The organism is Streptomyces sp. LUP30 (assembly GCF_001746365.1).
GTDB lineage: Bacteria > Actinomycetota > Actinomycetes > Streptomycetales > Streptomycetaceae > Streptomyces.
The window spans coordinates 285,485-341,937 of the sequence record NZ_MJAJ01000002.1; the positions used below are offsets into that span (position 1 = coordinate 285,485).

Below are 56,453 nucleotides of genomic sequence, written 5' to 3' on the forward strand. Positions count from 1 at the left end.
AGCGCGACCGGGGTGGGTCGGTTCCTGTACGGCACCCCGCAGGACGTCGCCGGTGCCGTCAAGGCGTACGTGGCAGGGTTGCCGGTGGAGGGCGTGTTCCTGTGGGCCTCGCTGGCCGGGATGCCCGAGGACATGGTGGCCCGGCAGGTTCAGCTCATCGCCGGGAAGCTGCGCCCGCTGCTCGCCGATGTCTGACACCTCGATCTCCGACACCCGAAGTACCCGAAGTCTGAGCCCTCATGTCTGAGCCCTCATGTCCGAACCCCCTGTCTGACACTCCGACGCACGACAAGAGGAGTCACACCATGTCCACCACGCCACCGACCGGGCCTTGGCCGGGGGCCGACTTCCATGAGCCGCCCCGGACCCCCGGCGGGGTGGCCCTCTGCGGGGCGTGCCGCGCCGCCGGTTCCTGCCGGCTGGGAGTGGAGAAGGAGCGGCTGGACGAGGACGGGTCGGCGCGGTTCGAGCTGTCCTGCCCGCGAGACCAGGAGGGCGGGCCCGAAGTGGCGCACGGCGGCTGGACCGCGGCCGTGCTGGACGACTGCCTCGGCCATCTGCCGTTGCTGCACCGGGTGTTGAGCGTGACGGCGGAACTGACCGTGAGCTTCGTGAAGCCGGTGCCGGTACAGCGGCCGCTGGAGGTCCGGGCCTGGGTGGAGAAGCGGGAGGGCAGGCGCTGGTACATCGCCGGCGAGATGGTGCTGCTGCCGACGCGGGCGGTGCTGGCCCGGGTCTCGGGGATCTGGGTGACCCGGGACCGGGGCCACTTCGCACGGCACCAGGAGTGGCTGGCCGGTCAGGACGGCGAGGCGCGGTAGGAACAGCCGGCAGGCCGGGGCGGCGGGACCAGCAGGACCTGAACCAGGTCGGGCGGCGGGGCTCAGTACGACCTGAGCCCCATGCTGCGCGCTATGCCGTTGCGCTGGATCTGACTCGTGCCCCCGGAGATCGTGGCCACGATCGACTCCCGGTACCGGAAGCTCATCACGCTCTCCGTCGAGAAACCGTGCCCCGCGCAGACCTGCATCCCGAGCCGGGCGGCCGCCACGTACGTCTCCGATCCCTTCAGCTTCGCCATCGACCCTTCCCGCGTGCAGGGCTTGCCCTGGGCGAGCAGCCAGGCCGCCCGGTGAGCGAGCAGCCGGGCGGAGTCGATCTCGGTCTGCAGGTCGGCCATGGCGTGCGCGAGGGCCTGGAAGTTGCCGATCGGCCGGCCGAAGGCATGCCGGTTGCGGGCGTAGTCGAGCATCTCGTCGAGCGTGGCCTGCGCGGCGCCGAGATAGCCCCCGCTGATGATCACCTTCTCCAGCTCGATGTTGGAGAGCATCACCTTCCAGCCCTCGTCACGCGGGCCGACGAGGTTCTCCTTCGGCACCAGGACGTCGTTGAAGAAGACCTCGTTGGTGCCGAGGATGTGCCGGGCCAGGGTCGGGGTCCGGCGGACCTCGACGCCCTCGGTCGCGGGATCGACGAGCAGCAGGCTGATGCCGCCGTGCTTGGGCTCGCGGGGCCCGGTCCGCACGTACGTGGCGATGGTCGTGTCCGGCAGGCCGCCGCCCGTGCACCAGGCCTTCTGGCCGCGGACGAGGAAGTCGTCCCCGTGGTCCTCGGCGGTGGTCCGCAGCGCCGCGGCGTCGGACCCGCTGTCCGGCTCGCTGAGGCCGACGGCGAGCCGGTGGCGGCCCGTCATCACCTGCTCGCGGATGAAGTCGCGCTGTGCCTCGCTGCCCCAGCGGAACACCGTGATGCCGGGGATGAGCACCCCGATGTAGCACATGGCCACGTCGAAGCTGGCCCGCCCGAGCTCCTCGGCGATGAGGACGAGCTCCAGCGGTCCGCCACCGTCACCGCCCTCGTCCTCGGCGAACGGGAGCGAGAACCACCCCAGCTCGGCCATACCTCGAAACAGCTCGGGCGGTACGACGCCCTCCTCGTCCCACTGCTTGGCCTTCTCGGCCGGGCACACGTCGGCGACGAACTTCTGAGCCGTCGCACGCAACAGCTCCTGCTCATCGGTCAGCCCGAAGTCCACGGCCACTCCTCGCCATTACTAGGCTATTCATCTATCTAATTGTTCTATGTTAGCGGATACAGGGCAGTGGCGGTACTGCCTCACTGCGTGCGGGGGTGTCGGCGGCGGTGACCGTCGCCACGCGTGACGCCCGGAGCGGCCCGGATGCCGGTGATCAGCGGCACGGCGAAGGTCGGCAGGACGCCGAGGGCCGCCGACGGGCAAGAAGATCACTGCGAAGGGGGTCGCGCGCCGCACCGGGCATGTGGACGGTTCGGCGGCGGGCAAGGCGTCCGGCACGGTCGCCCGTCAGGACGTCCGCGGCGAGTCTGCCGGGGCCGGATGCCGTCAGCCCACCGACTCCGGTACGGCTGATTCCGCCGGGGCACGCCTCGGAGGGCCGGTGGTGACCATCAGACCCGCCACCAGGCCGGCCAGCAGCATGATGCCGGCGGCCCACCAGATGGCCACCGTGTAGCCGTGCACGGTGCCCTCGGCCGCGACCTGGGCCCGGCGCGCGGGGCCGGTCAGATGGGCAGAGAGGTAGGCGGCGCTGCTGGTGGTGGCGATCGTGTTGAGCAGCGCCGTACCGATGGACCCACCCACCTGCTGTGAGGTGTTGACGGTGGCAGAGGTGACGCCCGCGTCCTGCGGAGCAACCCCGGCGGTGGCCGTGGCGAAGACCGGCATGAAGGTCAGGCCCATGCCGAGGCCCATCAGCAGCAGCGCGGGCAGGATCTCGCCGGTGTAGGAGGAGTGGACGGTCATTTGGGTGAGGATCACCATGCCGCCCGAGGCGAGGAGCATGCCGGGGACCATCAGCATGCGCGGCGCCACGCGGTTCATCAGCCGGGCGGAGATCTGGGTGGAGCCGATGATGATCGCCACGGTGAGCGGGAGGAAGGCGAGGCCCGTCTTCACGGGGGAATAGCCGAGGATGACCTGGAGGTAGTAGGTCATGAACAGGAACAGGCCGAACATCCCGATGATGGCCAGGCCCATGGTCAGGAAGCAGCCCGCGCGGTTGCGGTCCTTGATGATGTGCAAGGGCAGCAGCGGCACCCGCGCCTTCGTCTGCCACCACACGAAGACGGTGAGCAGGACGATCCCGCCCGCGAAGAGCCCCAGCACCAGGGGGTCGGTCCAGCCGCGCGGCTGGGCCTCGCTGAAGCCGTAGACGATCGCCACCAGGCCGCCGCAGCCCAGCACCGCGCCGGGCACGTCGAGCCGGACGTCCGCGTGGCCGGGGCGGTCGTGGAGCAGTACGAGGCCGCCGACCACGGCGATGACGGCGATGGGCACGTTGACGTACAGGCACCAGCGCCAGTCGAGGTACTCGGTGAGCAGACCGCCGACGATGAAGCCGATCGCGGCGCCGCTGCCGGCGAGTGCGCCGTAGATCCCGAAGGCTTTGCCGCGCTCCTTGGGGTCGGTGAACGTCGTGGTCAGGAGGCTGAGCGCGGAGGGGGCGAGTACGGCCGCGAAGGCGCCCTGAAGGGCGCGGGCGCCGAACAGCATGCCCGATCCGGTGGCCGCCCCACCGAGCGCGGAGGCCGCCGCGAAGCCGACCAGACCGATCACGAAGGTGCGTTTGCGGCCCACCAGGTCGGCGATACGGCCGCCGAGCAGCAGAAGCCCGCCGAAGGCCAGGGTGTAGGCGGTGATCACCCACTGACGGTCGCCGTCGGAGATGCCCAGGTCCTCCTGCGCGGAGGGCAGCGCGATGTTCACGATCGTCGCGTCCAGGACGACCATGAGCTGGGCGAGGGCGATGATCACCAGGCCCCACCAGCGGCGGGGGTCGGGTGCGGTGTCGGCGGAAGATTCACCTGTCCGGGTGACACTCATTCCGACAGAACACCATGAATCGCCCGGCATCGCATCCTTAGGCCGATCGGCGGCGCTTGGGGGGCGCGTCAGCGGGTGCGTTCGTAGTGGCGGCGCGCTTTTTCGCGGTTGCCGCACACCGCCATCGAGCACCAGCGGGCACGGTTGGCACGGCTGCGGTCGAGCAGGAACAACTGGCACGCGCCGTTGGCGCAGGGGCGCAGCCGGCCGGGCATGTGCTTCTCGGTGGCGGCCCAGGCGAGAACCACCTCGACGGCCAGCCGGGCGTGCGGCGGAGCCTCGACCGTCCACTGAAGGCCTTCCGAAGTGATCTCCGGAATCTGATGGACCCCTTCGAGCAGCGGGCTCAGCCCGGCGGGCGAGCGTTCTCCGCGCACTACGTCCCGCAGGATGTCCCGCGTCTCGCGCAGCAGCGCCAGTTCCGCGAGGCTGCCTTCGCCGCCGTGCTCCCGCGCCCAGCGTCTGCCTCCGGCAGGGTCGCCGAGCGCGTCCTGTTCCTCGCCGTCGACCAGTGGCCGGCTGTTGAGCAGGTCCAGCAGCGTGTCCATCGAGGTCACTCCCTTCTAACCGGATTACGTCGTTTGACAGGTTAGCCCACCCCGTGCTTGCATGACGAGGAACTAACCAGATCAATGACTTGAAAGGGTTAGACATGAGCTCGGTGCACCACCGGACCGCCACCGTCGACGGCCACGAGACCTTCTACCGTGAAGCCGGCCCCGCCGACGCCCCCGCGATCGTCCTGCTGCACGGCTACCCGACCAGCTCGTTCATGTTCCGCGAGCTCATCCCGCTGCTCGCCGACGACTACCACGTCATAGCGCCGGACCACCTCGGCTTCGGCCACTCCGACGCCCCCCTCGTGGGAGAGTTCACCTACACCTTCGACGCCCTCGCCGAACTCACCTCCGGACTGCTCGACCACCTGGGCCTGGACCGCTACGCCCTCTACGTCCAGGACTACGGCGCCCCCATCGGCTGGCGCCTCGCGCTCCAGCACCCCGAACGGATCTCCGCCCTCGTCACCCAGAACGGCAACGGCTACGAGGACGGCTTCGTCGAGTCGTTCTGGACCGATGTCTGGGCGTACGGGGCGAATCCCGGTCCCGACACCGAACCCGCCGTCCGCGCCGCGCTGAGCGTCGACGCCATCCGCTGGCAGTACGTTCACGGCGTGCCCGATCCGAGCCTGGTCAGCCCGGACACCTGGGAGCACGACTTCGCTCTCGTCTCCCGCGAGGGCAACGACGAGGTCCAGTTGGCGCTGTTCCGCGACTACCAGAACAATCGCCCGCTCTACCCCCTGCTGCACGAATTCCTGCGCACCAGCGAGGTCCCCGTGCTCGCCGTCTGGGGCCGCAACGACGAAATCTTCGGCCCGGCCGGCGCGCGAGCCTTCGCCCGCGACGCCAAGGACGCGGAAGTGCACCTGATCAACGGCGGCCACTTCCTGCTGGAGAGCCACCTGGACGTCGTCGCGGGGTACCTGCGCGGCTTCCTCGGGCGGGTGCTGGGGGGAGGCGCTACGCCCGCACCGAGCGTCTGAACCGGTACGCCCCGTGTCATGCTCCACGAGCGCGAAGTCGATCTCGTCGAGGTCGAGTTGCCCGCAGTCGTCCATGACCTGGGCGACGTCGCCGGGCACCCGGGCAAGGCACCCGGGAGGCCCGACGGAGGGAGCGCGACGGTCAGTAGCCACAGTCGGTGACCCACTTGTGGGAGGAGATGCGGTCGTTCCGCGGCGACGCGTGCGCGCACACCGACCCCGGCATCACCCTGTGGGCCGCCCACCTGTCGTATATCCCGTGCGCGCCCCCGTGCGGTCCGCGGTGCGGCCTTCGTCCTCCAGGTGAGTCATGGCGTAGCCGCGCTCGTCAGGGTGACGGCCCAGGCGCGCCATCACCCACGCGGTCCTGGCGTCCATCCCCTCACCGAAGTCGGCGGCCAGGCGCCGCGCGTGCCACGTCGTGCGCGGGGCGAGTGCCCAACGCACCAGCGGGAAGCGGACCCGGCCGGTACCGGCAGCCGTCCTGCCTGCTCCGCCGGTCGAGCCCTCAGGATCGCGGTCATGGGTGTTCGGGTCGGCCACGACCGCGAGTCTGGCGTCGGGCACACCTTCCTGGAGGCCACCGGGCCGGAGATCACCGGGATAGGCGTAGGCGGCGGCGACGTTGACGACAGCCCGACCGTCGGCGGCTTCACGAGAGAGCCGTCGGCCTACGAGGCGGAGGGACGGCGCGGAGCAGCTCCCACAGCGGGCGTGAGCCGGATGCCCAGATTCCGAGCGTCTGGCGGTCGACGACGTGGAGACGCTGCTGCTCGGCGAAGTTCACGGCGGGTGCGGTGACCCGGCCGTTGGTCACGATGACCGCCACGTCGGCACCGTGGACCTGACGGGCGGTGCCGTTGAGGACCTGGAGGTCCGGCGTGCCCACGGCGGAGCCGGCGAGACCGTTGCGCCGGTGTTTGCACTGGATCACCCAGCGCCGCCCGTAGGGGTCCGTGGCTTTCACGTCGGCGCCCAGGTCGCCGCCACCACCCACACGGGTCGCGTCCCGGCAGCCGTCGCGACGCAGCAGGTCGCGCACCGCGTCTTCGAACTGCGTGTGATGGAGGGCGTCCAGCTGGGACAGGCCGTAACGCAGGCCCTGCGTGCGGACCGCTGCCCACCGCGCCTCCTGCTGCCTGTGGTACAGCCGGCCGCCGCCGGCCAACGCCGCGAGCGCGCCGACGACGGCCAGGATCCACCAGTGAGCCAGCAGCCAGTTCACCACGGTCACCACGAGGGCGGCCGCGAAGAGGGCGGCCACCACGATGCCGATCAGACGGTCATCCGCGCGCTGCCGCCCCCTGCCCGGCCTGCGGGTGCGCCGCCGCGCGGACGCACGCCTGGTCGCCGTCCGGCGCTTGCCCGTGTGGGGGCTCACCGGCTGGCCTGCGTGACGCCGCTCGCGAGCTGCCCCAGGACGTTCAAGATCCCCTGACCCGCCCTGGTGGGTGCGATCAGGACCCCCAGCGCCAAGACGATGACGACCGTCAGCTTCTCGTCGAAACGGCTGCGGGCCTCCGTACGCCGCCGCAGCCGCCAGACCACGATGACTGCGAGCAGCACCGCCACATTGATGGTCAGCAACCGTCCAGACCTCCCCCACCGACCGGCCACCAGTACACGGCAACGGCACTTCGCCGCCCCAGCACTCTTGTGTAGCCGGACCCCGGTGATGTGGGAGATGGGTTGCCGACGAATGGCACAAAGCCATCGGACCTGGCCGAATACCGCGTGACCTACTCCCAGCCAGCGATGTGCACGGGGGTGACGAGGTCACGGCGTCGATCAGCTCGGACACCGGCTCGATCAGATAGACGAGGCACAGCAGGAAGGCGATCAGGGTGGACGGCGGGTGCCGGCAGTGGCTCGCCTGGTCGAGCCGACCCCGTGTGTCTCGCCGAGCGCAACGTGGCTGCTCGGGCGTTCAGCCTCAGGCCGGATCCCGTGAGGATCGTCCAGGGAACGCGAAAGGGCCCGGATCGTGTGGATCCGGGCCCTCTTCGACAGTAGCGGGGACAGGATTTGAACCTGCGACCTCTGGGTTATGAGCCCAGCGAGCTACCGAGCTGCTCCACCCCGCGTCGTTGTCCCCTACCGTACGCCATCCCAGCAGGCGCCGAAGACCACTTTTCGGCGCAGGGCTCCGCGCGGCGAAGCCGACGTCGGTCGCGTACTCGCACCGGCCGATCCGGCCCGGGCCGCGGAGCGGGCAGCCGCGACCGGCGTGGACCTCCTGATCGAGCCGATCAACGGCCCTGACGCGCCCGGATACTTCCTGAGCACCCAGACGCAGGCGCACGCCATGGCGCACGCCGGCACCACCACCGTGGCGGCGACGGACGGACCGCACCACGGCGGTGACGAACATCTCCATCCCCGTATGACGCCGCGGTGCGTTTCGCAGCCGTGGTGCCCCACCTGGCAGCACGGGTTCCGCCGCCTGCTCACCCTTGTCTACGGCGGCGCCCCGTTCCGTATCGGGACGGGGAAGGCGTCAGCGGTCGCACGGCCGGCCGTGTGAGGGCTTCCGGTCCCGCGAAGGCGTAGAGCGCCGTGCCGAACACCGCGAGGCACAGTGCCGTCCAGGTCGCCGCGGGGGCGCCGGTCGGCAGCAACATCCAGGTCGCCGCCCTCGCGGGCACACCGGTCGCCGAGGGCGGAGCGAGGAACGCGAACGCGAGCCAGGTGAAGGGGAACGCCCAGGCGTACCGTCCGCCCGCGACCGCCGCGCCGAGAGCGGCCAGCCCCGCCAGTCCCGCGCAGTCCCTGGCGACGAACGCGGCGGTGGCCAGGTCCTGGCCCACCGCCTGCACGGTCAGGAACACGGCGCCGACGATCGCGCCGCCGAGCAGCACATGCGCCGCCCTGCGCGGCCCCCAGCGGATCGCGGCGGTGCGGTCCAGGTCGAGATCCTGCCCGCCGAGTCCGATCGAGAGGGCCATGGCGCCCGCGGTGAGAACGACCGCGGGCAGTTGCGACCCACCGGGCGCGGCGCTGCCGTCCCCAGTGAGCGCCCACACGCCCGCCGCGCTGATCAGCACCGTGGCGAGCGATGCGGGCACCTGGCGCGAGTATGCGTACAGCATCAGCCATCTCATCGCGAAGGACCGCCTTTGAGCACCTCGAACGCGTCGCCCTCGCAGGAGAGGGCGGCGGCGCGCATCGCGTTGATGCGCGCGAGCTGTTGCGCCCGTGGCAACGCCATGAGCTCCTTCCACACCGGGCGGACCCTGGCGACGACGGCGCGGTTCAACGCCGCCGACCCGGTGCCGGGCAGCGGTTCGAGATCCCCCAGCACCCAGCCCAGCGCGACGGTCTGCGCGAATTGGTCGCCGCCGAACGTGCTCCAGCCGACGGGACTGCATCCCGGCACCATGCCCTGGGCGACCAGAGCCTTGGTCACCTCCTCGCCCTTCGCGGCGGCGAACATGTCGTCGTCGAAGTCGAAGAGCACGGTCGTGCGGGACCACCGTGGCGTGGCGCCGTCCGGCAGCACGGCGGCGTTCTCGCGGACCGTCACCGGTGCGGACGAGCTGATGGTGCGTCAGGAGACTTGTCCCGGTGGCGGAGCCGTACCTCGAGAAGGCAGCAGACCGTCACGGCCTGCGCGCTCGGCGGTGGCAGCGCCGTGGACACGGGCGCAAGGCGCCCGCTCCTCACGCCGCGTCCGCGTCGGACAGGCTCGTCAGCCAGGGACAACCTGTCCCCGGTTAGAACTACCCTTCATCCGGTTCCCGGTTCGCGCCAAGATTGCCTTGTCGAACAAAGGAGGCCGGACGATGGACCGGGCGTTGCTGGCAGATTTTCTCCGAGCGCGTCGTGAGACGTTGCAGCCGGAGGATGTCGGGCTCCCCCGCGGGCAGCGGCGCCGCACCGGCGGGCTGCGGCGAGAGGAGGTGGCGGCGCTGGCCGAGATGTCGGCCGACTACTACAGCCGAATCGAACAGCAGCGAGGTCCGGCGCCGTCGGAGCGGATGCTCGTCGCGCTCGCCCGGGCGCTGCGCCTCAACCAGAGCGAGCGCGACCACCTCTTCGTCCTGGGCGGGATCCCGGCGCCGCGGCGGATCCTGCGGGACGACTACATCGGTCCCACGATGATGCGGATCGTCGCCGGCCTCTCGGACGTGCCGGCGATCGTGCTGTCACGGCTCGGCGAGGCGTTGCTGCAGACGCCACCGGCGGTCGCCCTGCTCGGTGACTACACCCGATACTCGGGCATGTCCCGTTACCTGGTCTATCGCTGGTTCACCGGTGACGCGCGGGTCCGTGGCCTGTATCCCGTCGAGGACCATCCGATACGGGGCAGGGTCTTCGCCGCGGAGATCCGGGACGCGTACACGGCGGATCCCACCGGGAAGGCCGGCGAGATCGTCGCGGCGCTGCTGGAGGTCAGTGCCGAGTTCGCGAACATCTGGCGGTTGCACGAGGTGGGAGTGACCCATCATCACGACCTCAAGCGCTACCTGCACCCCGAGTTGGGGGAGCTGGAGCTGTACGCCGAGATGCTGTTGGATCCGGAGCAGTTTCAGACGCTGCTGGTCTTCACCGCCGTGCCCGGTTCCCCGAGCCACGGCAAGCTTCGGCTCCTGACCGCCGTCTAGCGGCCGTCGTCCCTCACACCTGAAGGCATTGTCTCGAAGCCGAGGCATGCCGGGTCCCACGATGATTCAAATTCGAAGCATCTTCTCCGTCACGAAAGGGTGGTATTCGCCATGAAAGCAGTGCGTTTCCATGAGTACGGCACTCCGGACGTCTTGCGTTACGAGGACGTGGAACAACCGGTCCCCGCGGCCGGGGAGGTCCGGATCCGCGTGGCCGCGACGTCGTTCAACCCGGTCGACGGCAACATCCGCGCGGGCTTCATGCAGGGCCCCATCCCGGTGACCCTGCCGCACACACCCGGCATCGACGTCGCGGGCACGGTCGACGCACTGGGTCAGGGCGCGGACAAGGTCAGGGCGGGTGACCAGGTTGTCGGCTTCCTGCCGATGACCGCCCCCGGCGCGGCGGCGGAGTACGTGCTCGCACCGGCCGACCTGCTGACGGCGGCACCCGCGAGCATCCCGCTGACCGATGCGGGCGGGCTGCCGCTGGTCGGGCTCACCGCCTGGCAGGCCCTCTTCGACCACGCCGAACTGACCGCCGGCCAGCGGGTGCTGATCAACGGTGCGGGCGGCGCGGTCGGCGGTTACGCCGTCCAACTGGCCAAGCACGCCGGCGCACACGTGATCGCCACGGCCGGGCCGCGCAGCGGCGAACGCGTCAGGAGGGCGGGCGCCGACGAGGTGTTCGGCCACGGGGTCCCCGAACTGTCCGCGCTGGTCGACGTCGTGCTCAACCTCGCGCCCGTCGACCCGATGCAACTGGCCGCGCTGACGTCGGTGGTCCGCGATGGCGGCATCGTGGTGAACACGACGGTGTGGATGCCTGCGCCCACCGACGAGGAACGCGGCGTGCGCGGCGTCGACCTCTTCGTCAACAGCGACGCCGCGCAGCTGGCGAGACTGGTGACGCTGGTCGACTCCGGAGCGCTGCACGTCGACATCGCTCGACGGGTGCCGCTGGCCGAGCTGCCGGCGCTGCACGCGGAGGCCGCAGAAGGCGCGCTCTCCGGCAAGGTCCTCGTCCTTCCCCCCGCCGCCTCCCTCACCTAGGCGACCTCTCCGGCACGGCGATCGCGTCGCGCCCTCCCCACGAGCAGTCGAGCCGTCGCGGGGGCTGCACTCTGCCGGGTCTCGCAGAGCGCGGCCCCAGGACCCACTTTGGCGGTGGCGACGACGCCGGGACGGAGGCCGCGACGACGGAGGCGGTGACCAGGCCTGTTGCGGGCGTCCGGGGTCTGCCTGGTAGCGCTCGGGACGACGACGGGAACGGTCGGGCGGCTAGCATCTGCGCATGCTCTTACGTCGCAGTCATGACAACTTGGCCGCCCTGCCGCGCGATCCCCGAGCCGACCAGTATCCGATGCCGACCGTGCCGTACGGCTGGTACGCGGTGCTGCGCAGCCGTGAACTGCGACCGGGCAAGGTGGTCAGCCTGCACTACTTCGGGCGGGCTCTCATCGCCTTCCGGGGCGGCGACGGCCGGGCAGCCGTACGGGACGCGCACTGCCCGCACTACGGCGCGCATCTCGGGGCGGGCGGGAAGGTCGTGGACGGCACGGTGGAGTGCCCCTTCCACGGGTGGCGGTTCGGCGTCGACGGGCGGTGCGTGAAAGCCCCGTTCGCGGTGCGCACACCCAATGTGTCCCTCGCCGGGTTCCCCGTCCGCGAGCACAGCGGGCTCGTCTTCGTGTACGCCGGGCCGGGCGAGCCGTCGTGGGAGGTTCCGGAGATCCCCGAGACGGGAGCGAAGGAGTACGCCGCACCCATCGACGACACGTGCCGGGCACGCGTCCACATCCAGGAAATGCGCGAGAACATCGTCGACGAGTCCCACTTCCACTTCATCCACGGCCAGAGCGAACCCCCTGTCCAGGACTGGCGGGCGGACGGTCCGTTCGCCGAGGCCCGTGGCCGGATCTCCCGCCGCGTCCTCGGCCGGGTCATCGACAACACCTTCGACGCGTTCATGTACGGGCCCGGCGTCATGGTGGTGCGTACCCACGGCCCCGTCCTGTCGGTGACCGCCATCGCCCTCAGCACGCCCGTCGACGACAGCATCAGCGAACTGCGGATGCTCTACTACATCCGCAAACCGGCCCGGCTGCCGTTCCTGACGCCCCTGGCCAAACTCGTCTTCCGCATGGAGGCTTTGGGCGAGGTGCGCGAAGAGGTCGGGATCTGGGACCACAAGGTCCACCGGGCCCGCCCCGTCCTGCTTCCGCACGAGAAGGGCATCAAGGCGCTGCGCCGCTGGTACGCGCAGTTCTATCCGGCCGACTGACGGATCGCTCGATCGATCGATCGGCCAGGGGTGACGCGCCGAGCACGCGACCGGACGGGCCGCCTCCTCGCTCCGTCCGTCGGTGCAGCGGCCCGCACGGCATGCTTCATCCGGGTCACCGGTCCGTGCCGCCGTCGCCCCCCCGGACGCGTCGTCCTCCCGCTGTGACAGAGGCGGCGCCAGACCGGCGACCAGCGGACGGTGGCCCGGACACAGCCCGACCTGGTTCACGTCCCTGTGATCTCCCAGGCGGCCATGCAGCTCACGCATCGCAGGTCAGGAACCGCCCCGGCCATATCGACGTGCACGTACGGGGAGCGCCCTGGATGCCGTGCGAATCGGGACGGGGTCGCAACGGTCGACGGACGGATGTGAGCACGGACCACATGGATGCACACGAGGACGACGTAATGGAGTTCGCGCTCCTGCTGACGCGTCTGAAGAAGCGCACGAACCACAGCTACGCGGCGCTGGCTCGCCCTCTGGGCATGACTGCCTCCACGGTGCATCGCTACTGCACCGGTGAGGCGGTCCCCCCGGACTTCACCGGGATCGCGCAGTTCGCCGCGCTGTGCCGAGCCACCCCCGAGGAACGCGCCGAGCTGCACCGCCGGTGGATCCTGGCAGCCGCGGCACGGCAACGCCTCCGGCCATCCCGTGCCCGGCGGGCTCAGACGCCCGGCGGCGCCCCTGGCTGCGCGGCGGCGGTGGCATACTCGCGCCCCAGCGGTCCGGCGGACGACGCACCCGAACCGATGCCGCCGTCCACCCCGCGCCCGGGGCCGGCGTCGCCGAGCGAAGCGAGCCCGCGCCTCGAGCAGCGCCGACGACGGCCCGGGCGAGCTGTGGCACTGGCGGCGTCGCTCGCCGTCGCCCTCGGCGGCCTCACCGGGTCCGCGGCCGGCCCTCCTGCCGACGGTGCCGAGCCGTCGGCTTCCGCCCGCGTCACCATGCCGGACACCTCCGCACCGGTCCCGCACAGCGACGGCGACAGGCAGGAGAGCCGAGCGACCGCCGATGCGGTCCCACCGTCGGCTTCCGCCCGCATCACCACGACCGAACCCTCCGCGCCGGCCACGCACAGCGCCGACGGCGCGCAGGAGAACGAACGGGACGCTGGTACGACCCCGATGTCGCCCCCGCTCACCTGGACCGCCGACTCCCACGTCTGGGGGGAACTCGGGTGTGACCACGACTACGTCATCGCCAAGCCACCTCAGCAGGTCCCGCCACCGCCGCTCCCGGCCGACGCCGGGCCGTGGGCCGCGTCCCAGGGCGCCGTGCACGGGCGTGACACCAATGTGCGGATCACGGTGCAGGGACGCGGCTTCGCCGCCGCCTTCCTGGAGGCACTGCATGTGCGTGTGGTCAACCGGGCCGTCCCTGCCGGCCGGCCCGGGGACATCGCCTACTCCATGGCCGACGGTTGCGGCGCCACCCTTCAGCCCCGCTACTTCGCCGTCGACCTCGACGCGCGCAGACCCCTGCCCCGTGTCATGCCGGCCGGCCGCCCCGACTCACCCAGCTTCGCGGTTGACTTCCCCTACCGCGTGTCCCTGCAGAAGCCGGAGGTTCTGCTGGTCTTCGCAGGCACCGAGTCGTGCACCTGCGACTGGTACCTCGAACTCGACTGGTCCTCGCAGGGCCGAAGCGGCACGGTGCGCATCGACGACCACGGCCGCCCGTTTCGTACGACCAGCATCAAGGGACTGCCTCACTACTGGTTCCGCAGACCCGCCGGCTGGGTCCCCATGACCACTGCCGACGGCGACGCGGAGACGGGCTGACGAGCGGTGTCGGCCGCGCCCGATGACCGGCCGACACGGCGCGCGTGGTCCACGCGTCCCGGAACGGCATCCCAGGGACTCCTGTTTCCCCAGGTCAACAGGGGTGGGATGGTCCCGCCGTCCCGGCTTCGGCGGCGACTGTTGGCGGGGGTGTCCGGTCTCCTGGAGTCTGTGGACGTCGCACCGGCCGAGGCGGCACGACCGCCGGGCCGGCAGGACGGAACAACCACCCTGCGCCTGTTCACCGGGACACCTTTGTGCCCGGACCGTGTTCGGCGTCTCGCACCACGCGCCGTCCCGCGACGCAGGGATTCACCCGCGTTCGGATTTCAGAGAAGGAAGTCACCACATGAACACCAGCACTCCCGCACGCCGTCGTCCGGGCCGCCGCGTGGCCGTCGCCGCCGGCCTCGTCCTGGTTCTCGGGCTCGGTGCGGCGGCGCAGGCCTCAGCCGCCGAACCGCGGACCGTCAACGCCGGTGCCGGGGCCTCGTCCCCGTCCGTCGCGCTCTCGGACTCCGACGCGTCGCTCTCCGGCCGGCAGATGATCCGGGTGCTCAAGTCCCTGCTGCCCAGGGGCGGGAAGATCTCCGACCAGCAGAGCCAGGAAGGCTACGGCGCGCTGGTCTGGGACGACGGCCGTGGAAAGAGCATGATCGGGGTGAATGCCCAGGACGACATGGGCGACGTCCTCGAAGGACGTATGGGCTGCGACGGCCAGTACATCGAGTGCCAGGCCGTGACCCTGGCCGACGGCACCCAGGTGAAGCGGGCCAAGCGGGCGTCGGAGAAGGGCGGCTCCGCCGTAGTGTGGCTGGTCGACACCCTCCACCCCGACGGCCGCCGGGTCATCGTCCAGGAAGTGAACTCCTACGCCGAGGGCGGCCCCGTGACGCGACCGCAGCCCCCGCTCACGCTCGACCGCCTGCAGGCCATCGCCCTCGACTCCCGGTGGGCCGGCTGACCGAATCGCTGTTCGGCCGAGAAGCTCGCACGAGGTCATCGGATGAACGAAGGACGACGCACCGCATGCGGCAGCTCCGCGAGATCCACCGTGCGCCGGTCCGCCGGGTGTCGTCCGGACGTCGAGGAGCCTTCGACCGAAGCCCCACCGTGCGAGGTCCGGTCCGGGCGGGCCTTGGGCCACTTCACCGCGGTTTCGGGCGGTCGGAGTAGTCCTCGGCGGTACAACCGTGCGGTCGGCCGGGTGTCCGGCCGACCGCACGCCGGGGTTCCGCAGCCGTCAGGATGTTGACGACGGGCGGGAACGGATCGCATCGGCACCAGCTGCCATCGCTGGTCGGGGCCACTGCCCGGCACCCGCTGTTGAAGCTGGAGTCCGGGGTCGAGGAGCAGCCGTCGACGTCGAACGCCGTACCGCCTGCTGCGCGACTGCCGCCGCGGCGTGCGCGGTCGCGATGGCTTCCTCAAGGGCTCTCTACGCTCAGGCGGCCGACTGCCCACGGTAGGAGCTCCTTGGCCAACGCAAGGCTGAACGGCCTGACCAAGGAGCACAGTTCGGCGCAGGCCGTAGGGCCGAGCGTGAGGTAGGGGAGGGCGGCCAGCCTGTCGGTGGTGTGCTCGATCTCCGCCCTGCGCCGCGCACCGTCCTCGGACAACGCCAAGTGCGGCCCGTCGTCGAGCCATCCACGCTCACGCAGGTTCTGCACGGCCTCGCCCCACTGCTGTGCAGTCCATGCCCGCGAGTCGCGCAGCACCCCTGCGTCGACGTCGCCTGCGGCGGCGTGCGTGACGAGAGCTTCGATCCCGCTCAGTCCGGCGGTCAGCAGTGCCGCCACGTGACCGTCGCCACGGAACTCCCTCAGTAGAGTCTGCGCGTGCCAGAGCACGAGGTGGGGTTCGCTCGGCCACGGCAGCGCGGCGTGCGCGGCGAAGAGGGGGCGGCCCTGCGGGTGACTGACCATCACTTCAGCCGCGGTACGGGCGAGTTCCGCCGCGCGGACCATCTCCGGTGAGGAGACGATCTCCGCGCCGAGGATGCGGCGGAGCGTGGCGTCGATCCCTGTGAGCCGGGCAGCGGCGAACCGCTGCGGCGCGGCGACGTCCCACGCCGAGGGTATCGCCCGGCGCACCAATTGCGGATTGAAATTGTAGAACGTGGCGATCACCACGTCCGCCGAAACGGCGCCGAGCGCGGCCGAGCGGGACGCGAAGTACCCCGTCCTGGCGTCCACGCCCAACTCGGCGTACTGGGCGGCGGCTTCGGGCGAGAAGTAGACCGCCCCGTGGTAGGGCTCGACGGTTCTCCAGGTCTCGCGCGCGAGGGCGAGGCTGTCGCGGTCCGTGTCATGCGTCATGAGCGGCTCTCCGTCCTGTGGCGGATGAATCGACAGTGTTCATCGATCACATGACGGTGCGTCAGGCGCATAGTCGTACCGTCCAGTCGGTACGGTACCGGAGAGCGGCTGCGACGACTACGGCCCCGCAGCCCACTCTCCGCGCCGGTCCGCATGATCACGCCGCCCCACTCTCCTGGAAGACCGCCCCGGCAGTGGTGCACGTCATGGTCGATGCCTGCGTCATCCGCAAGGTTCACGCAGACCACGCAGCACTGGCGCGTGCCCGTCATGGCGGCGCCGGGGATCCCCTGCAAGCAGCCGATCGGCCGGACGTCACCCAGTGCTAGAACGCGGAGTTGGCGAACCAGTGAGTCAGCAGGTCCTTGTCCCCGTCTTGCGTGAAGGCCGCCGCATTGTGGTGCAGTCGGCCGTAGACGAGCAGCAGCAGATCGGCCGCGATTCCATGAACGGTCGCGTCGGCGGTTTCGGCAGCACCGGCGTTCGCGTCGAGCCCGAAGCCGTCGGGCCGCAGACGCACGAGCCAGCTTCCCTCACCGTCGGTCGCGTCGAAGCGGATCGTCTGGTCGGGGCCGCGCAGCTTGGCGACGTCGGGGGCGAAGGAAGTGGCGAAGGGCAGATTGACGAGGAACTCGTCGATCCCGTCGACCGCCAGTGCCCGGTCGACGGTGGCCCGGCGGCCCAGGGCCAGTTCGGCGTCGACCCGGTGCAACAGGGTCTCGAAGAGCATCCGGCGCGCCCAGAAGCGGGCGTGCTGATCCACGCCCCATGCCCACATGGGCAGGTCCGGGTCCGTGGCCGCGAAGGCCTGCGCGGCCACGGTCGCACTGTCGGCCAGCCAGTCGGGGTAATCTTCCTGCCGCTCCGGGAGCCGCAGGTCCACGTCCCGCCGGCGCGGCGGCTCCTGGATGCGCGCGTGCAGAAGCCCTGAGAACCAGCGCTGGACGCTGCCGGTGTGCTTGACCAGGTCCGCCAGCGTCCAACCGGGGCAGCTCGGCACGGCGGCCGTCAGATCGGCATCCTTGAGGGCGGCGACGAATCGGGCGGTCTCCGCCGCGACCGCGGCACGGTGGTCGACCGGAGCGGGTTCATATGCGGAGTGGTCCGACGAGTTCATCGTGGGGTCCTTTCTCTGGGGGACGGCTTGGGGTGACGGTACGGGGTGGCGGCGGGGCGGACGCGGTCGGGCGGTCGGCTTGTCGCGCCGCGGCAGGCACTCAGCGGCAGGCTGACCTGGCCGCCTCCGACCTCGCGCCCCTCGATGACGGAGGGATCATCGGACTTCGACAACCAAGAGCAGGGCTGGCGAGACTGGGACCTGTGACGATGCGGACCGGCTGCCGCTCGCTCAGCTCTGCGCCCGCCACCCCCGCACTGCCTGGTGCGGTGAGCCCGTGGGATCCCACTGGACCCGGGAGCGCCGGTGAGCCGGCCTGCGCCTGCTCCCGGGATCCGGCCCGCGCACCTCCGGCGACACCGCCAAGCGCCCGGTGGAGCGTCAGCGCGCCGCGAGGTTTGCGAGCAGCTGGGCGGCGGGCTTCGGGTGGACGAGCCAGCGCAGGTGACTCCCCTCGAGTGTCCGGACGTCGAAGGGGTTGTCGGGTGTGAGCGCGTCGGCCTCGCGGATCATGCGGTCCTGCACGGCGAGCGGAAGGCTGGCATCGGCGGCCAAGCGCACATAGGTCTTGGGAATCCGGCCCCAGGTCGTGGCCTGTGCCCGGTCGGCGGACGTACCGGCGTCGAGGTTCTCGTCGGGCTGGAAGGTGTTCAGGAAGGTCCGGAACTCGTCATCGGTCAGATCGGCGGCGAACGCTCGCTTGAACGCCGCGAGGGCCGCCGGCTCGGCGGTGCGGAAGTTGGTCCGGAGCAGACCGAGTTCGGTCGGGTTTCCGACGAGCGTGGCAGCGAAGGCTCCCGCGTCGACGTCCGCCATCTCCGGCTGGGCGTAGTAGCCGCTCACGTCCAGATCGACGGGGCACCAGGCGGAGACGTAAACGATCCGGTCGATCAGCTCGGGCCGGGCGTTGGCGACGGCCGTGGCCGTGATGCCGCCCCTGCTGTGAGCGACGAGGATGCTTGGCCCGTTCCTCTTGGCCCGCTCGAGGACTTCGATCACGCGGGCGGCGTTGTCGGCGAGCGTGACCCCCTTGATGCTTCCCGGTTCTGCGGCGAGTGCCTCGAGAAGCTGGGGAGCCTGGTAGGCCGCGGGGAAGGTCGCCTCGAATCCGTGCCCCGGAAGGTCGACCGCGGCCGAGCGGTGCCCGAGCAAGGCGAGCTCGGCCTGCAGCGGCGCGAACGAGAACGAGTTCGCGAAGGCCCCGTGAACAAGAACGAATGTCGGCAGATTCTGCATGCCTCAGCCTCCAACAGAACGATCTTCAGGACAAGATCAAGGGTTCGGGAGGGCTGCGATCCTTCTGGCTGTGGCTTCGACAGTGGTGCTGAGCCGTGTTCGGCTCGTGTCTCGCAGGGCACCTGCGTGGGGAAGCGGGGGTGGTGTCCGGCGAGAGCCTGTGGGCCGACGTGCTTCCCGCCGGGTCCGTCGACACAGCATCTGAGCGCGGCGCGACGGGCCGAGTCGCGTGCTGTGGGGTCACAGGCTGTGGGCGATGGGATGCAGCGGTTCGTAGAGCGGAAGTTCGGCGCCGCTGGGGAGCCGGATGGCGGTCAGTCTGCCCCACCGTTGTTCGCTGACCGGGCGGGTGATCTCAACGCCCTTGGCGCGGAACTCGCCGAGCTGGGAATCAAGGTCGTCGCACATCAGGTAGAACTCGTGCTGAGGCGGGCCATCGGTCGGGTGCACGGCGATTTCGGCCGGGGGCAGCTTGAAGATGAGCCAGCCGCCGCCCGCCTCGACGCCGGGAAAGTCAAGGACGTCACGGATGAAGGCGCGGTCCGCCTCGGCGTCCTGGCTGTAGAGGATGACATGCGCGCCGCTGATCATGGCTGGCTCCGGTCGTTCGACGTCATGGCGGTCGTGTCCCCGGCATCCTGACACGCCAAGGTCGCGAAGACCTTCGACCGGGTTCGATGACACGGCGGCCGATTGGAATGTCGACGGACACCAGTGGCCCTGGGTTCGGATCCTTCGGCAGTCGGCAGGCGGCAAGGCGTCGACAACCGGCTACGGGTGCGAGCCGTCGCGGCACCCGGGAGCGGGTCTTCACCGCTCTGCGGTCCTCGGCGTCCCTGCGCACTCCGCTCCCTCCCCCGTACCGCTGACTGCCTTCCCTCCCCCGTACCGCTCACGGCCTTCGGAATCGCGTCGTGCCGGGCCTCAGCCGCCGCTCGCTTCCCGGACGTGTCCGTCCGCTGCATCGGTCGATGCCAGTGGTGGCAGGCAGGATGACGGGCATGACAACGCCTGCAGCTGTGATCACGGATGCCGCCGTGTACGGAGCACGGGTCCCGACAGTGACTGCGGTCCACCGAGCTCACCGTGGTGGCGCACCGCGCACGGGGCAGAATGCCGCACGCCGGCATTACCCCCCGGAATGAGACGGGGGGGCCGCTACCCGGGAATTTATTTCCAGGGGACGATTCCTTCCCCCCATAGCGAGTGGACATCATCTCGACACCGGCGAATCATGGTGTGCGGACCGCCGATTGGCGGATCGCGGCCGACAAAGGGACAGGCGCCATGGTCGAGACTGTTTCATTCAGGAACAAGGCCGTAGAGATCGCGGGACACCTCCACCTTCCGGACAATTTCGACGAGGATAAAAAATACCCGGCCCTTGTCGGAATTCATCCGGCCGGCGGTGTGAAGGAACAGACCATCGGCGAGTACGCGAAGCGGCTGGCTTCCGAGGGCTTCGTCACCGTGGTCTACGACTCCTCCTGTCAGGGAGAGAGCGGCGGCGAACCGCGCCTTCTGGAGGACCCGACGGCCCGAGTGGAGGACGCCCGCTGCGCGGCGGACTTCCTCGCCACTCGCCCGTACGTGGACACCGAGCGGATGGGCGTCTTCGGCATCTGCGCCGGTGGCGGTTACGCGATCGGCGTGGCGCAGACCGAACGCCGTTTCAAGGCGGTCGCCACCGTCAGCGCGGCTCCGATGGGCGAAGGTTCCAGGGGCTTCCTGGGGCATCTGTCTCCGGTGTCCGAGCAGATCAAGACCCTGGAGACGGTCGCTCAACAGCGCACAGCGGAGGCGAGGGGAGCAGAGCCCGTCTACGCCCCGTTCGTCCCGGAAACGCTGGAGGAGATCGACGACAACACGCCGGACCTTCTCCGCGAGGGATACGACTACTACCGGACCCCACGTGGTCAGCATCCCCGTTCGAAGGGCCGTTTCCTGCTGACCAGCATGGACAAGATGTACGCGTTCTCGGCGTTCGATCAAATTCCGGAACTGCTGACCCAGCCGCTGCTCCTCATCGCGGGGAGCAAGGCGGACACAAAGGTGTTCAGCGACCAGGCTTACGAGCTTTCCAAGGGCCCGAAGGAACTGTTCGTCGTCGACGGCGCGACTCACATCGCCATGTACGACGTTCCCGAGTACATGGATCAGGCGCTCACCAAGATGGTGAAGTTCTTCGCCGTCCTTCAGTAGCAGGCTCCCCAAGGAAAACGCCCGGAGAGCCGAGCCCGCCGTAGAAATCATTCGAGAAGCACGTTTGCGATCGCCTCCGGCGCCCCCGCATACATGGGTACCGCCTCCGGGGCCTTCCACACGTTCGCCGAGGCCAGCAGCAGGCGGTGGTTCTCCCGGGCCCGGGTGGACAAGCTCGCCGCGGGTTTCCCCAACTCCGGCGCCAAGAACGGCGACGAGTCGTCCGTCCTGGGCTACTTCGCCACGATGGCCGCCCAGCACGGCATGCACGGGCTCAGCCTGGGCCGCAGCCGGGTTGGGACTCCACCACGGGCAGCGAGGACGGCATCAACCGGTTGCGCTTTTTTTCCTGGGCGCCGGCGCACAGAGCCCGACCGACGCCGGCCCGGAGGCGGACCACAAGTCGGACATCGCCACCGCGGAGACCTGGGCGTCCGCGTCGCACGTCAGGCCGCGATCTTGCGCGCCGGTCGGACCGCCCTCGCCGCCTGATCCCCGAGCCCACTCCCCCCTCCACCCATCACCCACCCCCCGCAAGGAGTACGTCATGTCCGATTCCCCGAGCCTCGCCCTCATCCGCAGGCTGTACGAGTCCGGGATGGCCCCCGAAGTCACCGGTGAGGTCATGGCGCCGGACCTCATCTGGGACATCACCCCCGGCTTCCCGAACAGCGGTGTCTACCACGGGTGGGACGACGCGGCCAAGAACTTCTTCGGCGGGACGATGCCGAACTACGACTCCTTCGGCGCGGTGCCCGAGGAGTTCTACGCCGACGACGAAGGCCACGTCTTCGTGTTCGGCCACTACCACGCCGAGACGAAGACCGGGAACAAGGCCGACGTCCGGTTCATCCACCTGTGGACCGTCCGCGACGGCAAGGCCGTGAGCATGCGGCAGGCCGCCGACAGCCACATCCTCCAGGAAGCCCTCAAGGGCTGACACCCTCACCAGGAGACGACAACCATGGCGAAGATCCTCTTCGTGATCACCGCGTCCGACCACTGGACGCTGGCCGACGGCACCCGCCAACCGGCCGGCTTCTGGGCCGAGGAAGCGATCGGCCCCTACCAGGTCTTCAAGGAGGCCGGATACGAGATCGCGGCGGCGACGCCGGCCGGTGTGCCGCCGACCGCGGACGCGCTCAGCCTCACCGCGGACTTCAACGGCGGCGAGGAAGGCGCCGAGCGCATGCGGACAGCCCTGCGCGAGGCCACCGAACTGGCGCACCCGATGCGCATCGAGGACGTGAACATCGACGACTACGTGGCCGTCTTCTACCCCGGCGGCTGGGGCCCGATGGAGGACCTGCCCGAGGACGCCGCCTCCGGCAAGCTGCTGACCGAGTGGCTCGCCACCGGCAGGCCGGTCTCCCTGGTGTGCCACGGCCCCGCGGCCCTGCTGGCGACGATCGGCCCGGACGGAACATCCCCGTTCCACGGTTACCGCCTCACCGGCCTGTCGAACGCCGAGGAGAAGCTGAACGGTCTCGCCGACCGCGCGAAGTGGCTGCTCCAGGACCGCCTCATGGGCGAACTCGGGGCGGACTACCGCGAGGCCGACCCGTTCACCCCGCACGTCCAGGTCGACCGCACCCTGTACACCGGTCAGAACCCGGTCTCGGCCGTCGCCCTCGCCCAGGAACTGGTCAAGGCACTGAGCTGACCACTCGGAAAGCGCCCGCCGGTGGCCCGGGCGTGCTCGCGCCCCGGGCCCTCTGTCCTGCCGCGGGCCTGACCGCCATCGAGGGGATCGTGTCCCCTGGCCGATCAGCCAGGGGACGGATCCGTCCCCCTCACAAGATGCGACGTTTGTGCCAGGCTGAAGGTCATGAACCGCAACCCGCATCTGAACGAGCTGGGTGAGTTCCTCAAGGCCCGTCGAGCTGAGCTCACCCCCTCCGAGGTCGGCCTCCGCGGCGGGCCACGGAGGCGCGTGAAGGGACTGCGCCGTGAGGAAGTGGCACTCCTCGCCGCGATCAGCACCGAGTACTACACCCGGATCGAGCAGGGACGACTCCAGGCGTCAGCTCCCCTCCTCGACGAGATCGCCCAGGTGCTCCGTCTGAACGACGCCCAGCGCACCTATCTCTTCGACCTCGCGGCGAAGGAGCGGGTGCGCCCGACCGCGTACCGCGAGCGCCAGCAGGTGGACCCGCAGCTGCAACGCATGCTGGACGACCTCAGCGCCTCCCCGGCCTTCGTCATCGGCCGGCGCACCGACATCCTGGGCTGGAACCGACTCGCCGCCGCCCTGTGGACCGATTTCGGGCGCTACCCCGAGCTGGAGCGGGTGTTCGTGCGGCTGCTGTTCACCGAACCCTGGATGCGTGAGCTGTACGCCGACTGGGAGGAGGTCACCCGGCTGGCCATCGCCCAGCTGCGCATGGAGAGCGCGCGCTACCCCGACGACCGGCCTCTCACCGCACTGGTCGAGGAACTCTCCGCCCGTGACCCGCAGTTCCGGCAGTGGTGGGCCGAACACGACGTCGCGATGCGGGGCAATGGCGTCAAGAAGCTGCGTCACCCTGTGGTGGGCGAGCTGACGCTCGACTGGAACACGCTCACCTGCGGTACGGATCCCGACCAGCACATCATCGTGTGGAACGCGGAACCCGGCACCCCCTCCCACGACGGGCTACGCCTGCTCGCTTCCTGGACCGCCGAGCAGAAACCGTCGGCGTCCGACGCGGCTACCTGAGCCTTCCCTCCCGTGCGCCCACAAGAGCTGACCAGGAACCTTCCCCTTTTCCGGGCGTACGCGAAACGGCATGGCCGGACACCTCAACGACCGCATGTCAGACAATGAGGTGCTTCGCATGAAGGCTGTAGGTTTCACGGAATTCGGTGGGCCCACCTGACCTCCTGAGGCCTCAGGCTGCCGCGTCCTGTGCGGGCCGGTCCGAGTCCGCAGTCCATGACGCCAGGAACAGAAGCCCGTCGTGGGACGGGGCCCCGGGATCGGCGGTCGCGATGACCAGTTTCTGTGTGGGATCGGCGGTGCAGGTCAGGGTGTCCCAGTCGAGGGTGAGGTCGCCGACGATCGGGTGGCGCAGCCTCTTGGTGCCCATCCACAGGCCGTTCATCTGTCGGCCCGCCCACCACTGCCGGAAGTCGGCGTCGGCGACCGACAACGCGCCGACGAGTGCGGCCAGCTTCGGGTCGCCGGGGTACCGGGCGGCCTCCAGCCGCAGATGGGTCACGCAGATGCGGGCGTTCGTCCTCCAGTCGAGGCAGAGCTCACGGAAGGCGGGGTCGGTGAACATCAGCCGCGCGTAGTTGCGCCTGTTCGCGGGGAGCTTGTCGAAGTCGGTGAGCAGAGCGGCTGCGAGAGGATTCCAGGCGAGGATGTCCAGGTGTCGGCCGAGGACGAGTGCGGGGGTCGTGGACAGTTCGTCCAGGATGCGTCTGAGCTGCTGATGGACCTTCCGCGCCGGCCGGCGACGCGGTTCGCACATGCCCTTTGCCGACAGCTCGAACAGGTGGGCGCGCTGGGCGTCGTCGAGGTGCAGGACGCGGGCCAGCGTGGCGAGCACCGTCCTCGGCACGGGGGTGCGCCCCTGTTCCATCCGCGCGTAGGCGCGGGCGCTGATCCCCACGAGGTGAGCGACCTCCTCACGGCGCAGCCCGGGCACTCGCCGGGGCGCCGCCCCGGACTCGGGCAGACCGACGGTCCTCGGGGTGAGCTGGGCCCGGCACACCTTGAGAAATTCTCCCAGTTCAGGCACATGGGCTTCGGTGTACATAGCAGCGAGTGTCGCAGTATCCAGTCGAAATGTGAGGGGGAGAGTTCTGTCCCAGGTCTGTCGCCTGTCGAATCGCAGGGGACGGGGAGACCTTCGTATCAGCCGGTCTCGCCGGCCTGACAGATCGTGAGCCCGCCGGGCCGACCGGTGGCCCGCGAGGCGAGGGCGCTCAGTCCGTCGTACGACGGACTGCCTGGCTCCGCCGTCCAGACGACGAGTTCCTGATCGGGGTCGCCGCCGCAGATGAGGGTGTCACAGTCCAGGACGAGTTCGCCCACGACGGGATGGTGGAACCTCTTGACGCCCGCCCTGCGCGGCGGCGCGTGACGGCCTCCCCACCATCGACCGAAGTCACTGTCCTCCACGGAGAGTTCCCCGACCATGCTGATCAGCTGCGGATCCTCGGGATGTTTGGCGGTCTCCACGCGCAGGTGGGACACGCAGTCACGGGCGACGGCCCGCCAGTCCGCGTAGAGCGTCCGCATGGAGGGATCGGTGAAGAGGATGCGGACGCAGTTCCGCCTGCCTTCCGGCACCTTCGCGAAATCGGTGAACAAGGCGGCGGCGAGCGGATTCCAGGCCAGGATGTCCATGCGGCGACCGATCACCACAGCGGGACTCACGGTGAGATCGTCGAGCAGGCGGAGCAGCTGTGGGTGCGCCTTCTGTGCGGCTGGTCGGCGGTGTCGTGCCCGCTGCCGGCCGGCCAGTTCGAACAGGTGGTCACGTTGGCGATCCGACAAGCGCAGGACATGGGCGAGAGCGGCCAGCACCGACGCGGACGGCTGGATGCGGCCCTGCTCCAGCCGTGTGTAGTAGTCGCTGCTGACAGCGGCTAGCAGGGCGACCTCCTCTCTGCGCAGACCGGGCACACGCCGACCACCGGTGTCGGGCAGACCGACGGTTCGCGGGCTCAGCTCGGCCCTCCGCAGTTTGAGGAATTTTCCCAGCTCGTTCAGATGCGGCTCGCTGGTCATGCCAGCCAGTGTCACACCGCTCGGTCCGCACGAGGGGGGTAGGAATCCCTCCCCTGGATAAGGGATACCCAGGGCGGAATTCTCCCCTTTGCGGATTCCCGTGGAGGTGGCAGGGTCAATGGCGTGTTCGGCGATCAGAGGGCGGCGTACGGAGAGTATCCACCCGAACAAGCGGGACGGCCCGCCCCCGGGTCGGAATTGCTTTCACACGTCACCGATTTCGCGTATTTCCATTCCGCAGGCGGAGGAGACGGGTGAGAACAGTGCGGACGGATGTCACCTTCGTCAGCAAGGGCCTGACGCCGACCGTCGGCAGGGTCGGCGCCGCCTGCCTCGGGCAGCCCGACCAGATCGCCCGGTCGGACTCCTTCGCCGGCATCGATTTCCTCGCACCGCGCCCGCTGCTGATGATCGCGGGCAGCGGGGCCGTCACGGCCCACGCCGGCCGAACGGCCGTCGAGCGCGCCGGGGCGCCGGCCGAGTTGTTCTGGATCGACGGTACGTCCCGCTTCGACCTGCACGGCGAGGACGAAGCGGACGAATACGCCTCCCCGCCCTGGCCGAGCTCATCTCGTTCTTCGGTGAGCACCTGCCCCGCCCCCCGGTTCAAGACCGAGCGGCCTGATCCCCCCACATGCTAGGAGCACCACCTCATGTCCGAACGGAAGAAGTTCGCGCCGCCGGCGATCCAGGAGTTCGCCCCCAAGCTCGCGGAGGTGACCGACACGGTCCTGTTCGGCGACGTCTGGGAGCGGCCGGGTCTGTCTCCGCGCGACCGCAGCCTCGTCACCGTCACCGCTCTCGCCGCCTTGTACCGAACCGACCAGCTCGCCTTCCACCTCGGCAAGGCGCTGGAGAACGGCGTGACCAAGGACGAGCTGGTCGAGGCCATCACCCATCTGGCCTTCTACGCCGGATGGCCCAACGCCATGACCGCGATGACCCAGCTCAAGGAGATCGTGGAGAAGTCCGACCGGTCCGGCTGATACTCCTCCGCCCGCACACACCCCGCATTCCGGGGTCTCGGCGCATCCCGGCGACGTCATCCACACACCGCCGGGTGAGGAGCACTGGCACGGTGCCTCGCCCGACCAGTTCATGGTCCATCTCGCGCTGTGGGAGACGGACGACACCACCTGGCTCGAACACGTCCCGGACGACGACTACAACGGCCCGCGCGTCCGTACGCGTACCCACCCCTGACGCCACGACAGACCCAGAGGAACCGGGAAGCCATCATGCGAGCAACCATCATTCATGCGCCTGGGGACATCCGGGTGGAGAACGCCCCCGAGCCGAAGATCGTGGCGCCCACGGACGCGGTCATCCGCACCGTCGCCACCTGTGTGTGCGGCTCCGACCTGTGGAGCTACCGCGGCATCAATCCGGTCAACGAGCCGCAGCCGATCGGCCACGAGTACGTCGGCATCGTCGAAGAGGTCGGCAGCGGCGTCTCGGCTGTGAAGCCCGGTCAGTTCGTCATCGGCTCCTTCATCGCCTCCGACAACACCTGCCCGGTCTGCCGGGCCGGCTATCACACCTCCTGTCTGCACCGGGACTTCCCCAACGGCTGCCAGGCCGAGTACGTCCGCATCCCCCTCGCCGACGGCACCCTGGTCGCCACCCCGGAACAGCCGGCCGAGGAGCTGATCCCCAGCCTGCTGACGCTCTCCGACGTCATGGGCACCGGCTGGTACGCCGCCACGGCGGCCGAGGTCAGGCCAGGGTCGACGGCCGTGGTCGTCGGTGACGGCGCGGTGGGCCTGTGCGGTGTCATCGCCGCCAAGGAGCTGGGGGCCGAGCGCATCATCGCGATGAGCCGGCACGAGTCCCGGCAGAAGCTGGCCCTGGAATTCGGAGCGACCGACATCGTCGCCGAACGCGGCGAGGAAGGCGTCGCACGCGTCAAGGAACTGACCGACGGCATCGGCGCCGAGTCCGTCCTCGAATGCGTAGGCACCCAGCAGTCCATGCACCAGGCCCTGCAGTCCACGCGTCCCGGCGGCAACGTCGGCTTCGTCGGCATGCCGCACGACGTGCAGATCGACGGCCAGGAGCTCTTCTTCTCCCACGTCGGCCTGCGCGGTGGTCCCGCCCCCGTGCGCGCCTATCTTCCCGACCTGATCGAGCGCGTCGTCGGCGGCCGCATCAACCCGGGCAAGGTCTTCGACCTCACCCTGCCCCTGGACGAGGTCGCAGAAGGTTACAAGGCCATGGACGAGCGCCGCGCCATCAAGGCATTGCTCCGCCCGTGACCTGAAGCCCGAACGGTGGTGAGCGCCGGTCGACGGCTCCCACAACCCTCCGCCCCGTCGAGCGGCGGATCGGCCGCCCGCCCGTCACGGCCGCCGGACAGAACGGACCGACATCGACGACCCGCGAGGCGATCGCCACCGTCGAGGCGTACTTCGAAGCCTTCGGCACGCGTGACAGGAAGCGCGTGCCCTCCTAGGACTCACCAGGACTCGCTCCGAATCACCCGTACCCACCTCGGTGACCCGCTCACCAGCACTCCTGGCCGACCACGAGTCCTCCGGGACCCTCCACCACAGCCGCGCCGCCTTACGCCTGGCCCCGCCTCAGGAGTTCGCGCCTCCACGCCCCGCCCGCCGCCTCCCCGACCGGAGAACACCGATGACTACATGGACGAACGACGAGCTCGACCGCATCGCCGCGGCCGACGAGTTGGAGATGGCGCCGCGCCGCGACGACGGCACGCTGCGGGGTCCGGTGCCGGTCTGGGTCGTCCGCGACGGCGACGAGCTGTACGTCCGTTCCTTCCGCGGCACGGACGGCGGCTGGTGGCGCACGGCCCGCGCCGGCCACGAGGGACACATCCGCTCCGGAGGCGTCGACAAGGACGTCACCTTCGTCCAGGTGGCGGACTCCGAGGTCGACGACCGCGTCGACACCGCGTACCGCACCAAGTACGGCCGCTTCGGCGACGCGTACGTGGCCCCCTTGGTCGCGGCCCGCTCCACGACACTGCGACTCGTGCCCCGATGACCGACACGATCCCGCCGGCAGCCGCTGAACCACCACCGACAGCCGGTCCCGCACAGGAGTGAGCACCATGCTCGGTCTCGAACTCGTCGTCGTCCTGGGTGCGGCCGTGCTGGTGGGCAACGTCCTGGGAGAGCGCTTCCACGTCGCGCCGCCTGTCGTTCTGCTCGTCGTGGGCGCACTCATCGGCCTCGTCCCGGCCGTCCGCCAGACCCAACTCCCCCCCGGCGTCGTGTTGTTGCTCTTCCTTCCCGTACTGCTCTACTGGGAGAGTCTGACCACCTCGATGCGGGAGATCCGGACCAACCTGCGCGGCATCGTCCTGCTCAGCACGGTCCTGGTCATCCTCACCGCGGGGGCTGTGGCGGTCGCCGGACACGCGCTCGGGCTGCCGTGGGGGCCGGCGTGGGCCCTGGGCGCGGCGGTGGCGCCCACCGACGCCACCGCCGTGAGTGCCCTCGCGGGCTCCCTGCCGCGCCGTCAGATCACCGTGCTGCGTGCGGAAAGCCTCGTCAACGACGGCACCGCACTGGTCGTCTACGGCCTGGCGGTCGGTATCACCGTCGGCGAGGAACACCTGGCACTGCCGCACGTCGGTGCGTTGTTCCTGCTGGCCTACGGCGGAGGGGCCGCGGTCGGAGTGGCGGTCGCCTGGGTCAACATGAACCTGCGGCGCCGACTGGACGACCCGCTGCTCGGCAACCTGGTCATGATCCTCGCTCCGTTCACGGCGTACCTGCTGGCCGAGTTGATCCACGCCTCAGGCGTCCTCGCGGTCGTCGTGAGCGGCCTGATCATGGCCCAGGTGGCGCCCAGCCTCATCCGCGCCGATCACCGTCGTCAGGCACTGGCCTTCTGGCCGCTGGCCACCTTCATCATCAACGGCGCGCTGTTCGTCCTGGTCGGAGTGGAACTGCAGTACGCGCTGCGCCACCTGAGCCGATCCGACCTCAGATCGGCCCTCATCGCGACAGGGGCCGTCAGCGTGGTCCTGGTCGCGGTCCGGTTCGCCTTCCTGTTCTCCTCCGCCCACCTGATCCGCGCGATCGACCGGCGCCCCGAGCAGCGCCTGCGGAGAATGAGCGACCGGGCACGAGTGGTCAGCGGGCTGGCGGGTTTCCGGGGCGCGGTGTCACTGGCCGTGGCACTGTCCGTGCCGCAGAACCTCGACTCGGGCGAGCCGTTCCCCGGCCGCGCGTTCATCGTCTTCGTCACCTCCGGCGTCATCGTGGTGACCCTCGTCGTGCAGGGCCTGCTGCTGCCGGGCGTGGTGCGCTGGGCCCGGCTGCCCCGCGACACCTCCGTCGACGAGGAGCAGGTCCTCGCCGAGAGCAAGGCGACCGAGGAGGCCATCAAGGCGCTGCCGCAGCTCGCCGCCGAACAGGGGACCACTCCGAAGGTCGTGGAGTGGCTGCGCCAGGAGTACGAGGCCAACCTGGCGACCGTACGGGCGAGGGGCGCGGGCGCCGACGACGATCCGGCCCTGCTCCACAACCGCCACTACACCGACCTACGCCTCGCCCTCATCGCCACAAAGCGCGCCACCGTCGTCCGCCTGAGGGACGAATCGCAGATCGACGACACCGTGCTCCGCCGTCTCCAGGCCGCCCTGGACAACGAAGAGGTCCGGCTGGCCGGAGGCGAGCAGGTGGAGTAGGCCGCTTGCGCTCTGTGCACTGACGACGTGAGCCCCACGACAAGGAATCCCGCTGCCATGTCCTCCAGCCTCATCGATGTTCACGCCCACCTGCTTCCCGACTTCTACGTCCGGCAGGCCACGGCGGCCGGCCACGCCCACCCCGACGGCATGGGCGGCTGGCCGTCATGGTCCGTGCAGGCCCATCTCGATCTGATGGACCGCAACGGCATCGAGACCGCGATGCTCTCCATGTCCTCCCCCGGTGTGCACTTCGGCGACGACAAGGCGGCCCGCCTCCTTGCCCGGCGCGTCAACGAGCACACCGCCGAACTGACCCGGGACCACCCGGGCCGTTTCGGCAACCTCGCGTCACTTCCGCTGCCGGACGTCGACGGTGCGCTCGAGGAGATCGCCTTCTCCTTCGACGAACTGGGCGCCGACGGCGTGACGTTGCTGACTCACACCCACGGGGTGTACCTGGGCGACCAGCGCCTCGACCCGGTCTTCGCGGAGCTCGACCGGCGGCGGGCGGTGGTCTTCCTGCACCCCACGTCCCCCGTGTGCTGGGAGCAGTCCGCTCTCGGCCGGCCGCGCCCGATGGTCGAGTACATCTTCGACACCGCCCGTACCGTCACGGACCTGGTGATGGCGGGCGTCCTGACGCGTCACCCGGACATGCGGGTGATCGTCCCGCACTGCGGCGGCGTGATTCCCGTCCTGGCCGACCGCATCGACGAGTGCATGAGCCTGTTCCTGCATGCACGGCAGCCGCCCGGCCCCGACGCGGTGCGGCAACTCCGCGGTCTGTACTACGACATGGCGGGCACGGCCTTCCCACGCCAGGTTCCCGCACTGCTGAGGCTCGTCGACCCGGACCGCGTGCTCTTCGGCAGCGACTACTGCTGGACTCCTGCACCGCTGGCCGACGCCCACATCGCGGCGATCGACGCGGCCGAACCACCGGCGCAGGACACGACATGGCGATCGCTCACGACGGCGAACGCCAAGCGCGTGTTTCCGCGGACAACGCGGTGAACCGCAGTACGCGGGCCCTCAACGCGATGACGCGAAGGAAAAGCGCCTCGCGACGACACCGGACGCGGCGGCGGGCCTGCCTATGGCCTGAGCGGGCCTGCCTACGGCCTGAGACCACCCACCGGAATTGACAGCACCGAGTTGGCAGCAACGAGGAGGAACAATGCACACCCGAACGCTCGGACGCGACCTGCAAGTCTCCGCCATCGGTCTCGGCGTCATGGGAATGTCCCAGAGCTACGGCCCCAATCCCGGCGATCGCACCGACATGATCGCCGTACTGCGTGGAGCCGTAGACCGCGGAGTCACGTTCTTCGACACCGCGGAGGTGTACGGCCCCTACGTCAACGAAGAGCTCCTCGGAGAAGCCCTCGCCCCGGTGCGAGACCAGGCGGTGATCGCCACCAAGTTCGGATTCCGCATCGAGAACGGCGCCCCCGCCGGACTCGACAGCCGGCCCGAGCGGATCCGAGCCGTCGCTACGGCCTCCCTCAAACGGCTCAGGGTCGAAACGCTGGACCTTTTCTACCAGCACCGCGTCGATCCGGACGTGCCGATCGAAGACGTCGCCGGAGCCGTGGGTGAGCTCGTACAGGAAGGCAAGGTGCGCCGCTTCGGGCTTTCCGAGGCGAGTGCGCAGACCATCCGCCGGGCCCACGCGGTCCACCCGGTGACGGCAGTACAGAGCGAGTACTCGCTGTGGACCCGGGACCCCGAACACGAGGTTCTGCCGACCTGCTCCGAGCTCGGCATCGGATTCGTACCCTTCAGCCCGCTCGGCAAGGGGTTCCTGACCGGGACGGTGGACGCCACGACGCCATTCACCGCCGGCGACGTCCGCACGGACATCCCACGGTTCACAGCCGAGAACCGGGCAGCGAACCAAGCGCTCGTCGATCACGTCACCCGGCTCGCGCAGGCCAAGGACGCCACACCGGGCCAGGTCGCGCTCGCCTGGCTGCTCGCACGGCATCCGTCGGTCGTTCCGATCCCCGGAACCCGGCGCACCGCACGCATCGAGGAGAACATCGGCGCCACCCAACTGCCCCTCTCCGCCGACGAACTCGCCGACCTCAACGGACTGGTCGGCCGCGTCGGGGTACAGGGGAACCGCTACAACGAGCACCACATGTCCCTGGTCGACAAGTAGCCCGGCCTATCCGTTTCGCCTGGCTGTTGTCCTTCCCCTTCCCCTTCCCCTGGGAAGGGGCGCCAAGGCCTCCCTGCGAAGCCCACCCGGATCACACCACTCCGGAGTCCGCACCACGCAGATCCTGCGGCGGCAAGGCATCAGGATTGAGCTCGGCAAGCACGCGGAGCAGCAAGGAATGAATCGCCGCCTGCTCGACGGGGGCGAGGACCGCGAGCGCCTCCGTGTCCAGTCGCTCCACCAGTTCCCGCGCCCGATCGGCGAGCTTCGCGCCGCTGTCGGTGATGGCCAGCTGCACGGTTCGCCGGTTCGAAGGATGCTCGCGGCGCACCATCAGGCCGCGGTCGACCAGCGCGTTGACGGCGGCACCCATGGACTGGGGAGTCAAGCCGGTCCGACGCGCGATCTCCGCCGCGGAGGTTCCCGGCGTCCAGCCGACGTGCTGCAACGCGTTGTGCTGCGCCGCCGTGAGGTCGAGCGAACGCAACGCTCTCTCGAGCCGCGCTCCCATCACATGGACCACCTGCCACGCCAGGTAGCCGACGCGCGTGGACGGATCTGCATGCGTACGGCTCACGAGAGCACTCCGACAGTAAGGTACCTGATATTTCTATGATAGAACTATAAGGCACCTTCCAGTAAGAGATGGAGAACCTTCTCCCATGTCCACATCACCCACCGCTTCCGGCGAGGCACGCCCTGCGCCCCATCACCACGCGATGGACGCCGCTCCAGCGCCGCAAGGTGCCACCGGAGCCAAGGGAGTTCTGCTACCGGTCGCGATCGTGCTGGTCATCGGCTCGATCTTCGTCAGCGTGTTCCTGGCCGCCTTCCACGCCCCCCGTCCGCACGACCTTCCGGTAGCCGTCGTAGGGACGTCCCAACGGCTCGAACAGGTCACCGGAGGGCTGGAGCTCGGGCTGTCGGGCGGCTTCGAGGTGAAGCGCTACGCCGACGAGAACACGGCCCGCCGCGCGCTTCAGGACCGCAAGGTGTACGCCGCCTATGTCACCGGGCCCGGGAAGTCCGCCACACTGCTGTACGCCGGAGCCAACGGCCCTTCGGTGACCGCTACGGTCACCGGCGCGTTCTCCGGTGTCGCCAAGGCGAACAACGACCGGCTGACCGTGCGCGACCTCGTGCCGGCCTCGTCGGGCGACACCCGCGGAATGTCGGTGTTCTACGCCGGGTTCGGCGTCGTGCTGGCCGGATTCCTGTTCGGCATGATGACCTACCAGATGGCTCCGCGACTGGAGTACCGGTGGAGGTTGGCCAGCCTGGCGTCCTTCAGCATCCTCGCCGGCGTCCTCGTGGCGGCGATGGCCGGAAGCCTCGGCTTCGCGGCACTCCCCGGGCCCTTCCTGGGCATCGCGGGGGTCATCGCCCTGATGGCCGCGGCCGTCGGCAGCGCGACCATGACGTTCATGCGCGTCTTCGGCCGCGCCGGGATGTCACTGGCCGCCGTGGTCCTGCTGACCTTCGGCAACAGCACGAGCGGTGGCACGCTGCCCACCCCCTACCTGCCGGGCTGGCTGCATCCGCTCTCGGAGATCCTCCCGGTGGGAGTCGGCGTACGAGCCGTCCAGGGCTTGTCCCACTTCAACAACGACGGTCTCACCGCGGGCATCGTCGTCCTGGTGGCATGGATCCTCGTTGCCGCCGTGGTGCTCTTCTGCCTCGATGCCCGCGGACCTCGCCGCGCAGCCGTCGACTGACCCGGCTCCTGCCCTGCCCCGCAGCCAGGAACCATCCGTGGGGAACGTCAGTGATATTGGTCCATGACACGGGGACGCAGCTCAACTGCCCGGCAACACCGCCGCGAGCAGCGCACCTCGTTCTCGTAGACTGCGGCCGTGACCGACGCCGCGTTTCCCACCACCGGATACCTCGCCTGGCAGTTCTCCCAGATCATCGCCGGACGGCTGGAGCGGGCACTGCGCGCGGAAGACCTCACACTGGCGCAGCACAACGCTCTGCAGCAGGTCCTCTGGACGCCGGGTGTGTCCGCCGCCGAGATCGCGCGCCGCTCGGGTATCACGGCCCAGTCCATGGGAGCCGCAGTGGGTCAGCTCGTCGAGAGAGGACTACTACGGCGTGAGCCGCACCCGACCAGCCGCCGCAGCGTGCGCCTGTTCGCGACCACCGAGGGAGAGGCGACCGCCGCTCGTGCCGCTTCGATCGCCCGGCGGATCGAACAGGAGACGACCTCACCACTCTCCCCGGACGACAAGGACAGCATTCACCGGCTGCTCTACCGTTTGGTCGAGGGCCTGAACCCCGATGCTCTCGCCATCGGCAGTCGCCCCTCGAACTAGCCCTGGAGCCCTGGTCGTCCAGCGATGCCGCTGTTGATGAACGAGCTCATCGTCGTACAGGGTCCACGGCCTTGACCTGATCCGCGTCCACGATGACCAGCCAGCGGCTCCACCACCGACGTCACGGCCGGCCCCACGGCGGCGGCCCCCGTGTCGTCAGTGGCCTGCGGCATGATGCACGGCACGTGACGACCTCGAGTCGGAACGCACAAGGCTGGTGCAGTGGGACGGCGAGACAGAGCGGGATCTGGGTCTCAGCCGGACCGACTACCGCGTCCGGTACTGCGCCCGGAGGATGGACGAGGGGCAGAAACTCCCACCAGGGTGGCCGGGGAGCCCCAGGCAGCCAGCTACCTCCCGCAGTTCTGGCCTGCCCCTCCCGGCCCCGGACCGTGTGATCCGCCATACCTCCTGGACAGCCGGGCACCTGCACGACTGTGCGCGCGATCTGCGGACTGGACGGTTGGTGCTGGGGCAGTCGTCGGACCCGCAGCGCGAGAACAGCCGGACGATCGCGGGACCGGTCGGGAATTCGACCCCGCGCGGCATGCAGCACCTGCTGCGCCGCCGACCACGGCAGCAGTGGGAAGGCGGCCGAGAGGACGTGTCTCCCGAACCGCGATCAGGTGCCCGTGATGAAGTCTTCCGGTCGTTCTTGCCGGAGGCGCATGGAGCGGTTGTTCAGTAGGTCGAGCGCCTCGGGAATACCGCCGCCGAACTCGTCACGAATGCTCTGCAGGGCCTGGATCCTGCGCCCCTCCAGGATCAGGTAATCGATCCGCGACCAGCGCAGGTCCGTGCCGTCGGTGGGTTGCTTGAGAGCATCGATCTCGGCTCGCAGCCGAGCAACTGCGGCGACGATCTCCTCGTCCGACGCGACACTCCTGAAGGCCTGTTCTTCGGGTCCCGGTTCCCGGCTCAGGATTCCAAGTTCTCGACAGAGCCACGCGCGCAGATCGCCGAGCTCGCGCCGAGTCGCGTCGCGCTGCGCGAGCGCCTCGTCCAACTCGGCTCGTAGTGGATCCGTCTCATCCTCAGGCATGTGGCTGGTTCTCTCTGCTGGAGGCAAGGGTCTGAACGCGTGACAGGACAATACGACGGCGCACGGGATCGACATCGATGATCTTTACGGTGAGGATGTCACCGGGACTGGTGTACGCCAGCGAGCCGGATGATTCGCCCCAAGACGCCGTCGCGGTCCAGTGCAGGCAACCCGGCAGACGGTGTTGCCGCTGCGGGGGCTGCGTTCGGTCAGCCGGTGTGGCCGACCCGTAGGCCGGCCACACCGGCAGGCGTTGGGTCAGGGGCAGAGGCCCCGGTCCGAGTTGTAGTAGATGTCGATCGAACCGCTCCAGGTCATGCACCGGCCGGGCTCGGGGAGGTCCTTGTACACCGGGCCGGCGAAGGTCGTGTAGGAGCCGGCATCCCTGGCCGGGTTGCTGCTGGCCGGCCAGGTGTCCAGCGTGACCTCCATGAACACGCGGGCACCGGGCTTGTTGCGCACCGTCACGGCGCACCACTTGCGGTCCTGTCACCGGTGTCACGAGGGCAGTTACGTCTCCGGACCGGACCGCACCAGCGGTCCCGGCCTCCCATGGCTGGGCACTCCGGATGTCAAAAATGGACGAACCAGCCATAATGTCGTTCAAAGCGCTATACGCTCCCGCTGCACTCGCTCACCTCGACGAGGGAGACCCATTGCGCGCACGACTCATCGCCCCAGCCGTCGCTGTTGTTCTCACCAGCGTCATCTACGGTGCACCGGTCGCGTCGGCGGCCACACTGCCTGCCACCAACACCTCCCACCACTGCATCCACCACACCACAGGCCTGTGCGGCTGGACGCATCACCAAAAGCCCAGAGACAAGTACGAGTCGGCCAAGTGCAAGGACGCCACGCTCTCGTACTCGAAGCACGCTCAGGGCACCTGCTCCTACCACCACGGCGTCAGGTATTGGTTCAAGTAAGCGGCCACCACCTGACCTCTCCCTGAACCCCCGGGCCGAAATCAAGAATGCGAGTTGGTTCCAACGTGACGGTCCGGCTCGTGCGACCACGCAATACCGGCGCCCGGGATCGACGTGCCGCAGTGGGAGGATCGGTGAATGGCTCACGACCGCGACGCCCAAGGTGATCGCACGGCATCCGGTGCTGCGTCACCGGGTAGGTCGCCCTCGCGACGCATGAACTCGATGCCGGCCACGCGAACTCAGAACCTGCGCGTACTCGAGGGCCGCTTCGTTCTTGAGCGGGTGTCCGACGCCCGCACGGTCGCTCCCGGACCCGATGTGCTCGCACTCGTACTCGGTCCGGACGGAGGCGCAGTGATGCGGCGCGACGACGGGGCCGAGGACGGGTGGGTGGCGCTGTGGAACGGCGACGACGCGCACGACCCTGAAGCGACGGGAATGCTCAGCGCCATCGTCGCACCGCTCGCCGCGGGCGCACTTCCGGTATGGACCGCCGCAAGCTACGACGGAGATCTCGTGCTCGTCCCGGCCGGCCGACTCGAGGAAGCCGCCGCCGTGCTTCGCCGGGCCGGCCATCAGGTGGCCCTATGACTCGGCCAAGGCAGGGGTAGCACCGGCCGCGTCGCCGCCCCGGACGAGGTCGCCGCACTGGTCGCCTTCCTCCTCAGCGACGAAGCCTCCTTCATCACCGGTGCGGCGCTGCCCGGGCGGGACCCGGGCGGCGGGTCACGTCCCCCGGGCCTGCCCCCACCGGTCTCCGAGTGCTCGGGTCACTTCGCCGTCGTACTGATCCGCATCGAAATGAAACGTCGGGGGGCGCACCTGATCAACGGGCACCCGCCAATCCGACCACTCGACAACGCCACCGTGCCGCTGCACGAACACTGACAGATGGCCGCAGCAGCCACCCGTGCACTCGGGCTCCCCCAGCACAACCCGACGCCCCTCGAAGGTCGCCCACAGCGGGCTGTGACCGTCGGCGGGCAACGCCTCCGCCGCAAGCGGCCCGCGGCCTCCCTCACCGACCGCCCCCGCCACCACTTCCCGGCCGTCGACCCAGAACTGCAGTTGGGCAGCCCATCGAGGACCCGGCGGCAACACGATGACCTCAAGGCGATCGAACACACGGCCACCCTACGTGGGAGCCCAGAGTGGGTCATGACGACAGGCTCGAGGGACGGGGACGGTCAGCACCGCCACCACATGGAGTGTCAGCAGTGACCGCAGTCGTGCCCGACAGTGAGGAGGTGGCCCGCGGCGCTGCGGGGCCACCTCGTCCGCCCGGCGCCGCCGTCACATGTCGGAGAACGGCACGGAGAACAACACCCTTTCGGGAACCGCCGGTTGGGTCCACCCTCCGTCGGAGTTCGCGGCCCACTCGGTCTGCGACCACAGTTGCTGGGTGCTCCACCACAGCGACATGCCCTCGCTGTGCTGGGCCCAGCATGCGTTCGCCTGGACTTGTCCGCTGCAGGTGCGCGACGTGGCGACGCCGGTGTTGCTCATCTTCCACATGATGCCGTGCACCCCTGGCCCCCACAGGGCGTCGGCGGCGTAGTACTTGTCGTGGTTCGCGAGCACCGCCTGCAACCCGGCCGCGTTGTTGGTCACGTAGCTCTTGGTCGGGTCGGCGTAGGCCTTCCCCCCGCTGGTGACGAGCGGCATGTCACTCTCGGGAGCGGCGAGGGCGTAGCGGAAGATCCGGGCGGGCTGGGCGTCACCGCCGGTGCTGCGCCATTCGTTGGCGACGATGCTGTACGGGCTGGTGCTGCGGTCCATGGTGAGCCCGTCGAAGCACGGGTAGCCGGTGACGGAAGTGCCGCTGCACGCGCCGCCCAGGCTGTAGGAACCGACCGCGGGCATGATGTATTGGTATCCGCGCGCCGAGTAGCCCCCGCTGACCTGGCCGATCTCGTGGGAGTTCACGGTCGTTTGCAGGATGTGGGTGAAGTCGAAGACGAACAGCGCGTTGTCGCTGTCGTCGCCGCGGGACGCGGTGACCAGAAGCTTGTTGCCGTACCAGACCATGCCGCCGAGGTGTGAGCCCAGTTTGTCGAAGTCGTCGCCGCCCTTGGTGGGCACGACCAGCAGCACCCAACGGTACTTGAAGGCGCCGGGGGTGTTGGCGTCGATGAACGCCACCCGCGCCAGACCGTCGTCATCGGGGGTGGAGCTCGCGAGGTCGTTGTTGTTGGTCCACCCCGAGAGGATCACCTTGTTCGTGCCCCACAAGCCGTCGGCGTCGGCGTCGCCGGACGAGGTCAGTCCCTGGGGTACGAACTGTTGGGTGACGGCGTCCCCGGTGTCCCAGCAGTAGGCCGATGACGCCGAAGGGTTGATCGGCCGCGCGGCCAGCTCGGTACTCGTGCATCCGGAACCGGAGCTGTTGAACATGGGGTGGTTGGCGGACTTGAGGACGGCGTCCACCCCGACATTGGGCAGATGGCTGTCCAGCTTGCTGATCGTCGTGGGGGACACACGATGCTGGGTCAGCTCCAGCTTGCTCATCGCTTCACTGGTCCCGTTCGTGAGCAGCGCCCCGGGTGTGGGCACCGGGGTCGCGGCTTGCGCCGGTGTTCCCCACGCCAGCACGGCCATGGCGGCCGCCGCCAGCGCTCCTGCGACCTTACGTCTCTTGCTCATCCCGCTCCCCGTTCGACAACAAATGAAACATCAGCCCGAATGCTGCCATGGCCTCGTGAAGTAGGTGGAGTTTCAACCGAATCGTTGAGGATCCACCTCTCAGGCCGCGCAGGAGGTAGCCCCGTATACACCGTCGAGGAGAGGGGATTCGCGCCTGGGCCGGTGCGGCGGCGGCTCGATCAATGCGCGGGCGAGCACGCCCATGGAGGTAGTGGGTCGGCATGTTGACGCGGAGATGACAGCACTCGCCCGACCAAAGGGGCCGCGGGAACCGAGGTCGTCGTTCCCGAGCTCCACCGGGGCTCATTGCCCGCTGACACAGTCACGGTCCGGTGCCGCCGGCCCGGTCAGCCGTATCGTTGCAGCAGTCCGTCCATGTACGCCTCCAGTCGGTCTCCCAGCAGGTCGGGCGTCAGGTCGTGCCGCCCCAGGTCGCGCCACGGGCCGGCGAGCTTCGTCGCATCGGGGCAGTAGTGCAGGGCGTCGAGCAGCCGCCAGTACAGGTGGTCGGCGCCGTCGGCGAGGTCGCGGCCGCCGTGTGCCTCGTACCGCTCTCGGAAGTCCAGCCCGTGCCTCGGCCCGTGCAGCAGCGCGAGCGCGGTCGAGCAGTGCGCCACGTCCAGGTCGGCGGGTCCGCACGAGGCCTCCACCCAGTCCACGACACCGGTGATCCGCAGACCCGGCCCGGCTCCGGTGAAGAGCACGTTTCCGGGGTGGAAGTCGCGGTGCAGAAAGCAGCCTTCGTACGACGGCGGATCGCGGCGGATCATGTCCACGGCCCGCTCCCCCAGGCGGCCCACCGGGGGCCGGATGTGCTCCGGGGAGGTCCACGCCTGGTACGTGCGCGGTCTGTCGTCCGGTACGACGCCGTGGATGCGGACGAGCTGGGCCGCGAGCAGGTCCAGGCGCCGGTCGAGGTCGTCCTCGTCCACGCGGACGCGGCCCGGCAGTGCGGACATCAACAGGGTGGGGTGGTCGCAGTGTTCGGCGGTTGCGTCCACGGCAACGAACTCGGGTGCCGGGACGCCTTCCTGCCCTTCGAGCAGGGTCAGGACGGACGCCTCGCGGGCCAGGAGCCCGGACCCTGCGTGGCGGAAGAACGGTTTCACGAGGGTCCGTTGCACCAGGTCCGAGCCGTCGTCGAGGGTCAGCCGGCGCATCTGGGAGCTCCAACCGCCGGACAGCAGCCGGGAGTCGGCGACGGACCGGTCGTTCCCGATGTGCTTGGCCACCCATGCACGCGTTGCCGTCCAGCCGCGGTCGTCGAGGCCGGTCAGCACCTCCTCCACGAACTTCCGCCGGTCTTCCGCGTGATCACGGAACCACGTTCCCAACTGGTGCTGCGCGTCCGGAAGGTCGAACCGTGAGTACTGGGCGCGCGCGGCCAGCGCGTCCTGTACGGCCTCGGTCACCGCGGCCGGGATCACCGTGTCAGTGCCCGGCACGGCGAGCACCGCCCGTCCCTCGTACGCCCTCAGTACCTCGAGCGCGGGCGTCTGCCGCCAGCTGCCGGGCTGCCGGATGGTCTCACTGAACCGGCCGTTCCCGTCCCCGAAGGGGACGTCCCACGCCTGGGCGGTGTACACGGCGGGGGCACACAGGCCCAGGGCTGTCACTCGGTGCCCGTAGTGCCGGACGAGATCCGCCACCGTCTGCCCGCTCATGCTGAACCCCACCAGGACCAGCGGCCCGTCCGCCGGCGCGTACGCGTCGATCACCGCGACGGCCTGCTCGAACCGTCGCCGCAGGCTTGACTCGCTCAGTCTGCCGGTGCTGCCGCCGTGCCCGGAGAAGTCGAAGGCGATGCCGCGACAGCCGTGGGCCACGAACTCCCTTGCCAGCGGCAGCAATCGCTCCGTGCTGCTGGTGCCTGCGCCGTGCAGCACGACGGCGGTGACCCCGGACGGATCACCGCCGTACACACCGCTGAGCCGTTCACCGCCGTGGTCGTGCGTGAAGTCGAAGATCATGCCCTCCATTCACCCACGTCACTCACGCCGTGGCCTCCGTTCTCCGAAGGCGTCGTCGCAACCGCCCGGCCCCGGTCTCGGGTCACAGCGTGCGCGCGGCGTCAGCGGCCGAAGTGCACATGGGCTGCCCACAGGCCGGGGGACAGCGGATGCCGGGCCCGCACGGCGACCACCGCTGAATGCAGCGCCCGGGCCGACCCGGCGGCGTGCGGTGGCCTGGTGCCCGCCGCCGTCAACTGCGTGTAGAAGGCTTCGGCGATGCGTGTGCCGAGGGTTCCCTGAACCTTCCACAGGCTGCCGACGACGCTGCGATACCCGGCGGTCTGGAAGGCCGCGGTGATGTGCAGTGCCTCGTCGGCGAACCTCGGCGCGGTGTCGGTTGTCTCGCAGGCGGAGAGATAGGCCAGGTCCGCGTGCGGGATGTCGAGCCGGGACACGTCGGCCACCGTGAACGCCCGCTCCTGGTGGTCGTGGAGCAGCAGTCTGCTGTAGCCCCGGCCGCGCAGGTCGCTGACCCCGTGGCAGACGAAGTGGGCGACGGAGCTGTGACGCATGGCCTCCGTCACCGCGACATGGGTGGCATCCGGCCCGTACAGGACGGTGGCATCGGGAACGAGGCGCTGCAGTGCCTCGCACTCCCCCTCGGCCGAGCGCAGGGCGGGTGCGCCCGGTGTCTCCGGAAGCCCGACGATCAGGGTCCGGTCTGCCGGACGTCCGTCCGCGGCAGGTTCGTCCGCGGGAGGTTCGTCCACGCCCGGCCCTTCGTCAGGGCCCGTCGCACGGCGTACGTACGCCAGCGCCCCGACGGTGGAGGTGTAGGAGGTCACCGCGTGATCGAGGACGGACGGCCCGCGGCCGGTCTGGTCGTACCGCTCGGCCACGTGCAACGGGAGGAAGGCCATGATTCCCACCGGGCACCACCACAGCCTGGGCAGCGTTGTTCCCTCAGGCGGTGGAACGCCCAGGCCGCAGGCGTTCAGCACGGGAGAGGCGACCATGTCCCACAGGTCGCCGAGCACCTTGCCCAGGTCCTGCTGGGCCGTCTTGCGGCCGCCGTAGCTCGGCTCGCCGTAGATTCGCGTACAGGCCGACCGCAGCCGCACCACCAGGTCCAGCGCGCGGTCCCAAGAGAGTCCGCTCAGTTCGACGACGTCGACCGGTCGATCGCCTTCCGGATGCAGGACGAGCGCGTCGCTGCGGAAGGGGCCCGCGTAGACCGTGACGACGGGTCCCTCGGCGGCTTGCCCACGCAGTTCGTCGAGCGTGGGCGGCAGCAGAAAGCGTGAGAAGTCGTCGTGGGACCGCCTGACACGGGTCAGGAGATCCGTCCAGTCGTCCGCGCGTTCCTTGCGGCGCCGGGCGTCGGCGCGGTCGGAGAGGGCGGGGCCGAGGCCGGGGGTGGGGCCGGTGGTCGCAGGCAGAAGGGCTTCCGCCGCCCGGGTCCGGGAGCGCAGCGCGATGAACTCCTCTGCGAGGCCCGGTTCGCGGTCCGCCAGCACGTCCAACGCAGTCCGGGTACCCACCAGTTCCGATTGGAGCAGCGCGCGAGACTGTTCCAGCAGTTCCAGGGCACGTCCGGGCCGTCCCGCGGCGGTGGCGGCCCCCGCCGCCTCCGCCGCCAGCCCGGCCACCGCGCCGAGACCGGACTCGCGGTCCTCTCGCAGGAGTTCTCGTGGCGCCATCCTCGGCAGCAGACCCACGGCCCGTTCGAAGGCGGCGAGGGCGTCCGTGTGGTTGCCGGCCAGCCCGGCCGCCCGGCCGGCCAGCCGCGCGGCCGCGATGCGGTCCTTCGCCCGCGCCTCATGACGTGCGGCGATGCGCTCGGTCAGCTCGTCATGGGCCTCTTCGAGTGCCGCGCGCCCTCGCTTCCGGTCGCGATGGGCGCCGCCGAGGGCGAAGAGCGCCTGCCCGAGCGTACGTACCGCCGCGGGCATCAAGGTGGATTCCGCGGGCAGCATCGTCACCGCTCCGCGGGCCAGATCGACCGCCTCCTCGAGGTGCGTCACGCTGCCCGGCCGTTCCGTCTCCTCCTCCGGTGCTGCCTCGCACAGGGACTGGGACAGGATGAGCAGGGCAGCGGCCCTGTCCGGGGTGTCCTCGTCCAGCGCGGCGACGGCCGACCGGCAGATGTCGACGGCCTCCCGTGTGGCCGCAGGATCCCGGCTGGTCCGAGCCGTCTCCAGCAGCAGGCGGGCGAGGTCGTACAGGTTGGGGGTCGGGGGACGCGCTTGCCGCTGGCGGCATCGCGCGGTGAACGGCGGCGAGGTGCGGCTGGGCTCGCACGTCGGCTGGTTCGTCCTTCTGGTACCGGCCGGCTGCCACGAGGTTCACGTCACGGCCAGGGCCGGCTACGCGCTCACCGAGGAGGCGGCGATGGGGATGCAACCCCATGCCGGCACGGACGGGTTCACCGTAGAACTTCCGGTCCCGGAGGTGTCCGAGCCGTCGGCGCCGCCCCCACCGGGGGCGGCGGGACAGCTCGGCCGCGGGGCGCAGGTCCCCGGCAGCCCGACGCAGATGCGCATGGGCTTCGGTGTGGACGTCGTCGGGTACTCCGACCGGGACGTCGTGGGAAGGGCGGCGCTGCAGACGCGTCTGGACCAGCTCGTACGCGTGGTCCTCGGCGACATCGGCCTCGACCTGACGCGCCTCCATCACCAGCGCAGCGGGGACGGGATGAACATCGTCCTGCCGCTGGACACCGACATCACCCAGGCTCTCCCGGGGCTGGCCAACGCGATGGGGGCCCGGCTCCGCGAGGACAACGAGCGTCACGTCGACCGGATGCGGCTACGGATGGCCTGCGACGTCGGCACCTTCAGGGCGGGGGCCAACGGGTACGAAGGCGAGGCGGTCCTGAGCTTCTGCCGCCTGCTGGAAAGCCTCCCGCTGCGCGAGGCCCTCAAGCCCCACAGGAGGGCCGAACTGGGCGTGTTGATCAGCCAGTTCCTCTATGGACAGGTCCTCTCCCCGGGCTGTCCCGGACTGAACCGGGAGGAGTTCACCCGGGTGACCGCGGTGGTGAAGCATTACCAGGCGGACGCCTGGCTGTACACGTCCCCCGGTGCCGGGAGCGTGGAATGAGCCGCCCGCCCGCCGAACGCGCCGGTCTGCTCGCGGCCGTTCACGCGTACACCGACGCCGCCGTCGACGAGCACGGAGTCGGTGGGCCCACCGGGACCGGTTCCCTCGCGGCTCTCGGCCGCCTGCTGGCCCAGGTCGACGACCTCTTCGACGACGTGGAAGCGGCTGTCGCGGCGGGGCGGTTGCATCTCCGGCGCGCAGCCGTGCGGGGCACGGACGAGCAGGCAGCGGAAGCGGACCTCAGGGCGGCCGCCTGGTACTTCCTGCCGGTGATCGCGGCGGGCGTGGAGCTCCCGCCCCGGGCCGTCAACGACTTCTACGGTCGGGCCGCCGCCACGAATGTGCCGGGCGCCGGGCCCCCGGCCGCACCCGGGCTCTCCCTTCGCGCATGCCACGACCGGATGGTGACGGCGATCGACCGGCAGGGTCCGGGCTCGCGGGGCGGCACAGCCCTGCGGCCGGCCATCTTCGTCCTGCGGCACATCGCGGCCACGCCCACAGCCGACACCGACCGGCGTGCGGCATGGCTGTCCAATCTGTCGGGCGCTCTGCTCACGCTCCACCGCCAGGAGGGCGGGGCGGAGCTGCTGGATGACGCCGTCGCGGCGGCACGCGAAGCCGTCCGTACGACCGAGCCCTCTGCCACGAACCCGGAGACGGACACGGAGGGCACCGGTACGGCCACGGCCACCGGCTCCGCCTCGCAGGACAAATCCTTCGCCGGCCGGTCGGACCACGACCTGGCGGACCGCCTGATGAACCTCGTCGGAGCGCTGCACGCCCGCTACGGCCGCACCGGCTCCGCGGAGGATCTGCGGGACGCTCTGGAAGCCGGCCGCAGGGCTGTCTCCCTCGATTCGGTACCTGCCGAGAGCCGGGCACGCAATCTCAGTAATCTCGCCCTGGCCCTCCTGTCGCACTTCGAGAGGACGGAGGCCGAGGCGGCGCTCGTCGAGGCGGCCGGCTACGCGCGGCAGGCCGTCGCCCTCGTGCCCGAGGGCCCCCGGGCCGCACTGCTCCTGGCCAATCTCTCCGCCGTTCTGGGCTCGTTGGGGTCCTGGACCGCGGACGCCGAACTGGTCCGGGAGTCCGTCGACACGGCCAGAAGGGCCGTGCTGTGCGGTGGCGACGCCCACGACGGTCCGGAGGAGTTCGCGTTGGCGCTCGCCCAGTCCCTCTTCGAGCTTTACCAGACGACCGGCGACACGACGGTTCTCGACGAGTGCGAGGCGGTCTGCCGCGCGGCGCTCGTCCCTCTGCCCGCGCACCACCCCGAGCGGTACCGCTACCTGTTGCGGCTCGGACGGACCTTGCGCGCACGGGCGCATTCCGCGACCGGCGACGCCTCGGCGCCGTCCGACGCGGTCGGCACCCTCAGGAACGCGGCGGCCGCCACACCGCCCGGTCACCCGGGCAGGGCGAACACCCTCGGGAACCTCATGCTCGCCCTGCAGGACATCTACGACGACACCGGTGATGCACTGGCTCTGGACGAAGCGATCGACACCGGTCGACTCGCCGCGGCGGCCGCCGCATGCGACCCGGCACGTCTCAAGGTGGAGGGCAATCTCGCCAACTCCCTGCTGGACCGCTACCGTCTGGCCGGCCACGGCGGAGATCTCGCCGAAGCGGAGGAGATCGGCCGCCGCGCGGTCGCCTCGACCCCTCCCGGCCACCCCGACGAGGCCGCCCATCTCACCTCGTGGGCGCACCAGTTGCTCGTCCGCCATCAGGCGAGGGGAGCCCTGCCGGACCTGACGGAGAGCATCGCCGCCGGGCGACGGGCGGTGGACACGGCGGCCCCGGGCGGTACCACCGCCGTCGCCGCACAGTCCAACCTGTCCATCGCGCTGGCGACCCTCTTCGAACGGACGGCTTCGCTGGAGGCCCTCGACGAAGCGGTGACTCTCAGGCGAGAGACGGTCCGCGCGACACCCGACGGCTCACCGATGCTCGCGGGACAGCTCTCCAATTTCGCCGGAGTGCTCCGTATGCGTTACGACCACACCGGGGACCGTGGCGCGTTGGAGGAAGCCGCGGACTGTGCGCGCCGGCTCATGTCCACGATCACGCCGGGGCAGTCGGAATACCCCCTGCGCATGGCGAACGCGGCCACCGCGCTGTACCAGTGGAGCGAACTCACTCATGACGACGAGGCCGGCGAAGAAGCCGTGACCGCCGCCCGCCTGGCGGCGGACTCGGTGCCGGAGAAGCACTCAATGCGACCGGCTCTGCTGAGCAACCTTTGCGGGATCCTTCTCGCCCGCTACCGGCGGACCGGTGTTCTCACCCAGCTCACCGACGCCTGGGGCGCGGCCGACGCAGCGGTCCGCACGGCGCACCGCGACGACCCGGACCGGCCGCTGTATCTGCTGAACCTCACCATGGCGTTACGCGCCCGGCACGAGCGCACCGGCGATCCTGACGTACTGAGCGACGGCCTGCGCGCGGCCGAGCAAGCACTGCGCCTCGCTCCTGACGGCCATCCTCTCAGGCCGCAGCTGCTGTCCCAGCTCAGCCTGGGGCTGCGGGCCCGCTACCAGCGGAGCAGCGAGCTGCGGCATCTGACACGGTCGGTCGAGACGGCACGCCAGGCCGTCCTCTCGTGCCCGTCCGGCCATCCGGACCACGCCATGTACCAGTCGAACCTCTCCGCGGTCCTGCAGATGCTGCACCAGCGGCAGGACGTGCCGGACGCCGCGCGCACGATCGGCGAAGCAGTCTTCGCCGCCCGCGCGGCTGTCGTCGTCACCGAGCCCGGCCATCCCGACCTGCCCGCCCTCCTCTCCCATCTCTGCGGGGCGTTGATGTCCCAGTACGCCGTGACCGGCGGCCGGCGGGAGCTGGCCGCCGCCGTCACCGCCGGCCGCCGGGCCGTCTCCCTCTCCCCGCCCGGCCACCCCGACCACACGCACCGGCTCGCGAATCTCACGGCCGCATGGCGACTGCGGTATCGCCACGACCCGTCACCGGAGGCGCTCCGCGAGGCGTTGGCCACCGCCCGCCGCGCTGTTGCCTCCCTCGCCGCCGACCATCCTGACGAGGCCGCCGTGCTGACCGGCTGCGCCGCCGCGCTGCGGACAGCGTTCCGGGCCGACGGGTGTCGACCAGAGCTGGACGAAGCCCTGCGTCTCCTCGACCGGGCGGCGGGTTCCACGGTCAGCCCGGTCGGGGACCGGGTCAGGGCGGCCCGTGCCCTCGGCCGTGCCGCTCTCGAGGCCGGCGAGACCGGCCGGGCCCTGAAGGCCTACGAGACCGCGGTCGAGATGCTCGGGCAGCTCGCTCCCTGGCGGCTGGCACGCGGGGACAGGGAGTTCGGTCTCGGGGAGATGGAGGGACTGGGCAGCGAGGCCGCCGGAGCGGCCCTGAGCTGCGGTGAAGCGGGACGGGCCGTCGAACTCCTGGAGCAGGCACGCGGTGTGATGCTCAACCAGACCCTCGACATGCGGGGCGACCTCCATGTCCTGCGGTCCACCTGTCCGGAGCTGGCCGACGAGTTCGAAGCACTTCGAACGAGGCGGGACGCTGCCGACCACATCAGCCTCGCCGAGCAGTTCGACGAAGCGTCCACAGCACGGGACGGCGGATCCGGCGACCCCGGCCGGTCCGATGACCCCGGCGACTCCGGCGACCCCGGCGACCCCGACGACTCCGGCAACCCCGGCAGTGTGAACAGCCCGGGTCGCGCCCTGAGGCGCATCGCCGCGGAACGGACAGCGATGGACTCGCAATGGCACGCGCTGCTCCTCCGCATCCGGGCCCTTCCCGGCCTGGAGGGCTTTCTCGGCCGCCCCCACCTGGAAGCACTGCGCCGGCAGGCCGAACACGGCTTCGTGATCATGCTGGCGGTGGGCAGGCACCGAGGTGACGCCCTGGTACTCACCTCTGATCCGCACTCCCCCGTCACCGTCGTCGGCCTCCCCGGCGTGACCGAGAACCGAGTGATCGACTGGGCTGAGCGGCTCCTCGCGGGACGCGTGCCGGGCTCCGCGCCGGTGACCGACTACCAGCAGGCCAGGCGCCGCATGCAAGATCTCGTCGAGCTGCTGGAGTGGCAGTGGGACCACGTGGCGGAGCCGGTGCTGGAGCGGATCGGCCTCACCCGCTCCCTCCGGCCGGACGACGACCCCGGTGAGTGGCCGAGGATCTGGTGGTGCCCGGCAGGCGTCACGGCCTTCCTGCCCTGGCACGCCTCGGGCCACCACCACGAGGGCGGAGGGGAAGGCACGACCGGGCGAACCGTCATGGACCGCGCGGTCTCCTCCTGGACGCCGACCGTTCGGGCTCTGGGCCACGCGAGGCGCCCGCGCCCCGCCGCCGTGTCCAGGGACGGAGATGGCGCCCTGCTGGTCGAGATGGCGCGGCCGGCCGGCACGAGCAGGGCGCTCCGGTTCGTGGAGACCGAGACCGAACACATCGCCGCACTGCTGCCAGGTGCCACCCGGGTCGGGCCTCCGGACAACACTCCGCAGACCGTGCTCGACGCGCTGCCCGCCCACCCGGTGGTCCACTTCGCCTGCCACGCCATCAGCGAATGGGGCGCTCCGGGGCGCAGCGGACTGCTGTTGAGCGACGCGGGTGGCGGCGGGACGGCTCGCCTCACCGTCGACGCGATCTCGTCACGGCACATCGCGGATGCCGAACTCGCCTATCTCTCGGCCTGCAGCACCACGCTGACCAACCAGCGGCTGGCGGACGAGTCCGTTCACATCACGGCCGGATTCATGCTCTGCGGCTACCGCCATGTGATCGGCACCCTCTGGCCCGTCGACGACACGGCAGCCCAGGAGGTCGCCGTCGACTTCCACACCCACCTGGCGGGCTACGGCGGCACGGGGCCGCGCACGGAGGGCTCGGCGTACGCGCTGCACCTCGCTCAGCACCGCGGGAGGGCGAAGCGCCCGTGGGCCCCGTCGCTCTGGGCGGCACATCTGCACACCGGGGCCTAGCGACCTGAGCACCCACGGCGGGCTGACAGAGTCCTCTCAACGAGGCCAACGGGACGCAGTGGCCCGCCTATGCCTGGGCCCGGAACGTGCAGACTGCGCTCGTGACGGCGCCGGCTGCGGCTGCGGCTGCGGCTGCGGCTGCGGCTGCGGCGTGAGGTTGCGGGCCAGCACCTGCAACGCTTCCATGACCTCGGCCAGCCGCCGGGGATACCATGCGGGCGCTGCCCGCAAGCCACGCGGCCCCGCCCGGAGGCTCGGGCAGGGCGTCCTCGCCGATCTTCATCAGGGCACGTCCCAGCAGGAACAGCACGACTCCGTTCACAACTTCTTCATCCGGCACGACTTCACGGCGGTGGCCGGGGACACGACATCAGCCACCATCGGCGGCTCCGGCTACGACCCGCTGCGCACCCAGACCTGGAACCTCGCCGCACATCTGCACCACCAGGGCGCGGACGGGCCACTTTCTTGCCGTGGAAGAGCGGGCCGCCGATCCGGTAGACGCTGACCCAGTAGCCCTTGGGCATGGAACATCCGGTTCCGGTTGGGGAGGTGAGTGCTCTGATCTACGGGTTGGTCTCGGACGAGCGTCGGCGGGCGAGAGCGAGGCTTGTCAGCGTCGTGATCGCCATGGCGCCGATGCCGACCAGCGCCGCGGTCGTGTAGGCGCTGTCGTCGGGGAAGAGGTGGCCGGGGCCGGTGCCCGCGGCGAGGATCAGGCCGCCGACGGCGCTGCCCAAGGAGTATCCGACGCTGCGGACGACGTAGTTGAAGCTCATGGCGCTCGACGTCTCGCTCTTGGGAGTGACGGCCAGGATGACGCCGGGCATCGCGGCCGAGAAGCCGCCGACGCCGAAGCCGAGCACGCCCATCGCCGCGAACAGTTCGGCCAGGTCCGACCGGGCCGCCGCGAACAGGGCGAACCCGCCGCCGACCACGACGGCGCTGCCGGCCAGGAGCATGGGGTCGGCGATCCGCGTCCGGACCCGCGGCGTGAGCTTGCCGGCGACGAACCCCAGGACCGAGAACGGGATGAGGACCAGCCCGGCGACGAAGGTAGTCAGCCCGAAGCCATAGCCGGCGCCGTGCGGCGTCTGCGCGTACCGGGTGATGAGCGTGAGCAGGAGGTACATGCCGATCCCGCCGACGAACATGGCGAGGTTCGCCCCGGCGACCGCCGGGTGCCGCACCGCCCGCACATCGACCAGGGGCATCGTGCTGCGCAGCTCGATGACGGCCCAGACGCAGAGCAGCACCACCGCGAAGACGGCGAGGCCCGCCGCCAGGGCGAGGTGCCGGCTCCACAGATTCCGTTCACCGGCGAGGAACAGCACCAGGAGCAGCGCAGCGGCCAGGACGACCGCGCCTGCCACGTCCACGTGGGCGGAGCGGCCTTCGGGCGCTTCGGGCATGGAGCGCCACGCGGTCAGCAGGGCGGCGGCGGTGACGACCAGACCGAGGCCGTACGCGGCCCGTACCCCGCCGAGCTCGGCGAGCAGTGCGGCCAGCGGGTAGCCGACGCCGGCCCCGATGATCGAGACCACCGAGATCAGGGCGATCACGGCCGCGCTGCGCTCCTCGGGGAGATGGTCCCGGGCCACGCCCATCATCAGCGCCGTCAGCCCGAGCCCCACGCCCTGGGCCGCCCTGCCGGCCAGCAGCCACGCGAACGGCAGCGGCAGCACGGTGAGCGCGCTGCCGGCGACGACGACCGCCAGCGTGGCGAGGACCGTGGCCCGCCGGTGCGGACCGGCTCCGAGCCGGCCCAGGACCGGCGTGGCGACGGCGCCGCTGAGCAGCGCGACGGTCAGCGTCCACTGCGCGCTGCCGAGCGAGACGTGGAACGAGGTCGCCACGCTGGTGATGAGCGGCGTCCCGAGGCTGGCGACCGCCGCCACGACCAGAGCGATGAACATCAGGGCGGGGACCAGCAGCCGCGCCTCGGCACGCGCCCCAGGAAACGCCTTCACCGTGGCCCCGCCGACCGGCTGCCCGGTCACTGCTTCGGCCCTTCGCGGTCCTGGCTTTCGAGCTCTGCCAGATGCTTCAGCGCGGGAAGGGCCGCCACCAGCGCCTCCACCTCGTCGCCGGTGAGCTCGCCGATCAACCGCTCGAACGCGTGGACGCCCGCTTGGCGCCGCGTCCGGACGTAGGAGGCGCCCGCCTCGGTCAGGCACACCAGTGTGACCCGCTTGTCGGACGCGTCACCCCGCCGCTCGACCAGGCCGGACGCCTCCATCACCCGGACCAGGGCGGTCATCGCGGGCTGGGTGACGCCCTCGACCGCGGCCAGATCGGTGATGCGCCGCGGGCCGGTCCGGTCCAGGGTGGCCAGGGTGGCGGCGGACGTCAGGCTCATGTCCCGGGGCAGGCGTCTCGCGGCCCTGGTCGCCAGGCCGTAGAGGGCTGCCCCGATGGCGGCGGACGCGCCAGGTGCGGTGTCTTGACGACTCATGCCAGAAGCATAGCGTATTTATATTCATGGTTTATGTATATGGGTGGTCTGCGCGGGCGGCCTCGACCGCTGAGAGCCGGTGACGTCGCGGTGCGCTGCCGCATCGACTTCACGTACGCCCTCGGCCTGGAGCCGGCAGACCCCGGCCTTCCACCACAGCGTCCTGTCCGACTTCCGCGACCGGCTCGCCGACGGCTGCCGCGCGACCGGCTGTTGGGCTTCGCGCCGATCCGCAGGACACGGTCTGGACTAGGCGTCGAGGTAGTGGTAGTCACCGTCCGGGATCCTGATCACCAGGCCGCCGTTGCAGACCCTCCACTCGCTCATGCCGTCGACGTCATGGCTGACCAGAAACAGCCCCCGGGGTCTGTCGTCATACTCGTCATCCTGGTCGGAGGCCGGGATCCGGGCGATCTGACGCAGCCTCTCCTCGAACCAGGCGAGGGACACCGCGCGGATGTCACCCCCGTAGAAGACCCAGTTGACGGCGTTGTACTGCCGAGCGGGGAAGGCCCAGCCCCCGCTGTAGGTGCGCCTCGGATCGTCTGCTTCCACGATCTCCTTGATCTGGGCCAGCTGTCCGTCGTCACACTGCAGCCAGCCCCTGACCGCGACCATGGTTCCCACGGCGGTTGCTCCTCATTCATCTGGCGCGCTTCCCCGACGCACGATTCCTGTGCGCGTGCAGGCTAGGGGCGGCCTGCCGGGTCGCGCAAAGGGATTCCCGGGCGGATCAGCCGTCTCGGGTGAGAGCGCGCCACCCTCATTCAGTCGGCTCCCGCGGGGGTGGCCGGTCGTGTCGGGGAGGGAGCGGTCATCGTCGTCGGGTCAGGCGAGTACTGCGGCGACGGCCACGAGAGCCAAGCCGAACGCGAAGAAGGCGAGCGACATCTGGACGTGGCGGTGCTTGCTCCAGGCGATCTTGCTCATGACGACGAGCTGACGGCTGAGCACGGGGAGCAGGGCATCGGTGCGCCTCAGGGACTCCGCCAGGTCGGTCGCCTCACGGTGCATCAGGTGGCCGAAGTAGATGAAGTTCTCGGCGGCCTCGGCCTGGATGCCGGGGGCGCGAAGACGGGGGGCGACGACGAGCACCGCGAACACCGCCGCGATCAGGATGAGCGTGACGCCGGCCCACAACAGGCAACGGGATGCCCAACCATGCGGGTCGGCGAAGACGTTGCCGCTCCCGGAGAGTGCGATGATCCCGGCCACGGCGGCCGATTCGAGAGTCAGCGCGAACGAGGCCTTGGCATCGACCCGGGCCGTCCAGTCCCCGACTGCCGCGTGAATCCGCCAGGCCGTCTCCACGGCCTTCTCCTCGGTCTCGGGGCTCTCTCCGCTCGATCGGGACATCAGTTTTCCCGCCGGTGAGAAGCTCGGCAGATCATCGTCGGGTGCCCCCTCACGAACGTCGCCGGGCCCGGCCCGCGATGTCCGCAGCCCGGTCGGCGTGTCCCCATGTCGTGTGCTCCTGCAGGCATACCCACTTCCGGGCGGCTGGGAACTGCCCGGGCGATCATGCGCGGAGCCGGACGAACCGGCGGCTCCTTCATCGCCGACAGGCCACTGACGCAAAGTCCAGGCGCTTCCGTCGTCCGCCATCGCCTCGAGGTTCGGCGACGGCCGGCTCACCGCCGATCAGTCGGCATCAGCAGCGCGATCCGACCCCACATCGCTTCGGTGATCAATAATGGCGGACCGTATCGTGGAGGTGATCGGTTGTCGTACTGGAACTCCGAGGGAGGAGCGGAGTCAGTGTTCTCCGTCGTGGTCGGCATCTGCGAACAGGCGGCCGGGGTCGCCGTCGTGGACTTCGCTGCGGACGTGCGTGACGTCGGTGTCAGGCCGCCGTGCGCGGCCCGCCCTCGAGTTCACGAACGCCCCCGGGTCTCAGCTCTTCCTCCTCCCCGCCGTCCGGGCGCAGTGCGTCCCGTACGCCGCTCAGGGCTGGCTCCGGCGTGATCGGAACGGTCTTCCAGAGCGACGACGTACCGAAGGAGCACCGGTTCGAATACTGGTGCGAGTTGATGCACCAGGCGATCGCCCCCAGCCACATGAGCAGCCGGTTCGCGGGAGACTTCTGGGCGCGGCAGCGGCTGTTGGAGCTGGGGCCGGTGCTGGCGTGGCCGACGTCGCACCTGCCGACGGGGTTCCGTCGTACCGAGAAGCTGGTGCGGCGGTCCGATCCGGAGATGTACCACCTGTCGCTGGTGCTCGGCGGCGGACTGGGCTTCGAGCATGTGGGGCGAGCCGAGGCATACGGTCCGCGCGATCTGTGGGTGAGCGACACGGCGCGGCCGTACGAAGTGCATGTGCCGGCCGGCCTCGGCCGTCAAGTGCTCACAGGGGTGGGCGTGGACTTTCCCAAGGCGTTGTTGCCACTCCCGGCCGCCCGTGTCCAACGGCTGCTGGGGCGGCGGCTGTCGGGGCGGGAAGGGGTGGGCGCCCTGCTGACGGGGTTCCTCACCGGGCTGGAACAGCAGGCCGACGTCCTTCAGCCGTCCGATGCACCCCGTCTCGGCAGCGTGCTGATCGACCTGCTGTCGGCCTGGTTCGCCCAGGTACTGGAGGCGGAGGATACGCTGACGCCGGAGACCCGCCGACAGGCTCTGACGACGCGCATCCGGGCGTTCATCCGCCAGAACCTGCACGACCCGGAGCTGACCCCACCGGTGGTAGCCGCCGCGCACCACATCTCGCTGAGCTACCTCCACCAGCTCTTCCAAGAGGACGCCCGCGGCGAGACGGTCGCGGCTTGGATCCGCGCCCAGCGCCTCGAAGGCGCCCGCCGCGACCTTGCCGACCCCCACCTCAGCTCTACACCCGTCCATACCATCGCGACCCGCTGGGGCATGGTCCGCGCCTCCGATTTCACACGTGCCTTCCGCGGCGCGTACGGCATGTCGCCCACGGAGTACCGGGTACGGGAACAGACGGGGGCCGCGCCGCGGTCGGGGGAACCGGGGTAAGCGCAGCGACAACGCATCCGGAGGCAGCGGGGGACAACCCGAGTTCGTCACCTGCCGGGATTCCGCCGAGCGGTCTCACCATCGGCGTCGGCGAGTACCGTGCGATGCAGGACCAGATGCAGGACCAGATGCAGGACCAAGGGGGGGAGCTGTTGCGACCAGCGTTGTTGGTGGACGTGGACGGACCACTGAATCCGTATGCCGCGAAGGCGCACCGACGACCTGAGGGCTATGCGACGCACCGACTGCTGACGCCTCGCTGGGAGGCCGCCGAGCGGCGTCGGCTGACTGCGTGGGGGCTGCCGAGAAAGCCGGTGAAACCGTTGCGCGTGTGGCTCAACGCCGATCACGGCCCGGCATTGCGTGCGCTTCCCTTCGACTTGGTGTGGGCAACGACGTGGGAGGAGGACGCCAACGCTTTCATCGCGCCGGTTCTGGGACTGCCCGAGCTGCCCTTCATTGCCTGGTCCACACCGCGGGCCGTACCCGGCGGCGGTGTGTTGTGGAAGACGCCGGAGATCGTCGCGTGGGCCAAGGGCCGGGCGTTCGCCTGGATCGACGACGAGATCACGGAGCCGGATCGCACCTGGGTGAAGGACCACCACGATGGTCCCGCCCTACTGCACCGGGTCGACCCTCGATGCGGCCTCGCCGCGGACGACTTCGCGGCGCTGACGACATGGGCGAACGGCCTGGACTGACTCCACGGCAAATCGAGGACCGCCACTACGCCGTTCCACGCGATCATTGCAGGCCGGCTCTTGTCTGACTCCGCGGGTGATTCATCAGACCAGGCGATGGCAAGGGGCGCAGATCGCTTCGATCGGCGCCCCGGGGTGCTCACGCGGCCCCTCCCCCGCATACGACCACCACGCACGGCTCCTCTGCACGGGTGTACCGGCGTACCGGCGTACCGGCGCCCATCGCCAGCGCTTGTCATGCAGGCCCAGACGTAGCTTCTTCTCAGGCGGGCTGCGGGGCGGGCGTTGTCGGAGCGGCCGCGGCCTTGCGGGTTTCGCGCATGATCAGCAGGCCGTTGAGCACCATCAGTGTCGCGGTCAGGCAGTGGACGCCGAGCGCGGTCGCCGCGGAGCCGTGGTGGGCCAGCACCGTGGCCATGTCGCCGTACGCGGCCATGGCCTCCACCAGCAGCACCCAGCCCAGCGCACGGCGGTGGCCCGTCACCAGGAGGACGCCCAGGACCAGGGCCAAGACGACGTCGCGGATCCCCTTGACGATCAGGAAGCCGCCGCCGTCGCCGGATGGCCAGCTCGGCAGGCCGAAGCCCGGCGCCGTCGTCTCCGGGCTCAGGATGAACTCCGTCCCGAACCAGAGGATGAAGAGGATGAAGGCGGCGGCGAGGACGGTGTTGAACTTCTTCAGCGACATTGTTCTTCTCTCCAGGAGTCTGCTTCAGCTTGGTGAGCTTCGTGGAGCCTGCCGAGTCACGGGGGGCCGGAGCAGGCCCGTTGACGCGACTGATCGAGGAGCGTGGTCTGCCGGGATCGCAGCTGTGAAATCCGCGACGACTGCGTCCCGGGTGCCGGGGCTTTCGGTGGCCCCGCTGACGTACGGGGAGCGGGGACTGTGC

The 56,453-nt window shown here is 70.1% G+C and carries 54 protein-coding genes, 1 tRNA gene and 1 pseudogene (1 of these 56 cut by a window edge); 29 read left to right on the forward strand and 27 right to left on the reverse strand.

Annotation, left to right across the window (positions count from 1 at the left end):
- Both BG482_RS03175 and BG482_RS03180 read left to right on the forward strand, forming a co-directional pair.
- Window positions 1-195, forward strand: the 3' end of a protein-coding gene (locus BG482_RS03175) for an LLM class flavin-dependent oxidoreductase (protein WP_069767270.1). 780 nt of this gene lie to the left of the window's left edge; the window shows 195 of its 975 coding nt (coding positions 781-975); the start codon falls outside the window, past its left edge; its stop codon occupies window positions 193-195.
- Window positions 196-305: 110 nt separating this feature from the next.
- Window positions 306-821, forward strand: a complete 516-nt coding sequence (locus tag BG482_RS03180; RefSeq protein ID WP_256096226.1) for a PaaI family thioesterase — start codon at window positions 306-308, stop codon at window positions 819-821.
- A gap of 62 nt (window positions 822-883) precedes the next feature.
- Here the strand turns inward: BG482_RS03180 and BG482_RS03185 are convergent, their stop codons facing one another.
- The 3 genes from BG482_RS03185 to BG482_RS03195 form a co-directional block, all read right to left on the reverse strand.
- Window positions 884-2,035: an acyl-CoA dehydrogenase family protein gene (locus BG482_RS03185; RefSeq protein ID WP_069767272.1), complete on the reverse strand. Its 1,152-nt coding sequence runs from the start codon at window positions 2,033-2,035 to the stop codon at window positions 884-886.
- A gap of 327 nt (window positions 2,036-2,362) precedes the next feature.
- Window positions 2,363-3,862: an MFS transporter gene (locus BG482_RS03190; protein ID WP_069767273.1), complete on the reverse strand. Its 1,500-nt coding sequence runs from the start codon at window positions 3,860-3,862 to the stop codon at window positions 2,363-2,365.
- Between the two features lie 68 nt (window positions 3,863-3,930).
- Window positions 3,931-4,410, reverse strand: a complete 480-nt coding sequence (locus BG482_RS03195) for a CGNR zinc finger domain-containing protein (protein ID WP_069767274.1) — start codon at window positions 4,408-4,410, stop codon at window positions 3,931-3,933.
- Between the two features lie 104 nt (window positions 4,411-4,514).
- On the opposite strand from BG482_RS03195, the gene BG482_RS03200 reads away from it, so the two are divergent.
- Window positions 4,515-5,408: an alpha/beta fold hydrolase gene (locus BG482_RS03200; protein WP_069767275.1), complete on the forward strand. Its 894-nt coding sequence runs from the start codon at window positions 4,515-4,517 to the stop codon at window positions 5,406-5,408.
- 225 nt (window positions 5,409-5,633) lie between these two features.
- On the opposite strand, the gene BG482_RS03205 is transcribed toward BG482_RS03200, so the two are convergent.
- The 6 genes from BG482_RS03205 to BG482_RS03235 form a co-directional block, all read right to left on the reverse strand.
- Window positions 5,634-5,975 carry a hypothetical protein gene (locus tag BG482_RS03205; protein ID WP_069767276.1) on the reverse strand — a complete coding sequence of 114 codons (342 nt, stop codon included), beginning with the start codon at window positions 5,973-5,975 and terminating at the stop codon, window positions 5,634-5,636.
- 85 nt (window positions 5,976-6,060) lie between these two features.
- On the reverse strand, window positions 6,061-6,789 hold the full coding sequence (locus tag BG482_RS03210; protein WP_069767277.1) for a restriction endonuclease: 729 nt from the start codon (window positions 6,787-6,789) through the stop codon (window positions 6,061-6,063).
- The gene (locus BG482_RS03215; RefSeq protein ID WP_069767278.1) at window positions 6,786-6,995 is read right to left on the reverse strand and encodes a hypothetical protein; all 210 of its coding nucleotides are present in this window, start codon (window positions 6,993-6,995) and stop codon (window positions 6,786-6,788) included. The genes BG482_RS03210 and BG482_RS03215 overlap by 4 nt, the downstream gene beginning before the upstream one ends.
- 423 nt (window positions 6,996-7,418) lie before the next feature.
- Window positions 7,419-7,492, reverse strand: a tRNA-Met gene (locus BG482_RS03220).
- 363 nt (window positions 7,493-7,855) lie between these two features.
- Window positions 7,856-8,509: a hypothetical protein gene (locus tag BG482_RS03230; protein WP_069767280.1), complete on the reverse strand. Its 654-nt coding sequence runs from the start codon at window positions 8,507-8,509 to the stop codon at window positions 7,856-7,858.
- Window positions 8,506-8,931 carry a hypothetical protein gene (locus BG482_RS03235; protein ID WP_069767281.1) on the reverse strand — a complete coding sequence of 142 codons (426 nt, stop codon included), beginning with the start codon at window positions 8,929-8,931 and terminating at the stop codon, window positions 8,506-8,508. The genes BG482_RS03230 and BG482_RS03235 overlap by 4 nt, the downstream gene beginning before the upstream one ends.
- A gap of 259 nt (window positions 8,932-9,190) precedes the next feature.
- Between BG482_RS03235 and BG482_RS03240 the strand changes: the two genes are divergently transcribed.
- The 5 genes from BG482_RS03240 to BG482_RS03260 all read left to right on the forward strand — a co-directional run bounded on the left by BG482_RS03240 (window position 9,191) and on the right by BG482_RS03260 (window position 15,047).
- The gene (locus BG482_RS03240; protein WP_069767282.1) at window positions 9,191-10,012 is read left to right on the forward strand and encodes a helix-turn-helix transcriptional regulator; all 822 of its coding nucleotides are present in this window, start codon (window positions 9,191-9,193) and stop codon (window positions 10,010-10,012) included.
- 111 nt (window positions 10,013-10,123) lie between these two features.
- Window positions 10,124-11,065 carry an NADP-dependent oxidoreductase gene (locus BG482_RS03245; protein ID WP_069767283.1) on the forward strand — a complete coding sequence of 314 codons (942 nt, stop codon included), beginning with the start codon at window positions 10,124-10,126 and terminating at the stop codon, window positions 11,063-11,065.
- Between the two features lie 241 nt (window positions 11,066-11,306).
- Window positions 11,307-12,296 (forward strand): Rieske 2Fe-2S domain-containing protein, encoded by a 990-nt coding sequence (locus BG482_RS03250; protein ID WP_256096227.1) that lies wholly within the window; start codon window positions 11,307-11,309, stop codon window positions 12,294-12,296.
- 386 nt (window positions 12,297-12,682) lie between these two features.
- Window positions 12,683-14,083, forward strand: a complete 1,401-nt coding sequence (locus BG482_RS03255; RefSeq protein ID WP_069767367.1) for a helix-turn-helix transcriptional regulator — start codon at window positions 12,683-12,685, stop codon at window positions 14,081-14,083.
- 349 nt (window positions 14,084-14,432) lie between these two features.
- A complete protein-coding gene (locus BG482_RS03260) occupies window positions 14,433-15,047 on the forward strand; it encodes a hypothetical protein (RefSeq protein ID WP_069767284.1) in 615 nt (204 codons plus the stop codon).
- 463 nt (window positions 15,048-15,510) lie between these two features.
- On the opposite strand, the gene BG482_RS03265 is transcribed toward BG482_RS03260, so the two are convergent.
- The 4 genes from BG482_RS03265 to BG482_RS03280 all read right to left on the reverse strand — a co-directional run bounded on the left by BG482_RS03265 (window position 15,511) and on the right by BG482_RS03280 (window position 19,345).
- Window positions 15,511-16,401, reverse strand: coding sequence for a hypothetical protein (locus BG482_RS03265; protein WP_069767285.1), 891 nt, complete (start codon window positions 16,399-16,401; stop codon window positions 15,511-15,513).
- A gap of 325 nt (window positions 16,402-16,726) precedes the next feature.
- Window positions 16,727-17,518, reverse strand: coding sequence for a maleylpyruvate isomerase family mycothiol-dependent enzyme (locus BG482_RS03270; RefSeq protein ID WP_069767286.1), 792 nt, complete (start codon window positions 17,516-17,518; stop codon window positions 16,727-16,729).
- A 381-nt stretch (window positions 17,519-17,899) separates the two neighbouring features.
- On the reverse strand, window positions 17,900-18,754 hold the full coding sequence (locus tag BG482_RS03275) for an alpha/beta fold hydrolase (protein ID WP_069767287.1): 855 nt from the start codon (window positions 18,752-18,754) through the stop codon (window positions 17,900-17,902).
- 240 nt (window positions 18,755-18,994) lie between these two features.
- A complete protein-coding gene (locus tag BG482_RS03280) occupies window positions 18,995-19,345 on the reverse strand; it encodes a VOC family protein (RefSeq protein WP_069767288.1) in 351 nt (116 codons plus the stop codon).
- 615 nt (window positions 19,346-19,960) lie between these two features.
- On the opposite strand from BG482_RS03280, the gene BG482_RS03285 reads away from it, so the two are divergent.
- The 4 genes from BG482_RS03285 to BG482_RS03300 all read left to right on the forward strand — a co-directional run bounded on the left by BG482_RS03285 (window position 19,961) and on the right by BG482_RS03300 (window position 23,654).
- Complete coding sequence (locus tag BG482_RS03285) at window positions 19,961-20,956, forward strand: alpha/beta hydrolase (protein ID WP_256096229.1); 996 nt, start codon at window positions 19,961-19,963, stop codon at window positions 20,954-20,956.
- Between the two features lie 547 nt (window positions 20,957-21,503).
- Window positions 21,504-21,896, forward strand: a complete 393-nt coding sequence (locus BG482_RS03290) for a nuclear transport factor 2 family protein (protein WP_069767290.1) — start codon at window positions 21,504-21,506, stop codon at window positions 21,894-21,896.
- Between the two features lie 24 nt (window positions 21,897-21,920).
- Entirely contained in the window at window positions 21,921-22,619 is a 699-nt protein-coding gene (locus tag BG482_RS03295; RefSeq protein ID WP_069767291.1) for a type 1 glutamine amidotransferase domain-containing protein, read from the forward strand.
- Between the two features lie 165 nt (window positions 22,620-22,784).
- Window positions 22,785-23,654, forward strand: coding sequence for a helix-turn-helix domain-containing protein (locus tag BG482_RS03300; RefSeq protein WP_069767292.1), 870 nt, complete (start codon window positions 22,785-22,787; stop codon window positions 23,652-23,654).
- A gap of 172 nt (window positions 23,655-23,826) precedes the next feature.
- On the opposite strand, the gene BG482_RS03305 is transcribed toward BG482_RS03300, so the two are convergent.
- Together BG482_RS03305 and BG482_RS03310 are read right to left on the reverse strand one after the other, a co-directional pair.
- Window positions 23,827-24,699 (reverse strand): helix-turn-helix transcriptional regulator, encoded by an 873-nt coding sequence (locus BG482_RS03305; RefSeq protein ID WP_069767293.1) that lies wholly within the window; start codon window positions 24,697-24,699, stop codon window positions 23,827-23,829.
- A 98-nt stretch (window positions 24,700-24,797) separates the two neighbouring features.
- A complete protein-coding gene (locus BG482_RS03310) occupies window positions 24,798-25,676 on the reverse strand; it encodes a helix-turn-helix domain-containing protein (protein ID WP_069767294.1) in 879 nt (292 codons plus the stop codon).
- Between the two features lie 254 nt (window positions 25,677-25,930).
- Between BG482_RS03310 and BG482_RS03315 the strand changes: the two genes are divergently transcribed.
- The 7 genes from BG482_RS03315 to BG482_RS03350 all read left to right on the forward strand — a co-directional run bounded on the left by BG482_RS03315 (window position 25,931) and on the right by BG482_RS03350 (window position 32,503).
- Entirely contained in the window at window positions 25,931-26,317 is a 387-nt protein-coding gene (locus tag BG482_RS03315; protein ID WP_141746536.1) for a hypothetical protein, read from the forward strand.
- A 12-nt stretch (window positions 26,318-26,329) separates the two neighbouring features.
- Entirely contained in the window at window positions 26,330-26,662 is a 333-nt protein-coding gene (locus BG482_RS03320; protein ID WP_069767296.1) for a carboxymuconolactone decarboxylase family protein, read from the forward strand.
- Between the two features lie 252 nt (window positions 26,663-26,914).
- On the forward strand, window positions 26,915-27,931 hold the full coding sequence (locus BG482_RS03330) for a zinc-dependent alcohol dehydrogenase family protein (protein ID WP_069767297.1): 1,017 nt from the start codon (window positions 26,915-26,917) through the stop codon (window positions 27,929-27,931).
- 379 nt (window positions 27,932-28,310) lie between these two features.
- The gene (locus BG482_RS03335; protein ID WP_069767298.1) at window positions 28,311-28,682 is read left to right on the forward strand and encodes a DUF2255 family protein; all 372 of its coding nucleotides are present in this window, start codon (window positions 28,311-28,313) and stop codon (window positions 28,680-28,682) included.
- 67 nt (window positions 28,683-28,749) lie between these two features.
- On the forward strand, window positions 28,750-30,336 hold the full coding sequence (locus tag BG482_RS03340) for a Na+/H+ antiporter (protein ID WP_069767299.1): 1,587 nt from the start codon (window positions 28,750-28,752) through the stop codon (window positions 30,334-30,336).
- 57 nt (window positions 30,337-30,393) lie between these two features.
- Window positions 30,394-31,353 (forward strand): amidohydrolase family protein, encoded by a 960-nt coding sequence (locus tag BG482_RS03345; RefSeq protein WP_069767300.1) that lies wholly within the window; start codon window positions 30,394-30,396, stop codon window positions 31,351-31,353.
- A 163-nt stretch (window positions 31,354-31,516) separates the two neighbouring features.
- Entirely contained in the window at window positions 31,517-32,503 is a 987-nt protein-coding gene (locus BG482_RS03350; protein WP_069767301.1) for an aldo/keto reductase, read from the forward strand.
- Between the two features lie 91 nt (window positions 32,504-32,594).
- Here BG482_RS03350 and BG482_RS03355 read toward each other — a convergent pair whose 3' ends face one another.
- Window positions 32,595-33,080, reverse strand: coding sequence for a MarR family winged helix-turn-helix transcriptional regulator (locus BG482_RS03355; protein ID WP_256096230.1), 486 nt, complete (start codon window positions 33,078-33,080; stop codon window positions 32,595-32,597).
- An 85-nt stretch (window positions 33,081-33,165) separates the two neighbouring features.
- Here BG482_RS03355 and BG482_RS03360 point away from each other — a divergent pair, with 85 nt between their 5' ends.
- Both BG482_RS03360 and BG482_RS03365 read left to right on the forward strand, forming a co-directional pair.
- The gene (locus BG482_RS03360) at window positions 33,166-34,218 is read left to right on the forward strand and encodes an ABC transporter permease (RefSeq protein WP_069767303.1); all 1,053 of its coding nucleotides are present in this window, start codon (window positions 33,166-33,168) and stop codon (window positions 34,216-34,218) included.
- 138 nt (window positions 34,219-34,356) lie between these two features.
- The gene (locus tag BG482_RS03365; protein ID WP_069767304.1) at window positions 34,357-34,818 is read left to right on the forward strand and encodes a MarR family winged helix-turn-helix transcriptional regulator; all 462 of its coding nucleotides are present in this window, start codon (window positions 34,357-34,359) and stop codon (window positions 34,816-34,818) included.
- Between the two features lie 622 nt (window positions 34,819-35,440).
- Here the strand turns inward: BG482_RS03365 and BG482_RS03370 are convergent.
- Window positions 35,441-35,860 (reverse strand): hypothetical protein, encoded by a 420-nt coding sequence (locus BG482_RS03370; RefSeq protein WP_141746537.1) that lies wholly within the window; start codon window positions 35,858-35,860, stop codon window positions 35,441-35,443.
- A 258-nt stretch (window positions 35,861-36,118) separates the two neighbouring features.
- Complete coding sequence (locus tag BG482_RS03375; protein ID WP_256096231.1) at window positions 36,119-36,328, reverse strand: hypothetical protein; 210 nt, start codon at window positions 36,326-36,328, stop codon at window positions 36,119-36,121.
- Between the two features lie 188 nt (window positions 36,329-36,516).
- On the opposite strand from BG482_RS03375, the gene BG482_RS03380 reads away from it, so the two are divergent.
- The 3 genes and pseudogenes from BG482_RS03380 to BG482_RS42305 all read left to right on the forward strand — a co-directional run.
- Complete coding sequence (locus BG482_RS03380; RefSeq protein WP_256096232.1) at window positions 36,517-36,786, forward strand: DUF3761 domain-containing protein; 270 nt, start codon at window positions 36,517-36,519, stop codon at window positions 36,784-36,786.
- A 360-nt stretch (window positions 36,787-37,146) separates the two neighbouring features.
- Entirely contained in the window at window positions 37,147-37,380 is a 234-nt protein-coding gene (locus tag BG482_RS43730; protein ID WP_176741300.1) for an ACT domain-containing protein, read from the forward strand.
- A 33-nt stretch (window positions 37,381-37,413) separates the two neighbouring features.
- Window positions 37,414-37,479, forward strand: a pseudogene (locus tag BG482_RS42305) (hypothetical protein); the annotation flags it as partial.
- Between the two features lie 36 nt (window positions 37,480-37,515).
- On the opposite strand, the gene BG482_RS03390 reads toward BG482_RS42305, so the two are convergent.
- The 4 genes from BG482_RS03390 to BG482_RS03405 all read right to left on the reverse strand — a co-directional run bounded on the left by BG482_RS03390 (window position 37,516) and on the right by BG482_RS03405 (window position 43,408).
- Window positions 37,516-37,914: a hypothetical protein gene (locus BG482_RS03390; protein WP_069767308.1), complete on the reverse strand. Its 399-nt coding sequence runs from the start codon at window positions 37,912-37,914 to the stop codon at window positions 37,516-37,518.
- A gap of 168 nt (window positions 37,915-38,082) precedes the next feature.
- Window positions 38,083-39,432, reverse strand: coding sequence for a hypothetical protein (locus BG482_RS03395; RefSeq protein ID WP_069767309.1), 1,350 nt, complete (start codon window positions 39,430-39,432; stop codon window positions 38,083-38,085).
- Between the two features lie 347 nt (window positions 39,433-39,779).
- On the reverse strand, window positions 39,780-41,402 hold the full coding sequence (locus BG482_RS03400) for an alpha/beta fold hydrolase (RefSeq protein ID WP_069767368.1): 1,623 nt from the start codon (window positions 41,400-41,402) through the stop codon (window positions 39,780-39,782).
- A 101-nt stretch (window positions 41,403-41,503) separates the two neighbouring features.
- Window positions 41,504-43,408, reverse strand: coding sequence for a CHAT domain-containing protein (locus BG482_RS03405; RefSeq protein ID WP_069767310.1), 1,905 nt, complete (start codon window positions 43,406-43,408; stop codon window positions 41,504-41,506).
- Window positions 43,409-43,466: 58 nt separating this feature from the next.
- Between BG482_RS03405 and BG482_RS03410 the strand changes: the two genes are divergently transcribed.
- From BG482_RS03410 to BG482_RS43735, 3 genes are all read left to right on the forward strand, one after another.
- Window positions 43,467-44,486, forward strand: coding sequence for a hypothetical protein (locus BG482_RS03410; protein ID WP_141746538.1), 1,020 nt, complete (start codon window positions 43,467-43,469; stop codon window positions 44,484-44,486).
- Window positions 44,483-49,435, forward strand: a complete 4,953-nt coding sequence (locus BG482_RS03415; RefSeq protein ID WP_069767312.1) for a CHAT domain-containing protein — start codon at window positions 44,483-44,485, stop codon at window positions 49,433-49,435. The genes BG482_RS03410 and BG482_RS03415 overlap by 4 nt, the downstream gene beginning before the upstream one ends.
- 184 nt (window positions 49,436-49,619) lie before the next feature.
- The gene (locus tag BG482_RS43735; protein ID WP_176741291.1) at window positions 49,620-49,943 is read left to right on the forward strand and encodes a hypothetical protein; all 324 of its coding nucleotides are present in this window, start codon (window positions 49,620-49,622) and stop codon (window positions 49,941-49,943) included.
- Window positions 49,944-50,001: 58 nt separating this feature from the next.
- Here BG482_RS43735 and BG482_RS03420 read toward each other — a convergent pair whose 3' ends face one another.
- From BG482_RS03420 to BG482_RS03435, 4 genes are all read right to left on the reverse strand, one after another.
- Window positions 50,002-51,435 (reverse strand): MFS transporter, encoded by a 1,434-nt coding sequence (locus BG482_RS03420; RefSeq protein ID WP_069767313.1) that lies wholly within the window; start codon window positions 51,433-51,435, stop codon window positions 50,002-50,004.
- The gene (locus tag BG482_RS03425) at window positions 51,432-51,794 is read right to left on the reverse strand and encodes a MarR family transcriptional regulator (protein WP_069767314.1); all 363 of its coding nucleotides are present in this window, start codon (window positions 51,792-51,794) and stop codon (window positions 51,432-51,434) included. Before BG482_RS03425 ends, BG482_RS03420 begins: the two co-directional genes overlap by 4 nt.
- Before the next feature lie 345 nt (window positions 51,795-52,139).
- A complete protein-coding gene (locus BG482_RS03430) occupies window positions 52,140-52,508 on the reverse strand; it encodes a hypothetical protein (protein ID WP_256096244.1) in 369 nt (122 codons plus the stop codon).
- Window positions 52,509-52,718: 210 nt separating this feature from the next.
- Window positions 52,719-53,246: a Pycsar system effector family protein gene (locus BG482_RS03435; RefSeq protein WP_176741301.1), complete on the reverse strand. Its 528-nt coding sequence runs from the start codon at window positions 53,244-53,246 to the stop codon at window positions 52,719-52,721.
- Window positions 53,247-53,851: 605 nt separating this feature from the next.
- Between BG482_RS03435 and BG482_RS03440 the strand changes: the two genes are divergently transcribed.
- Both BG482_RS03440 and BG482_RS03445 read left to right on the forward strand, forming a co-directional pair.
- Window positions 53,852-54,862: an AraC family transcriptional regulator gene (locus tag BG482_RS03440; RefSeq protein WP_069767316.1), complete on the forward strand. Its 1,011-nt coding sequence runs from the start codon at window positions 53,852-53,854 to the stop codon at window positions 54,860-54,862.
- Between the two features lie 104 nt (window positions 54,863-54,966).
- Window positions 54,967-55,563, forward strand: a complete 597-nt coding sequence (locus BG482_RS03445; protein ID WP_256096235.1) for a hypothetical protein — start codon at window positions 54,967-54,969, stop codon at window positions 55,561-55,563.
- 262 nt (window positions 55,564-55,825) lie between these two features.
- Here the strand turns inward: BG482_RS03445 and BG482_RS03450 are convergent, their stop codons facing one another.
- Window positions 55,826-56,251 (reverse strand): DUF4267 domain-containing protein, encoded by a 426-nt coding sequence (locus BG482_RS03450; protein WP_069767317.1) that lies wholly within the window; start codon window positions 56,249-56,251, stop codon window positions 55,826-55,828.
- Between the last annotated feature and the right edge of the window lie 202 nt (window positions 56,252-56,453).

Coding starts and splice junctions, on each gene's coding strand:
- BG482_RS03180 (WP_256096226.1), top strand. CDS start 306: ATGTCCACCACGCCACCGACCGGGCCTTGGCCGGGGGCCGACTTCCAT.
- BG482_RS03190 (WP_069767273.1), bottom strand. CDS start 3,862: ATGAGTGTCACCCGGACAGGTGAATCTTCCGCCGACACCGCACCCGAC.
- BG482_RS03195 (WP_069767274.1), bottom strand. CDS start 4,410: ATGGACACGCTGCTGGACCTGCTCAACAGCCGGCCACTGGTCGACGGC.
- BG482_RS03200 (WP_069767275.1), top strand. CDS start 4,515: ATGAGCTCGGTGCACCACCGGACCGCCACCGTCGACGGCCACGAGACC.
- BG482_RS03230 (WP_069767280.1), bottom strand. CDS start 8,509: ATGAGATGGCTGATGCTGTACGCATACTCGCGCCAGGTGCCCGCATCG.
- BG482_RS03240 (WP_069767282.1), top strand. CDS start 9,191: ATGGACCGGGCGTTGCTGGCAGATTTTCTCCGAGCGCGTCGTGAGACG.
- BG482_RS03245 (WP_069767283.1), top strand. CDS start 10,124: ATGAAAGCAGTGCGTTTCCATGAGTACGGCACTCCGGACGTCTTGCGT.
- BG482_RS03250 (WP_256096227.1), top strand. CDS start 11,307: ATGCTCTTACGTCGCAGTCATGACAACTTGGCCGCCCTGCCGCGCGAT.
- BG482_RS03255 (WP_069767367.1), top strand. CDS start 12,683: ATGGATGCACACGAGGACGACGTAATGGAGTTCGCGCTCCTGCTGACG.
- BG482_RS03260 (WP_069767284.1), top strand. CDS start 14,433: ATGAACACCAGCACTCCCGCACGCCGTCGTCCGGGCCGCCGCGTGGCC.
- BG482_RS03265 (WP_069767285.1), bottom strand. CDS start 16,401: ATGACGCATGACACGGACCGCGACAGCCTCGCCCTCGCGCGCGAGACC.
- BG482_RS03270 (WP_069767286.1), bottom strand. CDS start 17,518: ATGAACTCGTCGGACCACTCCGCATATGAACCCGCTCCGGTCGACCAC.
- BG482_RS03275 (WP_069767287.1), bottom strand. CDS start 18,754: ATGCAGAATCTGCCGACATTCGTTCTTGTTCACGGGGCCTTCGCGAAC.
- BG482_RS03280 (WP_069767288.1), bottom strand. CDS start 19,345: ATGATCAGCGGCGCGCATGTCATCCTCTACAGCCAGGACGCCGAGGCG.
- BG482_RS03290 (WP_069767290.1), top strand. CDS start 21,504: ATGTCCGATTCCCCGAGCCTCGCCCTCATCCGCAGGCTGTACGAGTCC.
- BG482_RS03295 (WP_069767291.1), top strand. CDS start 21,921: ATGGCGAAGATCCTCTTCGTGATCACCGCGTCCGACCACTGGACGCTG.
- BG482_RS03300 (WP_069767292.1), top strand. CDS start 22,785: ATGAACCGCAACCCGCATCTGAACGAGCTGGGTGAGTTCCTCAAGGCC.
- BG482_RS03305 (WP_069767293.1), bottom strand. CDS start 24,699: ATGTACACCGAAGCCCATGTGCCTGAACTGGGAGAATTTCTCAAGGTG.
- BG482_RS03310 (WP_069767294.1), bottom strand. CDS start 25,676: ATGACCAGCGAGCCGCATCTGAACGAGCTGGGAAAATTCCTCAAACTG.
- BG482_RS03320 (WP_069767296.1), top strand. CDS start 26,330: ATGTCCGAACGGAAGAAGTTCGCGCCGCCGGCGATCCAGGAGTTCGCC.
- BG482_RS03330 (WP_069767297.1), top strand. CDS start 26,915: ATGCGAGCAACCATCATTCATGCGCCTGGGGACATCCGGGTGGAGAAC.
- BG482_RS03335 (WP_069767298.1), top strand. CDS start 28,311: ATGACTACATGGACGAACGACGAGCTCGACCGCATCGCCGCGGCCGAC.
- BG482_RS03340 (WP_069767299.1), top strand. CDS start 28,750: ATGCTCGGTCTCGAACTCGTCGTCGTCCTGGGTGCGGCCGTGCTGGTG.
- BG482_RS03345 (WP_069767300.1), top strand. CDS start 30,394: ATGTCCTCCAGCCTCATCGATGTTCACGCCCACCTGCTTCCCGACTTC.
- BG482_RS03350 (WP_069767301.1), top strand. CDS start 31,517: ATGCACACCCGAACGCTCGGACGCGACCTGCAAGTCTCCGCCATCGGT.
- BG482_RS03360 (WP_069767303.1), top strand. CDS start 33,166: ATGTCCACATCACCCACCGCTTCCGGCGAGGCACGCCCTGCGCCCCAT.
- BG482_RS03370 (WP_141746537.1), bottom strand. CDS start 35,860: ATGCCTGAGGATGAGACGGATCCACTACGAGCCGAGTTGGACGAGGCG.
- BG482_RS43730 (WP_176741300.1), top strand. CDS start 37,147: ATGCGGCGCGACGACGGGGCCGAGGACGGGTGGGTGGCGCTGTGGAAC.
- BG482_RS03395 (WP_069767309.1), bottom strand. CDS start 39,432: ATGAGCAAGAGACGTAAGGTCGCAGGAGCGCTGGCGGCGGCCGCCATG.
- BG482_RS03400 (WP_069767368.1), bottom strand. CDS start 41,402: ATGATCTTCGACTTCACGCACGACCACGGCGGTGAACGGCTCAGCGGT.
- BG482_RS03410 (WP_141746538.1), top strand. CDS start 43,467: ATGAGCAGGGCAGCGGCCCTGTCCGGGGTGTCCTCGTCCAGCGCGGCG.
- BG482_RS03415 (WP_069767312.1), top strand. CDS start 44,483: ATGAGCCGCCCGCCCGCCGAACGCGCCGGTCTGCTCGCGGCCGTTCAC.
- BG482_RS43735 (WP_176741291.1), top strand. CDS start 49,620: ATGACCTCGGCCAGCCGCCGGGGATACCATGCGGGCGCTGCCCGCAAG.
- BG482_RS03425 (WP_069767314.1), bottom strand. CDS start 51,794: ATGAGCCTGACGTCCGCCGCCACCCTGGCCACCCTGGACCGGACCGGC.
- BG482_RS03430 (WP_256096244.1), bottom strand. CDS start 52,508: ATGGTCGCGGTCAGGGGCTGGCTGCAGTGTGACGACGGACAGCTGGCC.
- BG482_RS03435 (WP_176741301.1), bottom strand. CDS start 53,246: ATGTCCCGATCGAGCGGAGAGAGCCCCGAGACCGAGGAGAAGGCCGTG.
- BG482_RS03445 (WP_256096235.1), top strand. CDS start 54,967: ATGCAGGACCAGATGCAGGACCAGATGCAGGACCAAGGGGGGGAGCTG.
- BG482_RS03450 (WP_069767317.1), bottom strand. CDS start 56,251: ATGTCGCTGAAGAAGTTCAACACCGTCCTCGCCGCCGCCTTCATCCTC.